Source organism: Streptomyces sp. NPDC017202 (genome assembly GCF_044331705.1).
In the GTDB taxonomy this organism is placed as follows: domain Bacteria; phylum Actinomycetota; class Actinomycetes; order Streptomycetales; family Streptomycetaceae; genus Streptomyces.
The window spans coordinates 101,734-158,094 of the sequence record NZ_JBIRNP010000002.1 but is presented as its reverse complement, the minus strand read 5'-3'; the positions used below and the strand labels follow the sequence as shown (position 1 = coordinate 158,094).

Sequence of the window (56,361 nt, the reverse complement as noted above, 5' to 3'; positions counted from 1 at the left end):
ACGCACACCGCCAAACGGATCGCCGCGCACACCGACCGGGACGCCCCGCGCCGTCCGTCGCGCGGCTCCACGGTGTCGGCGAGGTACGGCGCGGCCGGCGCCCGGGGTGAGGCGCGGGCCGGTTTCCCGCACGTCCGGCGGGCGCTGACCGCGCTCACCGGGGCCCGCTCGGCGGGCGCGAGCGAGGCGGAGGCACGGCTCGACGCCCTGCTCACCGTCATGTCCACGCTCCAGGACACCGAACTCCTCCACAGCGCGGGCCCGGTCGGGCTGCGGCACGTCCAGGCGGGCGCCCGCGCCGTCCTCGAGGCGGGCGGCACGGCGACGCGGGCGGGCCGCACGGCCCTGACCGCGCTCGACGCCGACCTCCACGCGCGCGGGTGGAGTCCGCGCGGCAGCGCCGGCCTGCTGGCGGGCGCACTGTTCGTGGACACCCTGCCGCTCACGCCCCGCAGGCCCGGCTGACCGGAGCAGAGCCGCTCGGCCTCTCTTCGGCCCGGCGGCGGCCCGTCGTGCCGCCGGGCCCCTGGCGTACGGGGCCGCCAGGGGCGGTGCGCCCGCCGGTGGGCCCCGTGCCGCTCACGCTTCGGAGCGGCGGGTGGCCGGGGCCGAGCGGGGGGCGCCGGGTTCCCCGGCGTCCCCCTCCCGCCCGGCGGCGGCCCGTCGTGCCGCCGGGCCCATGGCGTACGAGGCCGCCAGGGTCGCTCCGGCGAGCAGCAGCCAGCCCGGCGGGCCCCACTCCACGAGGAGGGTGGTCAGGACGAGCGGGCCGAGGGTGCGGGCCACGGTGACGCCCGTGCCGAACAGCCCCTGGTACTCGCCCACGCGGTCGGCCGGGGCCAGGTCGAAGGAGAGCTGCCAGGAGCCCGCCGACTGGCCCATCTCGGCCGCCACCTGGAGTACCGCCCCCACCACCAGGACGCCCGCCGCCACCCGCGCGGAGGTCCCGGCGGACAGCGCGAAGACGGCGCAGGCGGCGCACATCACCCAGCCCGCACGCCGCAGGACGCGCGTGGCACCGACCAGACCGGTGACGCCCCGCACCGCCCGCACCTGGAACACGGTCACCGCGGCGGTGTTGAGCACGAACAGCGCGGACACCAGCCAGGCCGGTGCCCCGGTCCGCTCGGTGATCCACAGCGGCAGGACCAGGCTGAGCAGCGGCAGCCGCAGCAACAGCACGGTGTTCAGCAGCGCGACGACCGCGTACGGCCGGTCGCGCAGCACGCCGAGGCCGCCGTGCGGGCGGACCGGGACGGAGGCGGCGCGGGGCAGCCCGAGGAGCAGCAGCGCGCACACCAGGAAGCTCACCGCGTCGACCGCGAACACCGCGAGGTACGCCGCCCGCGTCCCGGCGTGCAGGGCGAGCCCGCCGAGTCCGGCCCCCACCGCCAGCCCCGCGTTGAGCGTCGACTGGAGCCGGGCCAGCAGCCCCGTCCGCTCCCCGGCGGGTACCAGCCCCGCCAGCAGCGCCTGCCGCGCCGCCGCCAGCCCGGCCTGCGCGGCCGCGTACGCGCAGGCCACCAGCACGAACGGGACGAAGCCGCGCACGAGCGTGAAGGACGCCACCGCCGACCCGGTCGCCAGCGCCAGCAGCACCGCCGTGCCGCGCGGGCCGCGCCGGTCGGCCAGCCGGCCCAGCGGAAGTCCGGCCAGCGAGCCGACCGCCCAGCCGATGGTCAGTCCCAGCCCCACGCGCGCGGGAGTCAGACCGGCGATCTGGGTGAAGTAGAGCGCCGACGTCGTGTAGTAGGCGCCGTCCCCGACGGAGTTGCTCCACTGGGCCAGGGTGAGCAGCCGCTGCGGCGGCGTCTTGGTCATGCTCACGAAGCTAGGGGCCCGGTGGGCCCGTCAACAGCGCCAATCGGACACCGGATCGTTGGTCCACCGAGCCGGGCGCCGGAGCACCGCTCAGGCGCCTTCCAGCACCTTCACCAGCACGTCCAACGCCTCCGGATAGGCCCGCTCCCGCGGTGTCCCGTACCCCACCACCAGTCCCTGCGGCCGCTCCCCGGCGTCCTCACGCGCGTGCCAGTGGTCGCCGAGCCGGCCGACCGCGAGGCCCTCGGCCTCCGCCCGTTCCCGCACCTCCGCCTCGTCGCGGACCTCGACCAGCGCGTGCAGCCCGGCCGCGACCCCGCGCACGTTCCTGCGCGCCCCCAGCCGGTCGAGGAGCAGGTCCCTGCGGCGCCGGTAGCGCAGCCGGCACGCGCGCACATGACGGTCGTAGGCGTGGCCGTCGATCAGTTCGGCGAGGGCCAGCTGGCCGATGGTCTCGGTGTGGTGGTCGCTGTGCAGCTTGGCGTCGGCGACGGCGTCGACGAGGTGCGGCGGCAGCACCATCCAGCCCAGCCGCAGCGCCGGCCCGAGCGTCTTCGAGGCGGTGCCGAGGTAGGCCACCTGCCCCGGCGCCATTCCCTGGAGGGCGCCGACGGGCTGCCGGTCGTAGCGGAACTCGCCGTCGTAGTCGTCCTCGACGATCAGCGCGCCACGCGCGCGTGCCCAGTCCGTCAGGGCCCGCCGCCGCTCCGGGTGCAGCGTGACACCGGTCGGGTACTGGTGCGCGGGCGTGACGACGACCGCCCCGAGGTCGCCCAGCTCCCGTGTGCGCACCCCCCGCTCGTCGACCGGCACCGGCACCACGTGCCCGCCGTTGCGCCGTACGACCTCCCGGTGGAACGGCAGTCCGGGGTCCTCCATGCCCACCGGGGCGCCCTCCAGCGCGCGCGTGAGCAGCGCGAGCCCCTGCACGTACCCGGAGGTGATCACGATCCGTTCCGGCGGCGCGATCACCCCGCGCGCCCGCCCCAGATACCCCGACAGCGCCGTCCGCAGCTCCGTCCGCCCGCGCGGATCGCCGTAGTCGTACGCCGGGGAGGGTGCCGTGGCGATCGCCCGGCGCAGCGCGCGCAGCCAGGCCGCCGCCGGGAAGGCGCCGACGTCGGGGCTGCCGGGCCGCAGGTCGAAGCGGGGCTCACGCGCGCGTGCCGCGGCGGCCGGCGGTTCCGCGGCGGCGGAGGACAGCGCGGCGACCCGGGTGCCCGACCCCTGGCGTGCGGTCAGGTAGCCCTCGGCGACCAGCTGGTCGTACGCGGCCTTGACGGTGTTGCGCGAGATGCCGGCCTCGGCCGCGAGCCGCCGGGTGGCCGGCAGCCGGGTGCCCGGGGCGAGCCGCCCGCCCCGTACGGCGTCCCGCAGCGCCCGCTCCAGCCCGGCCCGCCGCCCCTCGCTGCCGTCGGTCTCCAGATGCAGGTCGACACCGACCCCTGACCAGAAGTCGTCCACGAAGCCCTCCCCCAGGTACGTGCACGTGTAGGTGAAGCGGACACGGCGATGGCCGGGCACCGCACCGGTACCCGGCCATCGGCTCGGTATCAGCCCTTGAGCGAAGCCATCCACGCCTCGACCTCGTCGGACCGCCGCGGCAGGCCGTCGGACAGGTTCCGGTTCCCATCGCGGGTGACCAGGATGTCGTCCTCGATCCGGACGCCGATCCCGCGGTACTCCTCCGGCACGGTCAGGTCGTCGGCCTGGAAGTACAGCCCCGGCTCGACCGTCAGCACCATGCCCGGCTCCAGCGTCCCGTCGACGTACGACTCCACGCGCGCGGCGGCGCAGTCGTGGACGTCCATGCCGAGCATGTGCCCGGTGCCGTGCAGTGTCCAGCGGCGCTGCAGGCCCAGCTCCAGCACCCGCTCCACGGGCCCCTCGACCAGACCCCACTCGACGAGCCGCTCGGTCAGCACGCGCTGCGCGGCGTCGTGGAAGTCGCGGTACTTGCCGCCCGGCCGCACGGCCGCGATGCCGGCCTCCTGGGCGTCGTACACGGCGTCGTAGATCTTCTTCTGGATCTCGCTGAAGCGGCCGTCGACCGGCAGCGTCCGCGTGACGTCGGCGGTGTAGTACGTGTGCGTCTCGACGCCGGCGTCCAGCAGGAGCAGGTCGCCGGAGCGCACGGGCCCGTCGTTGCGCACCCAGTGCAGCGTGCAGGCGTGCGGGCCGGCGGCGGCGATGGTGCCGTAGCCGACGTCGTTGCCCTCCACGCGCGCGCGGAGGAAGAACGTGCCCTCGATGTAGCGCTCGCTCGTCGCCTCGGCCCTGTCGAGGACCTTCACGACGTCCTCGAAGCCGCGGACCGTCGAGTCGACGGCCTTCTGCAGCTCGCCGATCTCGAACTCGTCCTTGACCAGGCGGGCCTCGGAGAGGAAGACGCGCAGCTCCTCGTCGCGCTCGGCGGTGACCTTGTCGGTCAGCGCGGCCTCGATGCCGGCGTCGTGCCCGCGCACGACCCGCACCGGGCCGGTGGCCTCGCGCAGCAGGGCGGCCAGCTCGCGCACGTCGGCGGCGGGGATGCCGTACAGCTTCTCGGCCTCGGAGAGGGAGTGCCGGCGGCCGACCCACAGTTCGCCCTGGCCGGAGAGCCAGAACTCGCCGTTCTCCCGGTCGGAGCGCGGCAGGAGGTAGATCGTCTCGGCGTGGCCCTCGCCCCGCGGCTCCAGGACCAGCACGCCGTCCTCGGTCTGGTTGCCGGTGAGGTAGGCGTACTCGACCGAGGCGCGGAAGGCGTACTCCGTGTCGTTCGAGCGGGTCTTCAGGTTGCCGGCGGGGATCACCAGACGCTCGCCCGGGAAACGGGCGGAGAGCGCGGCGCGCCGGGCGGCGGTCTCGGCGGCCTGGGCGATCGGTTCCAGGTCACGCAGCTCCGTGTCGGCCCAGCCGGACTTCATGTTCTCGGCCAGCTCGTCGGACACGCCCGGGTACAGGCCGTTCTTCCGTGCCTTGATCGGCTCTTCTTCAGCGGTCTCCGGGGTCTCCGGGAGCTCTTCCGCCACGGTCATCCTCCTCGATACGGCACTGGGCCCTCTCCATCGTACGGTCGTACAGAAGGGGGCCCAGGGGCGAAGGACCTCTTACCGTTGCCGGAACGGGACGGGGCGGACACCCTGCTCCGGTCCTCACTCGAAGCGCGCCGCGAGCAGGACGACGTCGTCCGCGCCGCCGGCCAGCCCTTGCGGCAGCACCGTCCGCAGCACGTGGTCGGCGACCGCGCCCGGGTCGTGGCGGATCGACCGGGGGACCCCGGCCGCAGCCGCGTGCAGCCGGGCGAAGGCGCGGTCGACGGGGTCGCCGGTACGGTGCAGCAGGCCGTCCGTGTAGAGCAGCACCGTCTCCCCGGCCTCGGCCTCCAGCTCCACGCTCGGCGCCTCCCAGCAGGCCAGCATGCCCAGCGGCGCGGACACGGACGTCTCGACGAACTCGGTGCGCCGCGCGCCCACCAGCAGCGGCGGGCAGTGCCCGGCACCGGCCAGGGTGATCTTGCGCAGCGCGGGCTCGCAGTAGGCGAACAGCGCGGTGGCCGACCGCGCGGGCTCGGTCAGCCGCAGCAGCAGCTCCAGGTCGGACAGGACGGCGACGGGGTCCTCGCCCTCCATCACGGCGTACGCCCGCAGGGAGGCGCGCAGCCGTCCCATCGCGGCCACCGCGCTCGGCCCGGAGCCGGTGACGGAGCCGACGGCCAGGCCCAGCGCCGCGTCGGGCAGCGGCAGTGCGTCGTACCAGTCGCCGCCGCCGTGCGGACCGGTGCGGTGCCGGGCGGCGAGCTGGACGCCGGCCACCCGCGGCAGCCGGGAGGGCAGCAGCTCCTCCGTCATCGTCGTCATGCACGCGCGGGTGCGCTCGAGTTCGAGGAGGCGCGCGAGGTGCTCGGCCGCGTGGCGCACGTACAGCCCGACCAGGTGGCGCCGGCGCTCGGCCGGCTCGGCGGGCTCGTCGTAGAGCCAGACGGCCGCGCCCAGGCGGTCGGCGCCCTCGCCGGCGGTCAGCGGCAGGGCGTAGCTGGCGGCGTAGCCGAGGCGGGCGGCCACCTCGCGGTGCCGGGGGTCGAGGCCGTCCTCGGAGAGCAGGTCGGGCTGGGCGATCTCGCCCTCGCCGCCGGGCAGACCGTCGAGGATGCGGCCGTACGACATGGAGCTGCGCGGCACGGTCTCGATGTGGCCGAGGTCGGCGCGGCCGAGGCCGAGGCCGATGGTGGTGTCGGGGCCGAGGCCGTCGGCGGGTTCCAGGACGACGAGCCCGCGCCGGGCGCCCACCAGGGCGGATCCGGCCCGCAGCACTTCCTGGAGGGCGTCGGGCAGCGTGGCCGTACGGGCCAGGCGTTCGGTGAGTTCGTGGAGGGTCGTGAGATCGGAGACCCAGCCGGCCAGCCGGTCCTGGAGGAGCGCTCCCGCGCCGGGTGGGACCGGTGGGGCGGCCGGGACGGCGGGTGCGGGGGCGACAGTGTGTGCGGGTGAGGGAACCGTTGAATCGATTCCGGCCACTTTCGAGGGGTGGGGGGCGTTCATGGTGTCCGGCTCTCGGACCGGTGCGTATTGCTCAGAAGCATCGCAAACCCCCATGTCGTCCTGCGCCGCCAGCGGTGTCTCCACATGTACACGCACTCGTGAGGGGATGTCCAGCATTGTCCTGCGGGGATTGCTGGTGTCCGTGGGGTCGGAGGGTTTGTCGGTCACGCTTTGTCCGGCTCCCTTGCGCAATAGCGAAGTTGGCTGAAAACTGCATCGGGCAACGGGTGTTTGCGGTCGACTGGGTTTGCTCCACGGAGCGTCACAGCGGTCGTGATGGGTACGTACTCGGTGAGGACCAGGGGTCGTTGGGAGCCACCCGGAACCTGGTGACCCGCTCCGGCGTCCTAGCCACCGACGACCGTGCCCCATCCTCCCGTGGTGGAGGCGGAGAGAAATACGCGCACGGCAAAACGCCAGACTTCGCCACCCCGCGCCAGGCCCATGCTCGAGGTGGGCGCAGTATGGGACGGAGTGGCCGCGCAAGCGCAGCCAGTGCTCGACCCTCAGGGGTTTCCCTTGTCTCGGACAGGGGTGTGATGCGCCAACAGGTACGCACAGTGAAGTGATCGACACATGGTGTGATGTGACCCACGGTGTTGCCAGCGGTGCAACGGAAAGGAACGAGCGCTCATGCGCGAGATCCTCGGAAGGCGACGCAGGCTCCTGTCCCGGCGCAGCGACGGGGGGCCTGAACTGATCGACGCGGCCCTCACCTTCGCGACGGAGTGGCAGTGGCCCGTACTCCCGGGCGTGACGGCGAACCCGCGGGGGACCTCCCGGTGCGGCTGCCCCGACCCGGAATGCTCGGTGCCCGGCGCTCATCCCTTCGACCCCGGCCTCCTGACGGCCACCACCGACGCGCGCATGATCCGCTGGTGGTGGACGAACCGCCCGACGGCGCCGATCGTCCTGGCCACCGGCGTGAAGGCGCCCTGCGCGGTCAGCCTGCCCGCCCTCGCGGCCTCCCGCGCGCTCGTCGCGCTCGACCGGCAGGGCATGCGCCTCGGTCCGGTGGTCGCCTCGGCCACCCGCTGGTCGTTCCTCGTCCGGCCTTACTCCATGGAGCAGTTGGGCGAGCTGCTGTACGCCAAGGACTTCGTCCCCGGTTCACTGCGCTTCCACGGTGAGGGCGGCTACCTCGCCCTGCCCCCCTCGCAGACCGGCCAGGGGGACATCCGCTGGGAGCGCGCGCCGCTGCCCGGTTCGGCCTCGCCCTGGGTGCCCGACGTGGAGGCCGTGGTGGACGCGGTCGTCGACGCCCTCACCCGTACGGGTGTGAGCGCGCCCGAGTTGTAAGGGTGTCGGGCGTCCACCGGACGGGATGCCCGCCTCCGCTCGTTATCTTCCGCACCATGCAGCGACATTCTGGGGGACGGCCCCCGGGGCCCCGATGGCTCCGTCTCCTCGGCCTCGGGGGCACCGTGGTGTGCGTGATCGCCCTGCCCCTGGCGATGGCGTCCGCGGGGCCGGCGGGCGGCGGCCCCCGCCCGGCCGAGCGGCGGGACGTGGCCCCCGGCACCGACGACCACGCCGGCCGGCCGTCGACCGGTCACGGTACGGACGCCAAGGCACCCCCCGCCGGACCCTCCCGCACGCCCCTGCTGCTCGGCCTCGGGACGGCCACCGCGGCCCGCTGCGGTCCCGAGGTCACCTCCCCCGAGGGCGTCGAGGCGCAGACCTGCGTCCTCGCCCAGGGCGAGGACACCTGGGCGCGCACCTACTACCGCAACGCCACCGGCAGCGCCCTGGAGGCCGCCCTGAGCTTCCTGGGACCCGACGGGCGCACGGTGCGGATGCGGTGCGCGGTGGGCGCCGACGACGAGCCGGGCACCTGTGAGACACCCCGTGGACGAAGCCGGGGCGGGCCCGCGGACTGCACCGCGGTGGCGGAGTTCGCGCGGGCGGCCGGTGCCGGACCGCTGCTGTTGCGTTCCGGCAGCAACTCCGGTGCGGAGAAAAGCAGTTGAGCAACTGCGCCGGACGGGCTCGGGACGGGGCGCCGGGCCAGGTGGCGGTGCCGGAACGGGGCCGGGCATGGAAAGACCCGGTTGCTGGCGACGGGGGATGCACCAGCAACCGGGCTGTTGGAACGGTAACAAGAGATCGGCTCCAAGCAAATTCGATCTCATGTTTTCATCGGTTTTCCGGACACCGGCAGATCGGCGCTTATGGCGCCGACTCGCCTTGTGTGAACGGGAGTTGTGAGCGGAGTCACGCGGCCCGGCCCGATGCGGCACGCTGACCGGTCGGTCAGCGCGCGCCCGGGCCGCGTCCGGGCGTCAGCTGAGCGTCACCTGCCGGTTGGTCAGGCCTCCGCGCGCACGACGCTCGTCGGTCGTGAGGGGGGTGTCCGAGGCCAGCGCGGTGGCGAGCCGCTCGGCGAACTCGGCGGCCGGCTTCTCCACGTCCGCGGCCGAGACCCCGCTCGGCAGGTCCCAGACGGGCACGGTCAGGCCGTGCGCCCGGAAGGAACCCACCAGCCGGGTGCCCTCGCCCAGGCTCGACCGACCCGCCGCGTGCAGTCGCGCGAGCGCGTCCAGAAGCCGCTCCTCCGGATGCGGCATGACCCAGCGCAGGTGGTTCTTCTCCGGGGTCTCGCACCAGTACGCGGCGTCGACGCCGGTCAGCTTCACGGTCGGGATCGCCGCCGCGTTGGCCCGCTCCAGGGAGGCGGCCACCTCCGGCGTGGCGTTCTCCGGGTCCGGGACCCAGAACTCGAACCCGCTGTGCACAACTGGCTCGAAGGCGCCTTCCGGGTCGAGCAGATCCTGCATCCGCGGGCCGTCGGCCGGCGCGCGCCGGGCCTGCACGGGCGTGCCCGGTTCCGCCTCCAGCGCCCGCAGGAGGGTGTCGGCGAGGTCGCGGCTGATGTCGCCGGAGGGGGTGTCGTTCTGCAGCCCCAGGAGGACCGAGCCGTCGTCGCGGCGCAGGGCCGGCCAGGCCATCGGCAGCACCGTGGCGAGCGTGACGGAGGGGACGCCCTCGGGCAGGCCGTCCTTCAGGGGCAGTTCGACCGTGGCGGCGGGGACCAGCTCGCGCAGCGCCACCCAGTCGCCCTCGCCCGGCAGGCCCTCGAAGGGGCGCTGGACCAGCTCGGTCACGGCGTGGGCGGCGGCACGGCCGTGGCAGGCCTTGTAGCGGCGGCCGCTGCCGCAGGGGCAGGGCTCCCGCGCGCCGACGACCGGGATCTCCCCCTCGGTGAGCTGCGGCCGCGTGGCCTTCGTCTGAGGTCGCTTCTTGGCCATCTGGGCGTCTCCCGGGTACGGCTCGTCTGGTACTGGCGGGAGCCTAGCCGTTCGCACCGGGAGTCACGGGACCCTGTGGACGACGACCGGGCCTGTGGACGGTCGCGGCGGGCCGTCGCGCGGGCCGCTGAGCGGTCGCGTCGGCCCGCGGGCGGCCGCACCGGGGCCGCTCGCCCGGACCGGTCGCCCGGGTCGGCCGCACGGCACGGCCCGCCGGACAGCCCTAGTCGAGGTCGTCGAACGCGTCCGCGAAGTCCAGGCCCGGCATCGACGCCACCGGTGGTGCCCCGACCCGGGAGGCGAAGTCGTCCCGTCGGCAGCCCGCGTCGGGGTCGTACACGTCCGCGTGGACCACGACCCACACCGTGACCTCGCCGCGGGCGTCGTCCCGGACGCCCCAGTCGTCGGCCAGCGCCGTGATGATGTTGAGTCCGCGTCCGCCGTGCGCCGTGACGGAGGGGGTCGCCGGGGCCGGCCGGGTCGGCCCGCCGCCGTCGGTCACCTCGACGACCAGCCGGCCGGCGGGGTCCACCCGCCACGCGGCCCGCACGTCGCCGTCCCCGGCCAGGGCGTCACCCAGCGGACGGCCGTGTTTGCACGCGTTGCTCAGAAGTTCGGAAAGGATCAGTACGGCATCGTCGATGACCGCCTCCGAGACCCCGCCCGTACGCAGTTGATCGCGCATACGGTGTCTCGCCTCACCCACGCCCGCAGGGCCATGGGGTACGGCCATGCTCGACGACGTGGGCACCTCTTGTGCCACCACCAACGCCACCCCCGAGACCTCCTTCGCCCCACGCCACGGTGTGGATGCCCCATTGGCCTGTACCGGAAACCGGCCAATCCCCGTCCCACGACGCACTCGCAACGGTCGGACACGGAGCGAATGCGCCGGAGCACTCCTGGTGAGCGGAAGGTCGTCGTGTGGCTGGATTTCTTCAGTATGGCTGAGAAGCGAGGATGGTTCAGGCGGTGCTCGTGGTCAAGGGGTGCGGCGGGGACCGGCGGGGCTCCCGGGACTTTCTGTTTCTTCCTACGGAAGCGGCGCGGGTGCCGGCCAGGGGGCCGAGACGCTCAGCGGCCCAGCTGGTCCAGCACCCCGCGCGGGCGGTTCGTGATGATGGCGTCGACGCCCAGCCGGACGCAGAGGTCCACGTCCTCCGGTTCGTTCACCGTCCATACGTGCACCTGGTGGCCGGCCCGTTTCAGCCGCTCCACGTAGGCGGGGTGACTGCGCACGATCCGCATCGAGGGCCCCGCGATCCGCACGCCCGCCGGCAGCCGGCCGTCACGCAGCCGGGGTGAGACGAACTGCATCAGATAGACCGTGGGCAGCGCCGGTGAAGCGGCGCGCACGCGATGCAGCGAGCGCGCCGAGAAGCTCATCACCCGCACCGGGGAGGCGTCGGCCGTGGCGGGTGCGTCCAGGCCGAACCGCTTCAGGAGGACCAGCAGCCGCTCCTCCACCTGCCCCGCCCAGCGCGTCGGATGCTTGGTCTCGACGGCCAGCTCCACCCGGCGCCCCGCGTCGGCGACCAGTTCCAGCAGTCGCTCCAGGGTGAGGACGGAGGTGGCGTCCCGGTCCTCCGGCCGCACCTCCCAGTCGGGCTCCTCGTCGCGCGCGTTCCAGGCCTCCCGTCCCGCCCGCGTCTTCCAGGAGCCGAAGTCCAGGGCCGCCAGGTCCGCGAGCTCCAGCTGGGAGACCGCGCCGCGGCCGTTGGACGTACGGTTGACGCGGCGGTCGTGGACGCAGACGAGGTGGCCGTCCGCGGTCAGCCGCACGTCGCACTCGAGGGCGTCCGCGCCGTCCTCGATCGCCTTGCGGTACGCGGCCAGGGTGTGTTCGGGGGCATCCTCGGAGGCCCCGCGGTGGGCGACTACCTGGATGCGTTGCTGCTGCCGTGCGTGGGTCACCGCGTCATGGTGCCACCGGTGCGGGGTACGCGTCCGGCGGGCCGGATCGCGGGCGTCGACGGGCGGTCGTCTGAGAACCCTGTGAGAACCCGATGAGATGTTTCGGTGATGTGTCGTTTATGCAGCAAAATGCACCATATAAAGAATGGTCAAAGACCCACAGGCACCGCTTATGGTGCTCTGACGGCCCGTGGGAAAAGCTGACACGTACAAAAGCACATGCACAGCTGCATCGCGCAGGGTCGACGACGAGCGTGAACGAGCGTGACCGAGTGCGACCGAGAAAAACAGCCGTGGACCGAGGAGAAGAGCTGTGAGCACCGAGAACGAGGGCACCAACGAGGGCACCCCGGTTCCCCCGGCCCCGTCCGCACCCCCCGTGCCGGTGGAATCTCCCACGGCCTCCCCCCAGCAGGCCGCCCCCGACACCGGCGCGCCCACCACCCCACTGCCGACGGCGCCCCCGCCGGCCGCGCCCCACGCCTCGCGGGGTGGCGCCCCCGAGGTCGCCTGGCCGCCGCCCACCGCCCCCAGCGCGGCCGCCCCGGCGGACGCCGCCTGGCCGCCCCCGCAGCCGCCCGCCCCGGCCTACGCCGACGACGGCTTCGGCGCGCACTCGGCGTACCCCGGGAGCCCCGGTGGCCCCGGAACCGGCACCGCAGTCTGGGGCGCCGCCCACCAGGAGCCCGTCCCGCACAAGGCCCGCCGCGGCCGCGGCGGCCTCGCCGCCGCCGTCCTGGTCGCAGCCCTCGTCGCGGGCGGCCTCGGCGGCGGCCTCGGCTACACCCTCGCCAAGAACGACGACACCGGCTCGACCACCGTCTCCGCCTCCGACAGCGGCGGTTCCGTCAAGCGCGACCCGGGCACCGTCGCCGGCGTCGCCGCGAAGGCGCTGCCCTCCACGGTCACCATCCAGGCGGAGTCCAGTGACGGCGAGGGCGGCACCGGCACCGGCTTCGTCTTCGACACCCAGGGTCACATCGTCACCAACAACCACGTCGTCGCCGACGCGGTCGACGGCGGCAAGGTGACCGCCACCTTCCCGAGCGGCAAGAAGTACGACGCCGAGGTCGTCGGCCACGCCCAGGGCTACGACGTCGCGGTCATCAAGCTGAAGAACGCCCCCTCCGACCTCAAGCCGCTCACCCTCGGCGACTCCGACAAGGTCGCCGTCGGCGACTCGACGATCGCCATCGGCGCGCCCTTCGGCCTGTCCAACACGGTCACCACCGGCATCATCAGCGCGAAGAACCGCCCCGTGGCCTCCTCCGACGGCACCGGCAGCAGCTCCTCCTACATGAGCGCCCTCCAGACGGACGCCTCCATCAACCCGGGCAACTCCGGCGGCCCGCTGCTCGACGCCCAGGGCAACGTGATCGGCATCAACTCCGCGATCCAGTCCACCGGCAGCGGCGGCCTGGGCGGCACCACCCAGTCCGGCTCGATCGGCCTCGGCTTCGCCATCCCGATCAACCAGGCCAAGTACGTCGCCCAGGAACTGATCAAGGACGGGCAGCCGGTGTACGCCAAGATCGGCGCCTCCGTCTCCCTGGAGGAGTCCACGGGCGGCGCGAAGATCACCGACCAGGGCGCGGGCGGCGCCGCCGCCGTCGAGGCGGGCGGCCCCGCGGCCAAGGCCGGCCTCAAGCCCGGCGACGTGATCACCAAGCTCGACGACACGGTGATCGACAGCGGCCCGACCCTCATCGGCGAGATCTGGACCCACAAGCCGGGCGACAAGGTCACGATCACCTATGAGCGCGACGGCAAGACCCGCACCGTCGACCTCACCCTCGGCTCCCGCAAGGGCGACAGCTGACGCCCCGGCGCCCCCGCAGGGCGCCACACGCTCACGGCCACCCGTTACTCTTGTCCCCGCGTCGTCCGCTCGAGGCCGACGCGGGGAGGCGTGCCCGAGCGGCCTAAGGGAACGGTCTTGAAAACCGTCGTGGCAGCGATGTCACCGTGAGTTCGAATCTCACCGCCTCCGCACAGGTCATAGACGTTGCAGGTCAGAAGGGGTGCCACTCTCCGGAGCGGCACCCCTTCTGCATGACCCTGTCTCACCCCGGCTCGCCGATATCCCACCTCTGACCAGCGCGTGCGGCCAACCTGCGGCCAGGAATCACGGCCCCTCTGCCTCGCCGTCGTGCTCCGCCAACCCCTGCTCGATCAGCGCGTTCATCTTCGCTTCCTCACCGTCCAGCACCTTGGCGTAGTAGCGCTGGAGAACGGCGACGCTCTGTCCTGCGCGGCGGGCTGTCTCGGCAAGGCTCACCCCGGAACGGAGCCAGAAGGACACGCACGCATGCCGCAGGTCGTACGGGATGGCAGCCAGAGGTGAAGCCACCTGCGCGGCGGTGAGCGCCTTCCTGCGAGCTTCTTTCCACGCCGCGCCGTACTCCTGCGACCGGATGGGGCCGCCCCGTACGGCGCTGAACAGGCGCCCTTCGGCCGTCGTGCCGAACGTGTCGAGATGGGTGCGCAGGATGGCGACCAGGACAGGGGGAATGGGCACGGGCCGCACCGCCCGGCGGGCGCGGTGCTTCAGCTGCCTCTCCTCGTAGGGCTTTCCGTCATCCGTCCAGGCGGAACCCACCTGAGGCCGGGCGCCGGCGAGCAGGAGCCGCCCCCATCCCTCCTCGGGGAGGTCGCACTGGTCAGCGCTCAGCATGGACACCTCTTCCGGCCGCATGGCGGCGTAGTAGATGCATGCGAAGAAGGCGACCAGGTGAGCGCCGCGCGGGCCCTGCGCACGAACCGCGTCCAGCAGCGCCCGCGCTTGTGCGGGCGTGGCGACGCTGCGCACGTCCAGTTCCTCCACCGCCTTGGGCGTCTCCCAGTGCACCCGGTGCAGGGGGTTGCCGGGGAGCAGCTCCTGTTCCACCGCCAGGCGCAGGCAGTTGCTCAGCACGGCGCGACGGCGCCGGAACGTGTTCGCGGCGGCCGGCTTGCCGTCCTGGCGACGGGCCAGGTGCTCCAGGACCGTGCGCATGCGCTTGGCGCTGTCCAGGTCGACCACGGCCGGCGCGTTCCGCTCCACCCAAGCGAGCGCCTTGGCCTCCGCCTCCGGAGGGTCCTGGCCGTGGCGGCCAGCGTTGAACGCCCACTGGTAGAGGGCGCGGCGCAAGGTGTCGTCCGCCGGCCGCCCCTTGCCGGTCGGGCACACGGCCATCGTGGCGATGGCGAGGCTCTCCGCGATGCTCGCCCGGTGCTTCGCTGCCGCAGTCGGCCACTTCCGCGCGGCGTGCGCGCGAGCGTGGGCGTACCAGCTCGTGCGGTTGCGTTCCCGCACTTCCGAGACGGGGAGCCCGGTCTCCGTGTCGAACGGCTCGCCCTTGCGGGTCGCGGTCAGCAGCTCCGCGCGGCGGGCGTCCGCGAGCGTCTTGGTGGCGAACTTTTCCTGGTATTCCGTCCCGTCAACCTGCCAACGGAGTTGGAACGGAGCGGCCTTGCTCGGTCGCTTCCGGACGCTCCAAATGCGCACGTCGTAGCTGTGCATTGTGCTCCCTCATGGTGAAGGGACCCAGCCGCGCGGCTGGGTCCCTTCGGTCGGTCAACGGTCAGGCTGCGATTTCGTGCTTGGACCACCACGCGTCCAGGTCGCTGCGGCGGCAACGGATCTGCCCGTTGGGCAGCTTGATGAGCTTCGGCGCCTTGCCGCGGGCGCGCATCCGGTAGAAGGCGGCGCGGCTCATCTCGATCTCTTCGAGGACTTCGGGGAGCTTGAGCATCTTGGGACCAGCCAAGGCAGAGACTCCTTCACAGATTTCAGGTGGGGAGGTGAGGTAAGCGGATGTGCCCGGAGTCCGTGTGTGTCCGAGGTTCGGATTTCTGCGTCACCTGCGTCATCTGCGTCATTCGCCGATCTGACCTGCGGTTTCGCGGTGACGCAGCACGGCGGGGACGCGTCACCGGTGACACGGGCCTGCGTCATCGGGTGACGCAGGTGACGCGGGGTGACGCAGGAATCGGCCGTCTGCGTCACCCGCCTTTCGGCAGGTCACCGGCCGTTTTCGGGGTGTGGGTGACGCAGGTGACGCAGCGTCTTCCTACTTGGGACAAAGAGGGGGTGGTGTCTGTTGTGGTGCGCGGCTCAGCGAGTGAAGAACGGGCCGCTTCGCGGCGCGACCTTCGCAGGGCGGCGGCGCCGCCGAACAGCAAGAGGAGCACGCGGCGCCGGGTGCTCCTCTTGCTTGTGCGGGGCGGTCGTGGTGCCGCGCGGTCAGAAGGCCGCTTCCTGCTCGGACGGGGATGGCGCGGCGGCCGGCCGCGCGATCTCGATGTAGCGGGATGTGTTGGTGCGGCCCCAGTCGATGAGGACGCCGCGGGCGGCGAGGGTGGGCTGAAGGCGCTTGAGGCGGTCTGAGAGCACCTTGCCCGTGGTCGGCCATCCTTTGGGCAGGGGGCGGAAGTCCTCGCCCGTGTAGAGGCCGGTGAGGCAGTGCAGCCATTCGGCGGACGTCATCCGTTGCTCGGTGCCCGGGTCGATGCCGGCGGCGTGCTTGAGCACCGTCTGTGCCAACAGGTCGCCCTCGATGACGTCGTCGTTGAGGTCGTCCAGGCTGGCCCGGTAGGCGGCGAGAGCTCCCAGACCGGTGGCGGCGTCGAGCTGCGCGCACAGGTGCGCGAAGTCGGCCATGCGCAGGTCGGTCGGGATGTCCGCGTCCGCCGCCCGCACCTGCACGGTGAGGTCCAGGAGCGAGCCGAGGATGACGGGCAGCACCTCGGCGAAGTCGGACCACAGCTCCGCCTCGGTGCGCCGGACGCGGGGGCGCTCCAGCCGCAGCGGCAGGAGCCGTTCGGCGAGGTCGGGCCGGATCACGCCGACGTCGATGCCGGTCAGGAGCAGAGGCCGGCGGTAGCCGACGCGGAAGACGTCCCCGTCGGTGAACAGCGCGCGCTTGACGTTCTCGGCCCCGGTGACGATGCAGCACATCGCGTCGGACAGGTCCGGGGTCATGTGGGAGAGGTTGTCCAGGGCGGTGACCCATCCCGCGGCCACGGCCGCGATCAGGTTCTCCTCGTCCTTCGGCGCGCGGCGCAGGTCGCCGCTCATGCCCTCGATGATCCGCACGAGCATCCGGCCGCCGGTGGACTTGCCGGCGCCCTGCGGCCCGGTGAGGAACGGCGCGGGCACCGGCACGGTCGGCCCGAGACAGCCGATCAGCCAGGCGATGGCCAGGCATTCGGTTTCCGCGTTGGCGAAGTTGCACAGCCGCATCAGCAGGTCGATGCCCTTGCCGTTGGTGTCCTTGGCCGGCAGGGGCAGTTCCCCGGTGAGCTGGGTGCGCCGCCAGCAAACTTCCCGCGGGTCCGGGGTGCGGATGTCCCAGCCGGTGGGGTGGATACGCACGGACTGCCCGTCGCTGCGCCCAAGGTCGAGCCACGTGGCCCCGTCGAATCCGGGGGCGACGCGGATGTGCACGGGCTGTACGTCCTCGGTCAGTGCGAGTGCCTCGATCAGGTCGAGCGCTTCCTTCATTGCGGTGCCGTTGAACACGCCGATGCCGTCCCTGAACAGTCCGACCATGAGTTCCTGGCGGTGGCTTCCCGTGGTGCCCTGGGAGCGGATCGGGCGGGCCACGGGGTGGCCGTTGCGCTGCGCGTAGACGGTGCCGTCGGCGGTGCGGAAGTAGCGGAAGTGCGCTTGCGCGTAGTCGGTGATGATCTCGCGGGCGGGGGTCTTCTCGTCGTCGGCCATGGTCACAGTCCCAACGTGGTGCGGGCGTTGGTCCACGCGTCCGCGCAGTGCCGCAGCGTTTCGCCCTTGGCCTGCGCGGCGGTGAACAGTCGCGTGATGTGGGTGTCGGTGAGGCAGCCGCACCGGCCGTGCGTGGACAGCACGGCCAGGAACGTCCGGTACACGGTGGCGTGAACGGCGCTGCGGGCGGCGGTGATGCGCTGCTCGGCCATGGCGATGCCCCGTTCGAGGTAGGCGGGCGTGCGGTGCTGGCACTCCCTGCCCCCGACCCGGGTGGGCACGGCGACCGTATGCGGCTCCGGCCGGGCCGGGGACGGCTTCTTCACGGCCAGCGCGCGCACGGCGTCCGGTAGGGCGGTCATGCGGCCGGTGCCGGGTCCGAGGTAGCGGGCGTAGGCCATGGTCGACTTGAGGTCGACGCCGGGGCGGACCGCGTTGTGTGACGCCATGGCGCCCCGGTAGATCCAGTGCTCACCGCGCGTCGTCGGCACGGTCCGGGTGGCGGGCAGGGTGGCGCGGGCCCAGTCGACGGCGGCCGTGTCGTCCAGGTCCACCACGGTCAGCCCGGCGGCGCCGGGGTGGTAGGCCACGGTGACGGCGCGGCGCCATGCGGCCGACCATGCCGGGGAGGTGAGAACGTCCGGGTCGGTGGTGGCGGCGGCCCACGCGTGGCAGACGCCGGGGCACCGGCACGGGCCCATACTCTTCATGTTCGGCCGGCCGCCGCACGCGTTGTTCGCGCAGGCGGGGCAGTTGCCGAACGGCGCCTTCCCCGCGCGCAGCGGCAGCACGGGCACCCCCGCGTCGGCGAGTGCCAGCGCGGTGCGCAGGGCCGGGGGTACGGCGTTCATGCGGCCACCTCCAGCGTGGGGGCGAGGTGAGCGAGGGCGGCACGTCCGATGTGCTCGGTGTAGGCGGGCGGGATGGCTTCGGTGAGTTCCTCGCGCACGTCGGTCCAGTCGATGCCCATGGCGGTCTGCAGCTCGGGGACGGTGGGTTTGCCGCCGCCGTTGCCGTAGGCGGCGACGTAAGGGCCGTCGAAGTACTGGCCGTGGCGGTAGCCGCGCACGCGCCCGCGGTGCGGGACGTGCGCGGGCTGCTCGATGCTCCAGCCGCCGAGTTCGAAGTTGCGGTGCCGGATGACGCCGAGTCCGAACATCTCGCCGCACAGGGTGAGGTCTTTGCGGATCTTCGCGCGGCCGTTGGGCTGCTCGATCACGTAGGGCAGGCCGGTGGCGTCCAGCAGCTCACGGGTCGGCGCTACGAGGTCGACGTGCGCGCGGCCCCAGCCCTGGGAGGCGTTCGTGCCGACGGTGAGGGCGCAGCCGTGCTGGCAGGGCGGGGAGGCGTGCACGAACGCGTACCGGCGAATGCCGCCGGTGGCGATCAGGTGGGCGAGGTGGGCGAGGGCGTCGCCCCGGTGGCGGGGGAAGGGGTAGTTGGGTCGGTCGGCGATGTCGCAGCCGTCGACCGCGAATCCGGCGCGGGCGTAGCCCACGGCGGCGCCGCCGGCGCAGCAGAAGAGGTCCAGTAAGCGGGGCGGCTGGTCGTGCTCTCGCCGGAAGGTGGTGGGTTGCGTCATGCTGGGTGACCTCCAACAGGTCTGTAGTGGGCTGGTTGGGCAAGGGCGGCCCCGGACTTTGGCGAGAACGGGGGCCGCCCTTGGCGTAGCTAGTGGTGGTCGGCGGTCCGGTGGGCGTACTGCTGGCGGACGTAGGCGCGCGGGTCGCAGATAACGGCGGGCTGGTCGAGGTCGAGCAGGAGAAGGGCCGCTTCCTCGGCGACCGCGGTGGTGTCGGTGGACGTGTGGTGCTGGTCGTCGTGCAGGGCGATGCGGTCCAGCAACGCGGCTTTGCGCAGCAGGTAGGTGCGGGCCAGTTCGCTGTCGGCCGGGTTGGCGACGACCGTGCGGGCCGTGCGGGCCACCCATCCGATCTCGCGCGTGATGGTGGGGGCGTCGGCGTAGGCCTGCTCGGCAGTCGGCCAGTCGGCCGGGGTGGGGCGGTGGTCGGCGGTGAGGTAGAGGCGGGTGCGGTCGCCGTCGCGGGTGGGGTGCCGGCGGATGCTGCCGGTGGTGAAGGCGGCGGTGAGCGCGGTGGTGACGCGGTCGGTGTCGGCGGGGTCGCAGATGATGCGGATCTCGAACACGAGCGGGCTCCTGTCAGCCGTGGAAGTGGTTGCGCTTGATGACGGCCTTGCGGATGTTCACCGTGGTCCCGCCGCCGTGCCGGTTGCCGCCGAGGACCTGCACGGCGATCCATCCGCCGAAGACGACGGCGGCGAGGGTGATGAGCTGGGTGACCAGCGCGGCCAGCGCGGTGATGAACGTGGTGAGCATCAGCAGTCCGCCGCACACGGCGAGGAACCCGACGCCGCCGAGGGCGACGTTCACCGCCGCGCGGGAGACGGCCGGCTTGGCGGCCACCGGCTCCGTGCGGCCGTGGTCGACGGCGTAGCCGGTGACGACGCGACCGTCCGGGAGGATCACGCTCGCCACCGTCGGTACGGCGTGCGGCTGCACCGGAACGAGGGGTGCCGCGTACGGCGCGGGCGGGGCGAGGGGGGTGGGCTGGTGGACTTCCACGGCCCGCACGGCGGGCGGCTGGTGGGTGTGGTCGGGGTACATGCGGAATCCATTCCGAACGTTGGTCAGGGAGGCGGCGGCACCCCCTGCGGGGTGCCGCGTGGAGAGGGTTTCGAGGGTGTGGTCTGCGCCCCTCCCTGCCTCCCTGATGGATCATCAGTGCAGGTCAGGTGCAGGGAGGCGGGTGAGGGAGGGTGTCAGGGAGTTCTCCCTGTCTCCCTGACCCGCCGGGGTCGGCTCCCTGTCATCCGTCGGTGGAAGCGGAACCGTCGATGTCGCGGTTGGCGAGGGCGCGGGCGACGCGGTCGCGGGCGACGACCATGACGCCGTCGGACTTGTAGGGCTCGGCGCCGGCGTCGTCGAGGACGCGCTTGAGGTCGATGAACGACCAGCCGCCGTAGGCGTCCGGGTTGCGGGTGGCGAGCCGGGCGAGAACGTCCTTGGTCCGTACCCGGGGTGCGTCGCCGACGACGGCGGCGATGTCGGCGAGCGGGTCGTGTTCCGCGCCGCGGTCGATGGCGTGCAGGGTGGTGACGCCGTCGCGCAGGGCCTTGGCCCGGTCGGTGATCGCGGTGGCGGCGTCGTCGTCGATGTAGTGGGTGCGCACGGTGATGGACGACTGTCCTGCGGGGATGGTGATGCCGTCGGAGGCGACGACCAGGGTTCCCCGGTCCAGACCGGGCCGCAGCAGGTTCGGCGCGGCGCCGCCGTCGACGGCCTTGTCGCCGAGGGCCATGCGGGCCTGCGACTCGGTGCCCAGGGCGAGGGATGCGCGGGTGTGGGCGCCCTCGCGGACCAGCTTGGGCAGGTTCTCGTTGGTGGGGTCCTGGGTGCCCTGCCACATCAGCACGTTCACGGCCCGCCCCTGGTTGTGGATCTTGCGGACGGCCATGAAGTACCGGGAGTTGGCCTTGGCCCCGCCGTAGGGGCGCTTGTCGGCGTCCTTGGCCGGGCACATGAACGCCACCTGCGCCTCGTCGACCAGCACGATCAGCGGCGGGAACGTCGTGCCGGGCGGGGCCTGGATACGGCGGTTCATCTCGTCGACGGCGCCTTCGACCATCTCGGTCACCTGGATCACGTGCTCATCGGTCGGCCCCTGGATGAGGGTGGTGGCGAGCCCGTCGAACATGGCCCAGTCGCCCACGCCCTTGAGGTCGCCCATGAGGAACTGCACCGACCGGTCCAGCGACAACCACAGGGCCAGGGAGCGCAGGGCCACGGTCTTGCCCTGGTTCGACAGGCCCGTGATCAGGAGGTGGCGCTGGTAGAGGGACAGGGCGGCGGCGTCGCCACGCAGGTCCTGCCCCCACGGTGCCTTTCCCTTGGCGTAGTCGGCGGTCATCGTGTCGTCGGTGACCAGCGGGGACGGGCCGATCGGCTCGTCCAGCGCCCCGGAGTCGGCGACCCACAGCCGCACCGTGCGCGCGGCCTGCGGGATCGTGATGAACACTTCGTGCTCGTGCCGGGTGAGGTTCTCGGCGAGCTTCCTGCGCTTGTTCTGCACCTCGTTGGTCGACACCCCGGACGGGAGGGTCACGTCGACCTCCACGCCGCATCCGGCGATGGTGATCGGCCCGAGCATGGACGCGCCGGCGTCACCCATTTCCTTGATGGCGCGGGCCAGGGCGGGGACGCCGAGGTCGCGCAGGGCCTTGACCACGATGGACGGCGTGATCGGCTCCCCCTCGCCCGACCGGATGTTGGCGGGCAGGGCCCAGGCGGGGGCGGCGTGCTGCTTGCGTCCCACCGACCACAGGGCGAGCAGGGCGAGGAACGGGCCGATGGTGAGGGCCGGTCCCCACACGATCTGCACGATGCGGATGAGCAGGGCGATGAAGTCGATGGTCGCCGACAGCGGGGTGATGACGTCCCCGACGTGGCCGGTGTTGATCGCCATGACGACGCCGAGGGCGACCAGGACACCGACGCTCATGCCGGCGCCGACGACCACGCCCTTGGCGGCTTCCACGGGCGAGTGGAGCAGGTCCATGCGGCGGTGGTGGCGGGCGGCGCGGAAGCGCTGCAACCGCTCCTCCCACTCCTCGGCCGCTTCCAGGTTCCCCGCGGCCTCCGCCGCCCGGATCATCCGCTCGTATCGGGACCCGGTGCGGCCGTCCCAGGTGCGGCGGGCCACGATCCGCCCACCGTTAAACGTGTAGGACGCGTGCCGTGCGACGGCCCGCACGGTCGTGCGGGTGGTCTCGTGGGTGACGGCCGTCTTCACCGCGCGGCCGGACCGCACCCACAGGGGAACGGGCCGGGCCGGCGGGGCGTCGGGCACCACGGTGAGCACCGTGGGCGTGGTGCCGTCGGTCGGGGGGGCGGTGGGCTTGTGGAGGTGAACGACGTTCTCGGACATGCTGGAACTGCTCCTGACTGCCCCCACTGGGGGCGGGAGTAAGTGGGAGTGCAGGTGCCGGGGTGGCCGGGTCCGTGGAAAGAGCGACCACCCCGGCGGGCGAGGGAGTGGGCTGGTCAGAACCAGCCGGACGACTTCCTCTTGGCGGCCTTGGCGCGGGCGGCCTCCGTGATGAGCCGCTGCCGCTCGCCGTGCAGCGCGGTCAGCTCCGCGTTCAGCCGCATCTCGGCGGCGGTGCCGGTGGTGTCCATGCGCTGCTCGGCACGGCCCGCGCTGCGGCCGCGGGTGATCTGGTAGGCGCCGCCGGCCAGGGCGCGGGCCATGGCACGGCGCTCGCTGCCGTTCAGCGGCCACCACTCACCGCGGCGCACGGCCTCCAGCTTCTTGGTCGTCTTCTCGATCTCACGGTCAAGGCGGCGCAGGTCGGAGTTGGCCATCAGGTGTTCCCTTCGGACCCGGGCGGGTCGGAGTGGGCGCACGGCACGCAGGTGCCGAGCACGGCGGGCAGGGTGGTGATCAGGCGACGCGCTTCCACGCGGCGCGCAGGCGGACTTCGGAGGCGGAGTGGCCGGCCGCGCGGAAGCGGACGGCCATCTCGCGATACGACAGGGCCGGGGTCTGGCTGTGCCGGATGGAGTCCACCAACGCGTCCAGCTCCGCATCCGTGAGCGCGGGCCCCTCCAGAGCGGGCACGGGCTCGGTGGGGCCCCAGACGGGGAGCTGCCAGTGGGATGTGACGCCGGGTGTGACGCGGGCCGTCACGCTGGTCAGGGCCCTGCCGGTGTCCTCCCCGGCACGGGCCCGCTCCAGCGTCGACCACGCCCCGGCAAGCGTGTCGGCGGTGCGGGCCTGGACGCGGGCGACGCGCGCCCCGGCCTGCGTCACGGCCGTCAACCGCGTCTCCTCGGTCGCCGCTTCCGCCCGCAGGCGGGCGCGGGCCACGGCCGCCTCGTCCCGCGCCTCCTGCTGAATGCCGCGGATGGCGCCGAGGGCGGAGGGGGTGAGCGCGGTGCGCTCCCACAGCCCGTGCACCAGCCACAGCGCCTTGGCCGCGACCGGCAGCCACGCCACCGCCAGCCACGCGCCGGCCGAGTGCTCCGCGGTGAGCGCGTGAGCGACCAGCACGGCGGTGGCGATCAGGCCGAAGGACCAGCCGACGGCGGTCACGACGGGGCTGTGGTCGCCCTGCGCGGCCAGACGGCGTTCATAGGCGAGGGTGGCCAGCCATCCCCCGTCGATGCCGAGCCCGACGACCAGGGCGACCGGCCAGGGCACGGCGCCGCCGAGCCACATCATGACCACGGCCAGGGTGAGGACCATGGACACGGCCGTCATGGCGACGGCGGGCAGCACGGTCTTGGCGTTCACGCCGCACCCCCGAGAGCGATCAGGGCGGCGAGGACGAGCAGGGCGGCGCCGGCCATGGTCAGGTCGACCGCGCGGCGCAGGCAGGTGAACTTGGCCACCGCGATCCGCGACAGCCCGGCAATGTCGGCGGCCAGGTCGGTGCCGCTCACCGTGGCCGTGATCTCTTCGGCGGTCAGGGTGGCCCACAGCGGGAACCCGAAGCGTTCCCGCCGGTTGCCCAGGTTCGGGCGGGTCGAGCGCAGCAGCAGACCGGCCGCCGCGACCAGCACCGCCACCCCCGCCCCGCCCGCGACGCCCGCGGCCGGGTTCATCGGGATCTCGCGGGCCAGGGACACCGTGCCGGCGAGGACCGCGCCGACGAACGCCAGCAGCAGAGCCGTTTTGGTGTCGGTCCGCGTGATCTCCGCCTTCACCTCCGCGTGAGCGGCGGTCAGCTTCTCGTTCGGGGCGCTCATGCCGCACCGCCCGACAGGCTCGTACCGGCGGTGCGGTTGACCAGGTCCCGCCGCGCGGCCAGCACCCGGTGGCGGGCCCGGCGGATACGGCGGGCGTCCACCTCGGTCGGCGTGCGGTCCAACGTGATGATCTGCGCGTCGAGCAGGTCGACCTCCGCCGCGATCAGCGGGAGTTCCTGCTCGATCGCGTCCAGCTCCGCGGCCGTCGGCTCCATGAAGTCGGCGAACGCGGTAACAGCGTCCTGAACAGTCACGATGTGGTCCATTGGGTCGTGTGTCCTTCCACAGGGGTGAACGGCCCGAACAGCGGCCCCGGTGCTCGAACACCGGGGCCGCGCGCCGTTGGAGACAGAAAGGTCCGGCTCCCTGCCACCCCGCCCGTACGGCCAGCGCACACGGCGCTGCCGGACGGGCGGAGGAGGCAACCGGCCGCAGCGCTATCCGCTGCGATGGCAGGAAGAAGAGCGGACCGGTTCGGCCGCGAGCGGATGCACGGCTCACGGGCCGGGGTCGCGTACGGGCGCCGCCGACCGGTCCATCACGGCGGCGCCCACAGGGTTCGTCGAAGCATCGGAACTCCCAGAAGTCGAAGGGGCACGGAAACAGCACTGCAAGGGGGACCACGTCCCCACACGCCGGCCGTTGCTCGCGGTCACCGGGCCACCTCGCCAGTACGGGCCGAAACCCTGTTCCACCTGGCCTTTAGCGGGATTGCAGCGTCCCCGCCCTGCGCATCTACGCAGGCGGAAGCAACTCAAGGGAATTGCTCCGCTTGCTCAACTTGTTGGTACAAGCTGATGCAGTGATGCTGCACCCGCAGGCGGCTAGCCGTCAAGAGATTGGGGCCCACATGTACCAACAAGTTGAGCGAGTGCGTCATGATGGGCGCATGAGCAAGCAACCGAAGTACCGACAGGTGGCCGACGCCCTACGTCGCGAGATCGTGAACGGCGCGTTCGACCGCGACCGTCGGTTGCCCTCAGAAAGTGAGCTGTCAGCCCGGTTCGACGCCTCCCGCAACACCGTTCGGTCCGGGCTCGCCCTGCTGGTCGGCGAAGGGCTGATCACGTCCAGCCAGGGACTGGGGTACGAAGTTCGTTCACACGAGGTGTTCGAACTCAACGCCTCGCGCTTCGAGAACCTGGACTTCCCCCACAACGGGGACGCCTACAACACCGACGTCACGAATGCCGGCCGTCGGCCCCACCAGACGTTCCGCGTGGAGATGCTGCCCGCGCCCGAAGAGGTCGCGGAACGACTGAAGATCGAGAAGGGGAGCAAAGCGGTTCTGCGGTTCTGCCACCGGTACGTGGACGACGTGCCGTGGTCCACGCAGGCGACGTACTACCCGGCTTGGCTGATCGAAGAGTCTCCCCGCTTGGCTGAACCCGGGGACATCGAAGAGGGGACCACGAGGTACCTGGCCGCACGAGGAATCGAGCAGATCGGTTACTTCGACGAGATCGCGACGCGTATGCCGACGCCGGAAGAGGCTCGCCTCTTGGAGATGAGCGCCGGCGTGCCCGTACTGCTCTGGACGCGTACGGGCTACTCGTCAGACCGTCCCATCCGGTGCACCATCACGACGTTCCGGGGCGACCTGAACCGGATGAACTACGAGATCGGCGACCTTGCCGGCCGAAGCGAGAGCACGTGATCATCACACCCGCCGAACCGCACGACGTTGCCAAGCTGCTGTTCTTCCGTGAGGAGGCAGCAGCTTGGCTGCGCGGCATCGGCTCCGACCAGTGGAGCCGCCCGTACCCTGCAGACAAACTGTTGGCCACGATCGAAGCGGGCACGGTCTTCATGCTCCGCGACGGGCACACGACCGCGGGCACCATCACGCTTACGCCGGATGCGGAAGAGGGGCTGTGGACCGATGACGAACTGGCCGAACCTTCCATGTTTGTCAACAAGTTGACCATTGCCCGCGAGTACGCCGGACAGAACCTTGGCGGCCGGTTGCTCGATTGGGCCGGCGACCGTGCACACCGGGCGGGTGCGCGGTGGGTGCGGTTGGACGCGTGGACGACGAACGAGGGACTCCAGCGGTACTACCTCGCGCAGGGCTTCACCCACGTCCGTACGGTCCGCGAGGGGGCCGCGGTGAACGGCGGACCGCGAGTCTCTGGATGGCTCGCGCAACGGGCGGCGCGGCTGGCAGAGCACGGCTTCGCGGACCGTACACCCGCGCCTGCGCGTCTTCCGTTTGCGGCCTAACCGGAGACTGCATGGTCGACGTTGTCGTGGGCGGCCCTCCTTACCTGTCAAGCCGGTAGCCGTTAACCCCACAGTCGGTAAAGGGTGCAATCGCCTATTGCCACTTACTGTAGGTCGATTGGCGGATTCTAACGGGCCCCACTGACAATCCGTGGTGTCCTGACGTCACATCGGCTCGCATTACCCGTCGGTTACTTAATGTGACGTAGCTCATTGGTGCGTCTGTAAAGCTGCAGCCCACAGGGTTGTCCACCGTTTTCAAGGTGTTTACACAGGGTCATGCACAGCTTCCGTGCCCTTTATCCACAGGCGGCGTCCGCGCCCTGTGGATAACCAGATTGGCGCCCGGCTGAGGGAGTGTCATGCTCCCCTGGCGCTGCGCTAGTTGTGCGTTTGGTGTCAGTGCCGTGCGCTAGCTTTGCGGCCACGGAAAACCAATGGGGCGCCCGTCTCTCGCCAAAGAAGCCCGGGCGCCCCACACACAAACCCAGGAGGAAGAATGACCCTGCGCCAGGTTCGAATCACACCCGCCCTCGCGTTGGAGGGGGGTGCACTGCTTCGCACTTTCGCACACGGCACTGACAGCCGCAACAGTCAGTTGATCTTGCTCGCGGCAGTGTTGGGCTGTGTGATTAACGGTGACACGGTCACCGGCATTTTGCGGCAGGCCACTTGGCTCGTCGTCGCTCTGATCATCTTGATCATTTTGCGTACCGTCGAGACTCGGATTGCAGCCGTCCCGCGGCCGGCGTGATCGGACGGGGCGCCTGACTCATGCCTGCTGAACAGGTGCCCTGCGGCCATCCTCTGGCCAGACTCGTCCGGCCAGAGGATGTTCCCCGCCGCTTTGACTGCTCCGCCGCAGGTAGACAGGCCGCGAAGGGTTCATCCAAGAAGTCTGTGCACCGGTCTTGAAAACCGTCGTGGCAGCGATGTCACCGTGAGTTCGAATCTCACCGCCTCCGCATGGTGAGCAGTAAGAACGGCCCCTGACCTGGGTAGTTGGTCGGGGGCCGTTCGCTTGCCCGGACTCCGGGACTTCCCACTGCTCCTCGTGGTTCCCCGCTCGATCGGGCACGAGCGGGGCACGGCGCTCGAGGTGCGGCCTCATCGGCAGTCCCGAAGCAGGAACCGTGAGATGGACGTCAACGCAGCCGGCGACACCGGGGGCTCGCGGACGAGGAGCCGACGCAGGGTGCCCCACGCCCGCGACATGATCCGTCGGACAGGCCCTAACCGACCTCGTACTGGCCGACCTCCAGGAAGTGGCGCAGCGCTTCCGGGGTGTTGTCGTCGAGGGCGGCGCCGGCCGCTGCGCGCAGGGCGTCGCTGATACCGGGGTTGGCGAGGAGCCGGAAAATGGCGACCCGGTCGTCCTCGGCCTGGGCCAGGCGGTAGCCCGTCTCCAGCCAGGCGCGCGTCTGTCGGGGATCGTCGTTGTCGAGAAGCTGGTTGACTTCCGCACGGACGCGCCTGCCGCTGTCCGGGTCGGCGAGGATCCGGGCGAGCGCGACCCGGTCGTCCTCGGCCTGGGCGAGGGGATAGCCCGTCTCCAGCCAGGCGCGCATCTCCTCCACGGTGCCGCTGTCGAGGAGTGCGTTCGCCTCCCGGATCACGCGCCTGCCGCTGTCGGGGTCGGCGAGGATGCGGGCTATCGCCACCCGCAGGTCGTCCGCACCCATCTCGTCGTAGGGCGAGCCGGCCGTCCCGACGGTGACTGCGGGGGCGATGGAGGCGGCCATGGACGGCGTGGCGAATAACAGCGCCGGGGCAAGAGCGCCTGCGGCCACAGCAAGGATCACGCGAGTCGATCTCATGAGGTCAACCACCTTTGTCATGTTCAAGGGGTGTGGTGCTGGGATCCTCCCAGAAGGGGAAGGGCCGGCGCATTGCCGGGATCGGGCAACCTTCGCCGATCACGCTTGCCAGTGGCTCGCATCACTGCGGCTGACCCGCCCTTCGACGGGCCGCTTGCGTCCTGCCTCGAAGTCGCGGCACAAGTGGCCTCCTGCCGGCCCTCCGCCGGGGGTGCCGGGCCGGCGCTCGTGGCGGCCGTGGCGGGGAGTCGCCCGGGCCGTCAGCGGGTCAGGTGCGGGCACCGGCGGCCGGGTCGTGCAGACAGAGCGCGATGTTGCGGACCGCGGCGGTGAGTTCCTCGATCACCCGGGCCGCCTGCTCGGCGTTGTGGAAGGCCGGGCGCCCGGCCAGGGACAGGCCCAGCTTCTCCGCCGCCTGGAGGGCCTGCCCGGCGTGCTCTGCGGGAGCGGACGCGGCGGGTACGGCGGGGACGGCCGCCTCGGCCGCGGGAGGCGGTGGGGGCGCGGCGGGCCGGCCCGGCACGATCGGATCCGCCGCGGGTGCGTCGGAGAACGAGTGCGCGCCGGAGAACGAGTGGGCGCCGGAGGTCGCGGGTGCGTCGGGGATCGAGTGCGTGCCGGAGAACGAGTGCGCACCGGAGTTCGTGGGTGTGCCGGAGAACGAGTGCGCACCGGAGGCCGCGGGTGTGCCGGAGGTCGTGGGCGTCGGCTCGGGGGCGACCGGCGCCGACGGACCGGCCGGCATCGCGCCGCTCGCCGCTTCTCCCCGGTACCGGTCGAACGGGACGTGGAAGGCGCCGGAGTCGCCGGTCATGGAGACGCAGTCCTCCTCCCCCGGCCGTGGCGGTGCGACCGGTACGGGGTGCGTGCTCCGGGAGACGTGCTCGGCGTGCGGGGCCAGGTCCGGCGCGTTGCGGGTCCGGGGCAGCACGAAGTGCTCGAAACCGGGGAACGCCAGGGTGGTGGGGTGCGTGGCGGGACGCGGGTTGTGCTCGGTCTGCCACTGCATGCGGTAGCAGTCGACCTGGTCGGCGCAGGCGGCACGGGCGTGGAAGACCGCGGTGTCCTCCCCCAGGGGCGGGTACCAGAGGTTCGGCCCGGGGAAGCGCACGGTCCGCACCCGCGGCCTGATCGGCTCGGCGCACCCCATGCAGCAGCCCTCCGGCACCATGAGCGGGATGCCGCCGTTCTGCTCCGGCCAGCGGGGGCCGCCCTCCCAGCGGTACTCCCCGTGACGGCAGGGCGGCAGCTCGCCGCAGGAGCGGCAGACGGCGTAGTGCTCCGGGAGAACCTCCCAGTCGTGGCTGGCGGGGGCGCACCAGTGCTTCGGCGTGGAGCGGGGCAGGTTCTCGTTGCGCAGGACGAGGACCACCGGGCGCTTGTAGAACTCGGCCCGTTCGGGAGCGGGTTTGCCCGCCTGGTTGTTGGCCCGGCGCAGCTCGTTGGCGTGCCACCACAACTCCACGTGGTCGCGCCACGCCTTCTCGTAGATGTCCGGCCACCGGTCGCCGGCGTAGCTGTTGATCTCCAGGATCCGCCATGCCTGCCGGTCGAGTACCACGATGGAGCCGGCCCGCAGCCGCATGTGTGTTCCGTTGTCACCCTCGTCCGGCCAGTCGTGCCGACCGATGCGGGTGGGCTGGTCTGGGTGCCATCTGCGAGCCTGCATGTCATGCTCCTCGGCACGAAACTTCATAGTTTCAACTGGGGCAGTTGATGACATTCTGAACAATCAGGACGTTTAACTCGGTGTAGACACGCGCACACTGTTGACCGAAGACGGCCGGAAACGCTTTCCGCGACACCGATTCTTTTGGAAACACCCTTGGATGCGGGCTTTTTCGGCCCTCGGGGGTCACCGGACCCCGGTGTTTCGCCGAGCACGCAACAGTGACCCCGTACCCCGTCGTCCTGCCTCGACGCCCACCGTACGGGTGATGTCGCTTCGGTGGACGGCACTCCGTACGTGTGTATTGCACCGTGTCCCCGTCACCCGACGCCGTGCGGAACCTGCTGACGGTCGGTCACGGACGGCAGGGGAAGCGGAGCGCCTGACCCTCACGTGGCGTGCTGCCGCATGGTCGGTGGTGTGGAAGAGCACCTGACCGTCGGGCGCGTGGCCGAGCCGGCCGACGTGACCGTCCACGCTGCACCACTACGACGAGATCGGCCTCGTGCGGCCGTCCGCGCGGACGGCCGCCGGGTACGGGGCCTGCTCGGTCGGTGACGTGGAGCGGCTGCGGGAGATGCTCGCCCACCTGCGGCTGGGCTTCGGACTGCGCGAGATCGCGGATCCGGTGGACGACCCGGCCACCGACGCGGTCGCGCGCCTGCGCCGGCTGCGCGGCCTGCTGCTGGAGCAGCGCGACCGCGCCGCCGCCCTGGTGACGGCCATCGACAAGGAACTGCAGGCGCGGGCGATGGGGATCAGGACGACGCCGGAGGAGCAACTGAGACTTTCCGGGGCGCAGTTGTACGACGCCATCGGGCCCGACCACCCGGCGACGCGGCGCACCGAGCCGCGGATCGCCGCGAGGGTCTGGGAGGCCGCTCGGGGACGCGCGGGGACGCTAGGCGACGCGCGGTGAACGCCGAGGCCGGTACCGGCTCCTACGAGCCCCCCGACCGTGACGTCACGGCGGTGGAACCGTCGGCGGTCATGCGGGCGCAGCGCCCAGTCGGTGCGGCGCCGTGCGTGGCCGCAGCCGCGGAGAGCCTCCCGTTCGAGGACCGGTCCTTCGACGCCGCGATGGCCTTCCGTACCGTCCACCACTGGCGGGACCCGGTCGCCGGGCTGCGCGAGATGCGGCGCGTGGCCCGCCGCGTGGTGGTGTTCACGCACGACGCCGGTGACGCCGGATGGCGTCTGAGGTTCTGGCTCACCCGTGACTACCTGCCCGAGGTCGCCGGCCTGGTCGCGGGCCGGCCCCCGGTGGGCCGGCCGGCCCGGATGGTCGGGGCCCGCATGGAGCCGGTGCTCGTTCCGTGGCACTGTGCCGACGGCTTCCCGGAGGCCTGCTGGCGCCGGCCCGAGGCGTACCTGGACGAACGGGTGCGCCGCGCGGTGCCGGTGTGGACCAGGGGCGGGCCGCAGGCCGAGCGGCGGCGGTGGACGAACTCCGCGACGGCCTCTCCTCGGGCCGGTGGGCCGAACGCACCCCCGATCTCGTCGCCCTCGACGCGGCGGAGCTCGGTCTCCGCCTGCTCGTGGCGTGAATCGTCGTGAGGTCGCCATCGGAAGGGGTGCCACCCTCCCAGGTGGCACCCCTTCCGCGTTCCCCCGTCACGGTGGCTCGTGGGGGCCGGTGGCCCGGTGGGTGGTGTCGGGGGGCGGCGGGGGCCGGTGGCGGGTCATGCGGGCCGCCGAGGCCAGGGTCGAGCGGGCCTCCCGGGGTGGGAGGCCGGTGCGGACGGCCGCGTCGACGAGGGCTTCGGTGAGGGCCTCGCCGATGCCGTCCTCGTAGGCCCGGCAGGCCGCCCAGTACAGGCGGGTGTTGCGTTGTCCCCGGTGGGCCGCGAGGACGAACTGGACGAGGCCGTGGCCGTGTGCTCCGCCGGTCGCCGGGGACGCCCGGCGGGGGAGGCGGGGCGGGGGGAGGAGCAGGCGCAGCAGGGCGCGGGGGCAGGGGGCGGGGACGAGGTGCCCGGTGCCGGGGGCGACGGCGTACACGCCGCGGTCGGTGCGGGAGCCGGGGCCGACGAGGTAGCCGCCGGCGCCGCGGATGTCGATGCCGGGGGCGAGGCGGCCGGCCGAGTTGGGGACGACGAGGTCCGCGGGGCCGGTGAGCCAGAGGTGGCGGCCGCCGGAGGGGGTGAGGACGACGACCGTGGGCGGGATGGTGAAGAGGTGGCGCAGGGCGAGTTCGCGCAGGGCGGTGGTGGAGTCGGTGCCGGACTTGGTGTCGAGGTCGACGCCGATCAGGTGGTGCGGGGGGAGTCCGCAGGCGATGCCGTAGCCGGTGGCCCAGGGGGCGGCGGCGAACAGTTCGCGGATGCGCGCGGGGTCGGTGCTGGCGTCGTACACGCCGTGGCCCGGGCGGCCGCACTCGCCGTGGCAGGGCGGGACTGCGGGGTCGTCGCGGTGCGGGGAACGCAGGGCGGGTGGGTGGGGGGAACGCAGCGCGGGGAGCTTGGTGCGGGACAGGGGGATGACGGCCAGGCCGCGTTCGGCGGCCGACAGGGCGTGGGCGAGGGCCAGGGTGGTGGCCTGCCGGGGGTACCGGTCCGTGGTGGCCATGACTCTATTTTCGTACATGTGTTCGAGAAAGGGAAGGGGGTGACCGCCCTCCGGCGCCGGTCCGCCTCCTTCCGTGCCGGGTGTGCTCCGTGGTGTGGGAGCGCGTCCGCGCGGCGGTGCTACGGCGTCGCCGCGCGGACGCTTCCGTGTGGGCGGAGGGCGGCCGGCCCCGGCGGTGGCGCAGGCCTGACGGCCGGTCAGCGGCGTTGTGCCGAGGGCGTGGTGGTGAGGGACGGGTGGCACGGGAGAGGCGCCGGAAGCGCCGCGGGCGTCGGACGGGCCGGAAGCGCGGTGGAGAGGGGCGGTTGAAGGGGTGAGGGAAGGCGCGGCTGAAGGCCTGCGAGGGCCGGCCCGTCCCGCCGGCCGCGGTCGCCGGTGCCGGCCGGGGCGCCGCCCGTGCCCCCGGTCGCCGCGGGTGCGGGAGTGCTGAGCCCGGCGCCGGGGCCGCCGGCCGACGGCTGAGACGGGGCCGGGATGCGCCGGTGCCGTCGGCGTGCGGCCCCCAGGGGTGATCCCGCAGGAGCGGGCGTGGTCTCGTCCACCTTCAGGAGGTGGAGCCGGTGCCGCCCCTACAACCTGAGGCGGACTCGCCTTCGGCACCTACGGCCGATCCGCGGGAGGCGGGGGCGAACCTAGCGTGGAGCCCATGACCACACCCGTCTGCACCCGCGCTTCGAACGGCAAGACGCGGCCATCTCCGTACCCGTCCTTCACGTCGTACGTCAGCGCCCGTCAGCCGGTGCTGCTGCGCACCGCGCGGTCGCTGACCGCGAACCCGAGCGACGCCGAGGACCTGCTGCAGACCGCGCTCGCCAAGACCTATGTCGCGTGGGAGCGGATCGAGGACCACGGGGCGCTCGACGGCTACGTCCGCCGGGCCCTGCTGAACACGCGCACCTCGCAGTGGCGCAAGCGCAAGGTCGACGAGTTCGCCTGCGAGGAGCTGCCGGAGCCGGAGCCGCGGCCCGGCGACGGGGACCCGGCCGAGCGGCAGGCGCTGCACGACGCGATGTGGCGGGCGATCATGAAGCTGCCGGCCCGGCAGCGGGCGATGGTCGTCCTCAGGTACTACGAGGATCTCAGTGAGGCGCAGACGGCCGAGGTGCTCGGCGTCTCGGTGGGCACGGTGAAATCGGCGGTGTCGCGGGCGCTCGGCAAGCTCCGGGAGGACCCTGAGCTGGACGTCGTCCGCTAGCGCGCCGACGTCGCGGTACGGCGCGGGCGGCAACGTGACCCGATCGATCCCCGCCCCCTAGTGACATACCGCGCGGTATGTGCGCAGAATCAGCGCAACCGTTACCACCGCGTAGGCAATGTCGCCGCACCTGGGAGGACGCCGTGCTGAGCACCATGCAGGACGTACCGCTGCTGATCTCGAGGATCCTGACCCACGGGTCGACGATCCACGGTTCGTCGCAGGTGACGACATGGACCGGCGAGGGCGAGCCGCAGCGGCGCACCTACGCCGAGATCGGCGCCCGCGCGGCCCAGCTGGCGCACGCCCTGCGCGAGGACCTCGGTGTCACCGGCGACGACAGGGTCGCGACCCTGGCCTGGAACAACGCCGAGCACGTCGAGGCCTACTTCGCGATCCCCTCCATGGGCGCGGTGCTGCACACCCTCAACCTGCGGCTGCCCGCCGAGCAGTTGGCGTGGATCGTGAACCACGCGGCCGACCGGGTCGTCATCGCCAACGGCTCGCTGCTGCCGCTGCTGGCCCCGCTGCTCCCGCACCTGAAGACGGTCGAGCACGTGGTCGTGACCGGCCCCGGCGACCGCTCGCTCCTCGCGGGCGCCACCGCGCGGGTGCACGAGTACGAGGACCTGATCGCCGGGAAGCCGACCGTCTACGACTGGCCCGAGCTGGACGAACGCCAGGCCGCCGCCATGTGCTACACCTCCGGCACGACCGGCGACCCCAAGGGCGTGGTCTACAGCCACCGCTCGATCTACCTGCACTCCATGCAGGTCAACATGGCCCAGTCGATGGGTCTGACCGACCAGGACACGTCCCTGGTGGTCGTCCCCCAGTTCCACGTCAACGCCTGGGGCCTCCCGCACGCCACCTTCATGACCGGCGTCAACATGCTGATGCCGGACCGCTTCCTCCAGCCCGTGCCCCTCGCCGAGATGATCGAGAGCGAGAAGCCGACCCACGCCGCCGCGGTGCCCACCATCTGGCAGGGACTGCTGGCCGAGCTGACCGCCGAGCCGCGGGACGTCTCCTCCCTCACCCAGGTCACCATCGGCGGCTCGGCCTGCCCGCCCTCCCTCATGGAGGCCTTCGACCGGCTCGGCATGCGGGTCTGCCACGCCTGGGGCATGACGGAGACCTCCCCGCTGGGCACCATCGCCCGCCCGCCGGCCGCCGCGGTCGGCACGGACGCGGAGTTCGGGTACCGCCTGACCCAGGGCCGTTTCCCGGCCGGGGTCGAGGCCCGCCTCACCGGGCCCGGCGGCGAGCGGCTCCCCTGGGACGGGGAGTCCGCGGGCGAGCTGGAGGTCCGCGGTCCGTGGATCGCCGGCGCCTACTACAACGGGCCCGACGCCGAACCCCTGCGTCCCGCCGACAAGATCAGCGAGGACGGCTGGCTGAAGACGGGGGACGTCGGCACCATCTCCGCCGACGGCTTCCTCACCCTCACCGACCGCGCCAAGGACGTCATCAAGTCCGGCGGCGAGTGGATCTCGTCGGTGGACCTGGAGAACGCGCTGATGTCCCACCCGGCCGTCGCCGAGGCGGCCGTGGTCGCCGTCCCCGACGACAAGTGGGGCGAGCGCCCGCTGGCCACGGTCGTCCTCAAGGAGGGCGCCACCACCGACTTCCAGGCCCTGCGCGCCTTCCTCGCCGAGGAGGGCGGCGTCGCCAAGTGGCAGCTCCCGGAGCGCTGGACGATCGTCGAGGCGGTGCCGAAGACGAGCGTGGGCAAGTTCGACAAGAAGGTGCTGCGCAGGCGGTACGCGGCGGGCGACCTGGACGTCACCCGGCTCTGACAGCTCTGACAGCTCTGACCCACCCCGTCCGCCCGGCAGGGCACCTCGCGGCCCCTGCCGGGCGGACGGCTGTCCGGAGAGAGCCGGCCGGTGCCGGCCGGTGCCGGCCGGCACCGGCCGGGGGACGCGTCCGCCGACGGGGCTCGTCCGCCGACGGCGTCCTGCCCGGACCCGCCGGACCGCCGTGCCGCCGCAGGCCTACGCGCGCCTGCCCCGCGTGGTTCCCCATCCGGCCGTCAGCCACAGTCCCGCGATCGTGACCACGCCGGTCCAGCCGAAGTGGGTGAAGGCGAGGCCTGCCAGGGCCGAGGCGGTGGCTCCGCCGGCGAAGCCCGCGACGACGTAGGCGCTGTTGGCGGTGGCGGGGGCGTCGGTGGTGGTGAGGGCGAGGGTCTGGTTGGCGACGTGGGAGGCGACGAGGGCCGTGTGGATCACGATCGCGGCGGCGAACAGCGCGACCATCACCTGACCGCCCAGCCAGAACAGCGGCACCGACACCGCGGCCAGCAGATACGCGTTGCGGACCACCTTCGCGGCGCCGAAGCGGTCGACCAGGCCGCCGGCCAGCGGGGCGACGATGCTGGCGGCGAGGCCGAAGAGGCCGAACAGGCCGGCGGTCGCGGTGGAGAGGCCGTACGCCCCGCCCGTCAGCAGCAGCGCCAGCGAGGTCCACAGCGCGCTCCAGGCGCCGTACATGCCGGCCTGCCGCACGCACGCCCGCCACAGGTCGGGCGACCGGCGCACCAGGCCGGGCATGGCGCGCAGCCCGGCGAACAGGCCGCCGTCGCGGGGGCGACGGTGCTCGGCGGGCAGGGCGGCCGCGGTGAGCAGGCCGAGGACCGCGGTGAGGCCGGCGGCGCCGACGAACACCGCGCGCCAGCCGAAGGCCTGTCCGGCGAGTCCGCCGAGGACGCGGGCGGCGACGATGCCGGTGAACAGACCGGCGATGACGGCGGCGACGTGCCGGGCGCGGTGGTGGGCGGGGGCGCGTTCGGCGACCAGCGGCACCAGGAGCTGCGGCACGACGGTGGCGGCCGAGGCGACGAACACGGCGGCGGCGAGCGCGGCCGTGCCGGCCGCCGCGGCACCGGCGACCAGCGCCGCCGTGGTGACCAGCGAGAGGGCCGCGACGAGCGGGCGGCGGTTCACGCGGTCGCCGAGCGGGGCGAAGAAGAGGAGGCCGGCGGCGTAGCCGAACTGGGCGACCGACGCGATCCAGGCCACGGCCGAGGGCGCGGAGCCGAAGTCGCGGGCGATGAGGGGGAGGAGCGGGGCGGCCACGTAGATGTTGGCGGCGGTAACGGCGGTGCAGAGGGCGACGAGGGGGAGGAACAGGCGGTGGGCGAGCCGGGTCCGCCCCGCGGACTCGGTGTGCTGCTGCCTGACGGTGACTGCGGACGGCATGGTGGACGCGCTCCTTCGAGCCGACTCCAATAACCAACCGGTTGGTTGGAACAGTGGGGGGAACAGTCTCGGCCGCGCCTCCATTCCCTGTCAACCAACCAGTTGGTTACCCGCGCGCTACCCTGACCCCATGGCAACGACCAGGACCCCCCGCGACCCCGAGGCCACCAGGGCGCGGATCTTCGAAGCGGCGGTGGCCGAATTCGCCCGGTACGGCATCGCGGGCGCCCGCATCGACCGCATCGCCACCGAGGCCAAGGCCAACAAGCAGCTGATCTACGCCTACTTCGGCAACAAGGCGGAGCTGTTCACTCAGGTCCTCGGCCGCCGCATGGTCGACCTCGCCGCCGCCGTCCCCGTCGACCCCGACGACGTCGAGGGCTGGATGGACCGGCTCATGGACTACCACGCCGCCCACCCCGAACTCCTGCGGCTCCTGTACTGGGAGGGCATCGAGTACGGCACCGCCGAACTCCCCGACGAGGCCGAACGGCAGGAGCACTACGCCCGCAAGGTCGCCGCCCTCCAGGACGGCCAGGACCGCGGGGTCGTCGACGACGCGATCCCCGCCCGCGACCTGCTCTTCCTGCTGGTCGCGCTCGCCAACTGGGCCACCGTCGTCCCCCAGATGCGCCGCATCCTGGTCGGCGGGGACGAATCCGACCGCGACCGCCTGCGCGCCTCCGTGAAGGAAGCGGCCCGCAGGCTGGTCGCCCGGCCGTGAAGGAGGGCCCGGCCCCTCAGTTGGTGCCGATCCGCGCCAGCAGATCGACGATCCGGACCTGCACCTCCTCGCTGGTGGAGCGTTCCGCGAGGAAGAGGACGGTCTCGCCGGAGGCCAGCCGGGGCAGGTCCGCCTGGTCGACGGCGGCCGTGTAGACGACCAGCGGCGTGCGGCTGAGCTGCCGGTTCGCCCGCAGCCAGTCGATGATCCCGGCCTGACCCCGGTGCACCTGCATCAGGTCCATCACGACCAGGTTCGGCCGCAGCTGCCCGGCGAGCGTGACCGCGTCCGCGTCACCGGCCGCCCGCGCGACCTGCATCCCGCGCCGCTCCAGCGTCGCGGTCAGCGCCAGCGCGATCTCCGCGTGCTCCTCGATCAGCAGCACCCGCGGCGGATGCTGCTCACTGTCCCGCGGCGCGAGCGCCTTCAGCAGCACGGCGGGATCGGCGCCGTACGCCGCCTCGCGCGTCGCCTGTCCGAGCCCGGCCGTGACCAGCACCGGCACCTCCGCCGCCACCGCCGCCTGACGCAGCGACTGCAACGCGGTCCGGGTGATCGGCCCGGTCAGCGGATCGACGAACAGCGCGGCCGGGAACGCGGCGATCTGGGCGTCGACCTCCTCGCGCGAGTGCACGACGACCGGCCGGTAGCCGCGGTCGCTGAGCGCCTGCTGCGTACCGACGTCCGGAGCCGGCCACACCAGCAGCCGGCGCGGGTTGTCCAGCGGCTCCGGCGGCAGCTCGTCGTCCATCGGCTGCGGCCGCGGCGGATCGGCCACCTCGACGGCCCCGCCCGGCCCGTCCAGCGGCTCCGGCCCCTCGGCGGCGTTCTTGTCCGGCGCCCCTATGGCGTACGACCGCCCCGCCCCCTCGGTCCCGGGCGCGAGCCGCGACTGACCGGCCAGGGACTGCCCGGCCGCCGGCTGCCCGGGAAGCGGCTGGCCCGCGAGGGAGGGGTGCGCGACGGGCGCGCCCGGAGCCGCCGGCGCCTGCGGTACGGCGGCCTGCCCGGCCGTCGGGTGCGGACGGGCCGTCTGCTCCTGTCCCGCCGCCGGGTCGGGCCGCGTGCCCAGCTTGCGGCGCCGCCCGGAACCGTTCGGGTGGTGCGGGGCGGGGGTGGCGGAGGCGGAGTGGGGGGCCGTGGGCTGGGCGGCCTGCGGGGGCTGCGCGGCCTGCTGCAACCGCTGGACCGGCTGGGCCTGCGGTGCTTGCTGCGCCTGCTGCACCTGCGCGGCCTGCCGGGTGAAGGGCACGCCCTGGCCCAGCGTCCGCACGCTGATCGCGCGGCCCTGGGTGGAGTTGGGGTCGACGGGCGGGACCGGCGCGGCCTCGGCGGGCAGGGGCTGAGCCACCCGCGGCGGTGCCGCGGCCGCCTCGGGCGGCAGCGGGGTGCCCGAACCGGGGGTCGGCGTCGGGGCGGCCGCTTCGGCAGGGAGCGGCCCGACGGGCGGGACCTGCGCGGGGGCACCCGCCTGCCCCGGCACGGCCGCTACGGCCTGGGGGGCCGCGGCGCCCGGACCGGCCTGGCCCGCCTGGCCGGGGATGACGGGCTGCCCGGCGGCCGGCCCACCGGGCAGCGGCCGCGCGGGTGCCGGCACCGCCTGCCCGGGGAGCGGCTGAGCCGGAAGCGGCAGCTCCGCTGCGACCTGCACGGGCGCGGGACCCTGTGCCGGCTGCGCCTGCGGCTGCGGTGCCTGAACCCGGGGCGGCTGCGCCTGCGGAGCCGGCGCCTGTGCCGGAACGGTGGCGGCCGCGACGCCCTCGGTCCCGGTCCCCGCCTCCGTCACCGGCTGGCCGCCCGCCCGCCGCCGACGGCCCGTGGGCGCGGTGGTGGGGTGCGGCTGCGGCGGGGTGTGGTCGTCGGCCCGGCCGTGCGGGACGGCGTCGTGCCGACCGTGGTCGATCGGCGAGTCGTCGGACGCGGCCTGAGCGGGCACCTGGGCCTGCCCGGGAACGGGCAGCGGAACGGGAACGGGTACGGCGTCCTGCCCCGGAACGAGAGCGACCGGCACCGGCCCCTGCTGCCCCGGAACCTGTCCCGCTTCCCGCGCCTCCGCGCCGCCGTCCGTCCCCTCCGCGCCGGCCGCCTCCCCGGTCGACCGGTCCGCCTCCGCGGGCGGCAGGGCGAACACCGTGCGGGGCCCCGCCTCCTGCGCGGCGGCGCGTTCGTTCGCGGCGGCCAGGGCGCGCCGGCGGCGGCCCGTCGGCTGTTCGGCGCCCTCCGCGGGCACCGGGGCGCTCGCGAGCGCGGGCAGGGCGGGCGGCAGGGCCGCCTGCGGTTCGTCGCCGTCGTGCCGGGCCCGCCGTCCGCCCGGCGCCGGCACGCCCTGCGGCGGGACGGTGCCGCCGAGTCCCGTGCCCGAGGCGGCGGTGCCCGCCGCGTGCTCGGCGGCCGTGACGACGGCGCCCTCGCTCACCCCGGCGTCCCCGCCGGTTCCGGCGGACCGCGCGTGCCGTCGGCCGGTCCCGCCGGAGGCGTCGGCCTCCTCGACGGGGGCCGGGGCCGGGACCTCCTCGGCGGCCGGGCCGCGCCGGCGGCGCCGGCCGGTCGGCACCGCGGGCTCACCCTCGGCACCGACGGGCGCCGCGCCCGCGACCTCGCTCTCCAGGAAGGCGTCCACGGAGGACCGCCGGGCCCGTCGCCGCCCCGCGACGGCGGTCTGCCCGTCGGCCGGGTCAGCCGCGGCGACACCGTCGGCCGTCTCCGCGGCCCCGCCCGGCGAACCGGCCGACAGCGCGACGGCGGAGCCGACGGCGGGAGCGGCGACGGCGCCCGCCCCGCCGCCCAGCGGGACCTCGAGGACGTACGCGCTGCCACTCATTCCCGGCACCTCGTGCGTCTGGAGCACGCCGCCGTGCGCCCGCACGATCCCGCGCACGATCGGCTCGTGCACCGGGTCGCCGCCCGCGTACGGGCCGCGCACCTCGATGCGGACCACCTCGCCGCGCTGGGCGGCGGCCACGACGACCGTGTTGTCCATGTAACCGCCCGCCGAGACGGGCGCGTTGCCGGTGGCGTCGACGCCCGCGACATCGGCGACCAGGTGGGCGAGCGCGGTCGCGAGGAGCCGCGCGTCGACCTCGGCCTCGATGGGCGGCGCGTGCACGGCGAACTGGACCCGGCCGGGCCCGACCAGCTCGACGGCCCCGTCGACACCGGCGGCGACGACGGCGTCGAGCATCACCTTCGTCCGGGTGATGGCCTCGCCGCCGGTGTCCAGGCGCTGGTAGCCGAGGACGTTGTCGATGAGGGTGGTGATGCGGGCGTACCCGGCCGACAGGTGGTGCAGGACCTGGTTGGCCTCGGGCCACAGCTGCCCGGCGTCGTCGGCGGCGAGCGCCGACAGTTCGCGGCGCAGTTCGTCCAGGGGGCCGCGCAGCGACCGTCCGAGCAGGGTCAGCAGCTGGTCGTAGCGGGCGGCGAGGGCCTCGTACCGGTCCTTCTCCCGCTCGCCGAGCGCGGCGTAGCGCTCCTCACCGGCCGCGAGCTCCTCCTGGTGGCGCTCGTGCAGCTCCTCCACCTCGGTGACGTGCTGCTGGCGCAGCGCGGTGAGATCGGAGGCGTGCTCCTCGGAGAGCCGCTCCAGCTCGTCCCGGTGCCGCTTCTCGACGGCGTCCTTCTCCTCGGCGAGGGAGTCGTACGGCCGCCGGTCGGTGAAGGTCATCACGGCGCCGACGAGCTGGTCGCCGTCGCGGACGGGCGCGGTCGTCAGGTCGACCGAGACCTTGTCCCCGCTCTTGGCCCACAGCACCTGCCCGCGCACCCGGTGCTTGCGCCCGGAGCGCAGGGTGTCGGCGAGCGGCGACTCGTCGTAGGGGAAGGGGGAGCCGTCGGCGCGGGAGTGCAGCACGAGCGTGTGCAGCTCCTTGCCGCCGAGGTCGCTCGCCCGGTAACCCAGGGTCTGGGCGGCGGCCGGGTTGACCAGCACGATCCGCCCGTCGGTGTCGGTGCCGACGACGCCCTCGGACGCGGCCCGCAGGATCATCTCGGTCTGCCGCTGCGACCGGGCCAGCTCGGCCTCGGTGTCGACGGTGCCCGACAGGTCGCGCACCACGAGCATCAGCAGCTCGTCGTTGGCGTAGCCGTAGCTGTCGTAGGCCTGCTGGCCGTTCTCGAGGTTGGCGCTGGTGACCTCGACGGGGAACTCGGTGCCGTCGGTGCGCCGGGCGGTCATCCGCGTGGGCTTGGTCCGGCCGCGCGGGTCCATGTGGTCAGGGCGCCGCATCGAGCCGGGGATGAGCTTGGAGTCGAACTCCGGCAGGAGATCGAGCAGTCCCCGCCCCACGAGGGCGGTGCCCGGCGTCTCGAACGCCTCCAGCGCGATGGTGTTCGCGTTGACGACGGTCCCGTTGGCGTTGACCAGGACCAACGCGTCGGGCAGTGCGTCGAGTATGGCTGCGAGGCGAGCAGCGCCTCGGGATGGCCTGCTGCTCACGAGTCGCTTCCTCCCTGTTACCGCACCTTGCCGACCGCCCGGGCCATATTGCCAACCCTCCCGCAGCGTGTCACGCGAGCGAGTCTAAGGGTTGGGGCCGTGCTCGCGGCGCCGGATGAGAGGCAGCTCGCACGACGAAGTGCCTCAGAACGTACGACCGCCCGCCCCGCCTTCGCGGGACCTTCGCGTGACATTTACGCGACGGGTGCTCCCGCCACGGGAAACCTGTGCGGCTTCCGTGGGGTCGGGGGCGCCTGGCCACGGGCTCCGGCGGGCCTTCCCGGACGGAGGCGGAACGGAACCCGGTCGACCGCCCCCCCCGGCCCTCCTCGTCAGGGGCGGGCCGCGGTCCGCCCCGCCTCGGGCAGCAACGGCACGAACCGGTCCCAGCGCTCGATCTGACATCCGTTGCCGCGCTCGAACGTCGTGTCGACGGGGCGCCCGGCCCACCGGCCGGTGACGTGGGCGGTGGCCGGACCGCCGTACCGCATGGTGCACACGCTGCCCTCCGGCACGGGCGCGAAGGGATCCCTCCCCCACCGGGTGTTGCGGTCCACGGCCGCGCAGGCACCCGACACGTCCGGGTGCGTCCCCCGGTCCGGACGGCACCGCACCGTGAAGGTCCCGTCGGCGCCCCCGTCCGCGCCCCGGACGGTCACGGTGAGGTGATCGCCGGAGGCGGGCCGGTCCTCGTCGCGGACGGGTGGCGGCGCGAGGGGCGGCCGGGCCGGGCCGGATCCGGCGTGGGCGGTGACGGAACCCGCGCCGAGGGAGCCGGCGACGGCGACGGCGGAGGCGGAGAGGGTGAGAACGATCCGCCGCAGCGGTGTGACCTGGACCATGACCTGTTTAACGCCCCGCCCCCGGCGACGTTCCGCCCGGCGAATGCCTTTGCCCTGCGGGCCGCCCGCCTAGTACCGTGGACGCCGATTGGTGACACGACGCTCGACTGTGTCATCATCTGCACGCGCCACTCGCGGTCACGCGAGCGGTTGTGTGGAGGCGTCGCCTAGTCCGGTCTATGGCGCCGCACTGCTAATGCGGTTTGGGCCTCAAAGCCCATCGAGGGTTCAAATCCCTCCGCCTCCGCTCGACTTCGAAGCCCCGGTCCTCCGCGACCGGGGCTTCGTCGTTCCCGGCCCCCTGTTCCGCACCCCCCGGATCGGGTCTTCTCGCAGGTCACAAGGGGTGGGGGAATCGGATTTCACATGGCGGCGGCAGTCATGTAATGTTCTTCCTGTCGCCGCGAGCGGGCCGCAAGGGCCGGGAGCGGAGACGGAGAACAGAAGAAGAACAAGCACTCGTAGCTTAACGGATAGAGCATCTGACTACGGATCAGAAGGTTGCAGGTTCGAATCCTGCCGAGTGCACACCGACGAGAGGCCCCGGAGAGATCCGGGGCCTCTCGCGTTGGACCGATCGAAGCCCTCCGGGAGACGGAAGAGGTGTTCGAGCGCTGCCGGGCGGCCGCGGTCGGGCGCATACTGGGGGCAATGACAAAGCCTGCTGCATCGAAGCGCCATCTGCCCACCAGCCCCTTCAAGGCTCCGGTCGCGCCGCCGCCCAAGCAGTTCGCCGTGGGTGACCAGGTCACGCACGACGTGTACGGCCTCGGCCGGGTGATCGGCATCGAGGAGGGGATCGCGGTCCTCGTCGATTTCGGCTCGGCGCAACAGCGGATCCTCAGTCCGTACCCCAAGCTGACCAAGCTGTAGGACCCGCGGTGCCCTCTCACGGCACGCCGGCTTCCTCACAGCCCTGTAACGAATGGGAGTCCTCTCATCGACTCGACCTCGCTGTTCTCCGCTCCGGAAGGGGCGCCGCGCAGTTCCCTCGCGACCTCGCCGCCCCCGGCGGCGAACCCCTTCCAGGCACCGGACTTCGGAGACTTCGTGGAGTCCGCGGAGAACGACCACTTCCCGCTCGAGGACGTGCCGGAGTTCGTCCCCGAGCGCCGTTCGGCTCGGCGCAGGTCCGGCTAGCTCCCACCCGGGGCTGTCCGGCCCCAGCCCCGGCCTCACGAGCCGTGCGGGTCTTCGACGAGGACGGTCGGAGCCATGGCGCGGCTCGTGTTCAGGGCGTGCGCCGGGCGGGCGGGACGCGTCCCGCCGTCGCGCGCGTGGTCGGCCGGACGACCTCCCGCCACGCGGCGCGACGGTGTGCCGTGTCCGCTGGCCGTCGCCGGGCCCGGTGGGGATCAACCACGGCCGGCGGTGCCGTCCGGCGGTGACGTCCGGAACGCCACGCGTCCCGCCGGTGCGCGGGCCGTCGTCGCCCGGTCGGCCCGCGGGTCCCTCGTCCGGCCGGTGACCACCCGCGCGACCTCTGTCCGATCGGGGCGCGGACCGCGCGAAAGCCCCCGGCCCACAGCATCGGAAACCCCCTCTCCCCCTCCGCGCCGACCGCCGGTCGCGCCGTGATCACTCCGGCGGGCTGGTGGACCTGCGCCCGCTCCGGCTTTGCCTTCGGCTTGGCTCCGCCCTCGGTTCGGCTCCGCCCTCGGTTCGGCTCCGCGCCCGGTTCGCCTCCGCCACGGCTCCGCCCCCGCGCCTGGTCTGCCCCCGCTTCGGCTCCGCGCCTGGTCCTGCTCCGCGTTCGTCGGCCGCGTCACGGCTCTCCGGGTGTCCGGAGGGACGCGGTCCCGGCCGGCTGACGGTACGACAGAAGCGCCGTCCGATGCGGCCCCGTGCAGACCGGCGCGGTCACGGCCGGCGGAGCCGTGCGGAGCCCGCTCGGGGCGGCCGTGCTCCTCCGGTACGGGTTCGGCGTCCCCGGGGCGCCGTACCGGCACGCCGGGTTCCGGCGGTTGCCTCAGCAGGCGCCGTCGGTCTTGAGCAGGTATTTCTCCGCCCAGCGGCCCAGTTCCTGGAGGGCGGGGTCCAAGGCGGCCCCGGCGTCGGTCAGACGGTACGAGACGCGGAGCGGCGGGCCCTCGTCGACCTCGCGCACCACGAGACCGGCGGCGCTCAGCTCGGTCAGACGGTCGGACAGCATGCGTTCGCTGATGCCGGGGATGCCGCGGCGCAGTGCGGCGAAGTAGACCGGGCCCTGCATCAGCGCGGCCACGATCATGCCCGTCCAGCGCTTGCCGAGCAGCCCGAAGACGCTGGTGATGCCGTCGCCGACCCGGCTGCACGCCCCCGGCTCGTGATCCGTCCTCGTGTCCGCCATGCCCCCAGGGTACCGCCTTGCCGTTCGGGGATGAAAAAAAGTAAGTAGCTGTGTTATTAGTTGTCACGTAGCTATTGATAGCTGCGTACGGAAACGTATCCCGACCTTGGAGTGCCCCATGGCCACGTTGCTGCACCTGGACTCGTCGCTGTTCCCCGCCTCCGCCTCCGCGTCGCGCGCCGTGACGGAGGCCTTCCGCAAGGCGTGGGAGGAGCAGCACCCGCAGGGCACCGTGAACTACCGCGACCTCTCCGCGGAGCCCGTCCCGCACCTGGACGCCCTCACCGCCTCGGCCGGCTTCGCCGACCCGGCCGCCCACACCCCGGAGCAGGCCGCGGCGTTCGCCGAGCGGCTGAAGCTGGTGGAGGAACTGGAGGCGGCGGACGCCGTGCTGATCGGCGCCCCGATGTACAACTTCACCATCCCCTCGACCCTCAAGGCATGGATGGACCAGGTCCTCCTGATGGGCCGCACGGCCGGACCCGACTCGACCCTCAAGGGCCTCCCGATCGTCGTCGTCGCCAGCCGGGGCGGCTCCTACGCGCCGGGCACCCCGCGCGAGGGCTACGAGTACGTGCAGAACTACCTCCGGGCCGTCCTGGCCGACATGGTCGGCGCCGAGGTCGACTTCATCGTGCCCGAGCTGACCATGGCCGCCGCCAACCCCGCGATGGCGGACCTGGTCCCCCTCGCGGAGGCCTCCCGCGAGCAGGCGCTGGCCGACGCCGCCGAGAAGGCCAAGCAGCTCGCCGCCCGCGTCGCCGCCTGAGGCCTCTCGTCCGGATCCGACCGCAGGACGGCGACTCGGCCGGGGTGGCTCGGCCGGGATGGCTCGGCTGTTCGGCCCCGGCCCGCGGGGGAGTCGTCGAGACTGGGCGCATGGAGTTCTTCTGTCATCACCGTGACCGGCCCGGCTCTCTCGCCCTGCGCACCGAGTTGGTGGAGGAGCACTGGTCCTACATGGACCGGTACGAGGCCGAGCTGATCGCGCGGGGGCCGACCTTCGACGAGGGCGTGCTCAGCGGCAGCGTGCACATCGTCGACCTGCCGGACCCGGCCGCCGCGCGGGCGTTCGCGTTCGACGAGCCGGGCTACCAGGCCGGGGCCTACCGGGACGTGCTGCTGCGGCGGTGGCGCAACCTGCTGGGGCGCACGATGTGGGACTTCCCCGGCGGCCGGGACGGGGGCGAGCGGTACCTGGTCCTCGGGCTCGGTGCGGGGGAGGCCGCCGATCTCGACGTACCGGACGACCGCGACGAGCTGATCGCGTACGGGCCGCTGCTGTCCGACGACGGCGGCGCCTGGCTCGGGACGGCGGTGCTGCTCCGCGCCCCGGACCCGGACGCGGCACGGGCCGTGCTGACCCCGGACCGGTACGCCGACATCGAGGTCCATGAGTGGGAGTTCGGGGGGCGGCAGCCCTGACCCCGCCCCGGGCCCCGGCGGCCGGGTCGGTGGAACCGGTCCGGCCGTGGCCGCCGGCACGCTGCCCCGCGGTCTCCCCGGCGGGTGGCCGCAGGGGCGTCGTCAGTGGTGGCGCCTACCGTGGTGGGTGATGGCACAGGCATGGAAGTGCGCGGGGCTGCGCTGGTCGGGGGCCGGCCCCGAGCTGCTGTGGGACGGGGGGCGTCGCAGCCCGCTGTCCTGGGGGAAGCGGGTCGCCTTCGGGGTCGTGGAAGGGAGTGTGCGGGCGTGTACGGGGGCTCGGGGACACGCCTGCCCGGTGCGGGCGGCCGTGCCGGCCCGCAGCACGGGGGCGCGCTGCGAGGAGTGCGGGCGGCTGGACCGGGCGCACTCCGTCGCCGCGGACGGTGTGGCCGACGACCCGCGGCCGTACCGCGTGTACCTGGCCTGGTTCGGGCCCGGCCTGGTCAAGGTGGGGATCACCGCGGCCGGGCGGGGGCCGGCGCGGCTGCTGGAGCAGGGCGCCGTCTCCTTCAGCTGGCTCGGCACCGGCCCCCTGATGGCCGCCCGGCGCACGGAGGAACTGCTGCGGGCCGCGCTGCGTGTCCCGGACCGGGTCCCGTACGCCGAGAAGCGGGCCGTACGGGCCGAGTTGCCGCGGCACGAGGGGGAACGGGCGCTGGAGATCCGTGAACTGCACGCCAGGGCGGTCGGACTCGGCGGCTGGCCCGAGTCGTTGGCGCGGGAGCCCTTCCGGGCCGTCGACCACATGGGGGTCTTCGGCCTCGCGGAGGCGCCGGCGGCCGTCGGCGCGGTGAGCGAGCTGACCGCCGGGGGCGCGGTGAGCGGAGAGCTGGTCGCCGCCGCCGGCCCGGATCTGCACCTGGCGACGGCGGCGGGAGTCGTCGTGCTGGACACCCGGCTGATGCGGGGCTGGGAGCTCGTCCCGGCCGGGGGGACGGACGAAGTGAACGTGCCGGTGCGGGAGTTCAGAAAGGCGACGGGGCATCTCCAGGACGAGCTGTTCTGAGGGCTGAGCCGCCCGCGGCGGATCCGCCGCGGGCCCGCGACAGCCCCGCGACTGCCCGCGATCCGGCCCGCCCGGCCGCCGCGCCCCCGCCGCCCCGCGACCCGCTCCCCCCCCGCCCCGCCCTCCCCCGTTTTGCCGAACCGGCAAGTCCCCTCGCCCCGTTCCGGACCGCCCCCGCAGGATGCCGGTGACGGAGCTCCGCCCGGGCGGGGTTCCACCGGACGGGGGCCGCCCGTGGCCGGGCGGCCCGGCACCTTCCGGGCCCGGACTTCTGGAGCTCTCATGTCGCGGCAGACCTTGGACCTCACCCACCGGACCGTTCCCTCCCCCGCGGGCCGGATCCATCTCGTGGAGCAGGGCACCGGCCCGCTGGTGCTCCTCGTGCACGGATTCCCCGAGTCCTGGTACTCCTGGCGCCACCAGTTGCCCGCCCTCGCGGCCGCCGGACACCGCGCGGTCGCCCTCGACGTCAGGGGGTACGGCCGCTCCTCCCGGGCCGCCGCCCCGGAGGCGTACCGCATGCGGGAACTGGTCGAGGACAACGCCGCCGTGGTGCGCGCCCTCGGCGAGGAGCACGCGGTGGTCGTCGGCCACGACTGGGGCTCGTCCGTCGCCGCCCACTCCGCACTGCTCCGCCCGCACGTCTTCCGCGCGGTCGGCCTGCTCGGCGTCCCCTACACGCCCTGGCGAGGTCTTCGCGCGGATGGCGGGCGCGCAGGAGGAGTTCTACGTCTCCTACTTCCAGGAGCCCGGCCGGGCCGAGGCCGAGATCGAGCCCGACGTACGCGGCTGGCTCGCCGGGTTCTACGCGGCCCTGTCCGCCGACACCATGCCCGCCCCCGACGCGCCGAGCCCGTACTTCGTGCCCCGCGGTGGCCGGATGCGCGACCGCTTCCCCGCCGGCCGGCTGCCCGGCTGGCTCACCGAGGAGGAACTCGACCTCTGCGCGGCGGAGTTCGAGCGGACCGGGCTGAGCGGGGCGCTGGCCCGCTACCGGAACGTGGACCGGGACTGGGAGGACCTCGCCGACCACGACGGCGCCCCCGTCGTCCAGCCGTCCCTGTTCGTCGCCGGTCGCCTGGACGCCTCCACCACCTGGCTCGCCGACGCGATCGACGCCCACGCCACCACCCTGCCCGGCCTGGTCTCCTCCCACCTGCTCGACGGCTGCGGCCACTGGATCCAGCAGGAGCGGCCCGAGGAGGTCAACCGCATCCTCGTCGAGTGGCTCGCCGCCCTCCCGGACTGAGCCCCGGGCGGCCACCGGACCGGGCGGGCTCCCTCAGGGAACTCCCGGCAACGCACAGGAACCCGTAAGGGGCCGCCGCACGGAGGCAGACGCTCCACCGGACCGCCCCGGCCGCGCGACCGGGGCGAACACGGACGGACGGGCCTCGGGCCCGCGCCCGCACCGCGCTTTCCTGAGAGCTTCCTGTGCGTTTCTCAGGGAAATCACAGACAGCGGAAAGCGTGTTCTCAGAGGACCCCGACATGGTGTCCTGCATGACCACGACCTCGCCCCAGGGGCGCACCGAACTGCTGAGGCCGGACGGGAGCCCCGTCCGAGTGCTTGTGGTGGACGACGAGTTGTCGATCACCGAACTGCTGTCCATGGCCCTGCGCTACGAGGGATGGCAGATCCGCAGCGCCGGTGACGGCACGGGCGCCATCCAGACCGCCCGCGAGTTCCGGCCCGACGCCGTCGTCCTGGACATGATGCTGCCCGACATGGACGGGCTGACCGTCCTCGGCCGGCTGCGCCGCGAACACCCGGACGTCCCCGTCCTGTTCCTCACCGCCAAGGACGCCGTGGAGGACCGGATCGCCGGCCTCACCGCCGGCGGCGACGACTACGTCACCAAGCCGTTCTCCCTGGAGGAGGTCGTGGCCCGGCTGCGCGGACTCATCCGCCGCTCCGGCGCCGCCGACCGCCGCTCCGAGTCGGTGCTCGTCGTCGGCGACCTCACCCTGGACGAGGACAGCCACGAGGTCTCGCGGGGCGGCGACAACATCCACCTCACCGCCACCGAGTTCGAGCTGCTGCGCTTCCTGATGCGCAACCCGCGGCGGGTGCTCAGCAAGGCCCAGATACTGGACCGCGTGTGGTCGTACGACTTCGGCGGCCAGGCCAACGTGGTCGAGCTGTACATCTCGTACCTGCGGCGCAAGATCGACGCGGGGCGCGAGCCGATGATCCACACGCGGCGCGGCGCCGGTTACCTGATCAAGCCCGCGGCGTCATGAGCGGGCGACGACGGCCGCGTGCGCAGAGGCGAGCAGGCAAGCCCCGCAAACCCCGCACCCTGCGGACCCGGCTCGTCGTGGCGTCGGTGGTGCTGATCGCTGTGGTCTGCGCGGTGATCGGCACGGTGACGACACTGGCCCTGCGGTCACATCTGTACGAGCAGCTGGGCGACCAGGTCGTCGAGGCCGGCAAGCGGCTGTCGGGACCGCCGTTCGGCCGGGACGGCGAGAAGAACACCCTGGTGGAGGACCGCGTCGACGGTTTCGTCACCAACGGTCCGACGCAGGAGCGGACCGTGGCGGCGGAGGTCGCCGCCGACGGCGCGGTCTCCAAGGCCGTCGTCGCCGAGCAGGTGTCCGACGACATCCGGCAGCAGATGACGGCCACCGAGCTGAGCGCCTCCCAGCGGGCCGCGCTCGAGGGCGTGCCCCTGACCGGCACCCACACCGTGACCGTCCCCGGCCTCGGCGACTACCTCGCGATGTACGTGCAGGGCAACGACTCCGGCTACTACGTCGCCCTGCCCACCAACGCCGTCGACAGCACCATCAACACACTGATCCTCGTGGAGATCAGCGTCACCGCCGCCGGTCTCGGTGCCGCCGTCATCGCCGGCTACGTGCTCGTCGGACTCGCCACCCGCCCCCTGCGCAAGGTCGCCGCCACCGCCACCCGGGTCTCCGAACTCCCCCTGCACACCGGCGAGGTCAACCTCTCCGAGCGGGTCCCCGAGTCCGAGACCGACCCGCACACCGAGGTCGGCCAGGTCGGCGCCGCGCTCAACCGGATGCTGAACCACGTCCACGGCGCCCTGCACGCCCGCCAGGAGAGCGAGATGCGGGTCCGCCAGTTCGTCGCGGACGCCAGCCACGAACTCAGGACCCCCCTGGCCTCCATCAGGGGGTACGCCGAACTGACCCGCCGCGGACGCGAGCAGGTCGGGCCCGACACCCGGCACGCGCTGGGCCGGATCGAGTCCGAGGCCGGCCGGATGACCTTCCTCGTGGAGGACCTGCTGCTGCTCGCCCGCCTCGACGCGGGCCGCCCGCTCCAGTTCGAGCAGACCGACCTCGTCCCCCTCGTCATCGACACCATCAGCGACGCCCGCGCCGCCGGACCCGACCACGTGTGGCGCCTCGAACTCCCCGAGGAACCGGCCCTGGTGTCCGCCGACTCGGCGCGGCTGCAACAGGTCCTCGTCAACCTGCTCGCCAACGCCCGCACCCACACACCGCCGGGCACGACCGTCACCGCGCGCGTGCAGCGGCGCGGCCCCTGGCTGTGCGTGGACGTCCAGGACAACGGCCAGGGCATCCCGCCGGACCTGCTCCCCCGCGTCTTCGAACGGTTCGCCCGCGGCGACTCCGCGCGCTCCCGCGCCACCGGCTCCACCGGCCTGGGCCTCGCCATCGTGCAGGCCGTCGCCGGCGCGCACGGCGGCGCCGTGACCGTCGACAGCGTGCCCGGGCGGACCGTCTTCACCGTGCACCTGCCCGCCCTCGCCCCCGCCGTGCCCCGGCCCGCGCCCGAAACCGACTGGCAACGGGACTCACAGGGCCAGCACAGGGCCGGCACATGGGTGCAACAGGGCGCCTGACGAGAGTCGTCGGCATGCGAACCGACTCTTCTCCCGGCACCCTGCCGGCGCGGGAGCACCTCCCGGCCGCCACAGCCGGTGCGCCTGTCCTGGACGTAGTGATCCCCGTCTACAACGAGGAGAAGGACCTCCAGCCCTGCGTGCGCAGACTGCACGACCATCTGACGCGGACGTTCCCCTACCCGTTCCGCATCACCGTCGCGGACAACGCGTCGACGGACAGCACCCCCGACGTGGCGCGGCTGCTGGAGGCGCGGGTCCCCGAGGTGAGGTCCGTCCGCCTGGAGCAGAAGGGCCGCGGCCGGGCGCTGCGGACCGTCTGGGCGGCCTCGGACGCCCCGATCCTCGCCTACATGGACGTCGACCTGTCCACCGACCTCAACGCGCTGCTGCCGCTGGTGGCGCCGCTGATCTCGGGCCACTCCGACCTGGCGATCGGCTCCCGGCTGGCCCGCAGCTCGCGGGTGGTGCGCGGGGCCAAGCGGGAGTTCATCTCCCGCTCGTACAACCTGATCCTGCGCGGCTCGCTCCAGGCCCGGTTCTCGGACGCGCAGTGCGGCTTCAAGGCGATCCGCCGCGACGTGGCGCAACTCCTGCTCCCGCTGGTGGAGGACACCGGCTGGTTCTTCGACACTGAGATGCTGGTGCTCGCCGAACGAGCCGGTCTCCGTATCCACGAGGTGCCGGTCGACTGGGTCGACGACCCGGACTCCACGGTGCACATCGTGAAGACGGCGACCGACGACCTGAAAGGGGTATGGCGCGTGGGCCGGGCGCTGGCCACCGGTTCGCTTCCCCTGGACCGGCTGACCAGGCCGTTCGGCGACGATCCCCGCGACCGCGAGATCATGGACGTACCCAAGGGCCTGGCCCGTCAGCTCGTCGGCTTCTGTGTCGTCGGTGGCCTGTCCACCCTCTTCTACCTGCTGCTCTACAGCGGTTTCCGGCAGTTCTCCGGCTCCCAGACGGCCAACGCGCTCGCGCTGCTCGTCTCCGCGGTCGCCAACACCGCCGCCAACCGCCGGCTCACCTTCGGGGTGCGCGGCCGGACCGGTGCCGTCCGCCACCAGGCGCAGGGACTCGTCGTCTTCGGCATCGGCCTCGCGCTGACCAGCGGTTCGCTCGTCGCGCTCGACGCGGCGACGTCCGACCCGGCGCACGCCGCCGAACTGGCCGTCCTCGTCGCCGCCAACCTCGCGGCGACCGTGCTGCGCTTCCTCCTCTTCCGCGCCTGGGTGTTCCCGGACCGGCGGGGCGACGACGAGCCCCCGGTCCCGTCCCAGCCCCCGGGGCGGACCGCCGCCTCACCGACGCACCCCGCGCCCGGTCCGCTGCCGCAGCGGCCGTACCCCCACGCGCAGCACCCCCACGCGCAGCACCCCCACGCGCAGCGCCCCCACACCCCGCCGCACGACAGCGGCACGAACCAGTTCCGCACCGGCGAAGCCCCGGACGGCACCGTGGGGGTGCCCCCGCTCGAGCGAAGCCGGGAGTGGGGGAGGGACGCCACCATGCGGCTGCAGCCGGTGCGCCCCCACGACACCGACCCGGGGGACGCCCGATGACCACCCACCTCGACGACACGGCGCGGACGACCGACGGCCCGGCCACGCCCACCGCCTGGGGCCCGCCCGAGACCGCCCCTCCCGCGGTGCCGCGGGAACCCGACGCCCCCGCCCCCGGCGCGGGAGAGCCGAAGCAGCCCCCCGCCCGCAGACTGTGGCGCGGCCGGCCCGAGGACCCCCGCTGGGCGCGCCCGGCCCTCCTCGGCCTGCTGCTCGCCACCTGCGTCCTCTACCTCTACGACCTGAGCGCCTCCGGCTACGCGAACTCCTTCTACTCCGCGGCCGTGCAGGCCGGCAGCCAGAGCTGGAAGGCGTTCTTCTTCGGCTCGCTGGACTCGGCCAACGCCATCACCGTCGACAAGCCGCCGGCCGCGCTGTGGCCGATGGCGCTGTCCGTGCGGATCTTCGGCCTGAACGCGTGGGCGATCCTCGTCCCCGAGGTGCTGATGGGCGTCGGCTCGGTCGCCGTCGTGTACGCCTCCGTGCGCCGCCGCTTCAGCCCCGCCTCGGGCCTGATCGCGGGCACCGTGCTCGCCCTCACCCCGGTCGCCGCGCTGATGTTCCGGTTCAACAACCCGGACGCCATGCTGGCCCTGCTGATGGCCACGGCCTGCTACCTCGTGGTCCGCGCCCTGGAGGACGGCCGCACGAAGTGGCTGGTGTGGGCCGGTGTCGCGATCGGCTTCGCGTTCCTCGCCAAGACCCTCCAGGCCTTCCTGATCCTGCCGCCGCTGGCGATCGTGTACGCCGTCTGCGCGCCGGTCCCGCTGCGGAGGCGCTTCTCGCAGCTGGCCCTGGCGACGGCCGCGCTGGTCGTCTCCGGCGGCTGGTGGGTCGCGATCGTCGAACTGTGGCCCGCCTCCTCCCGCCCGTACATCGGCGGCTCGCAGAACAACTCCTTCCTGGAGCTGACCTTCGGCTACAACGGGATCGGCCGCCTCAGCGGCGACGAGACCGGCAGTGTCGGCGGCGGTGGCGGTGGCGGCACCGGTCAGTGGGGCGAGACCGGCTGGGACCGGATGTTCAACTCCGAGATCGGCGCCCAGATCTCCTGGCTGCTGCCCGCCGCGCTGATCCTGCTGGTCGCGGGCCTGGTGGCCACGCGCAAGCGGAAGCGGACCTCCGCGACCCGGGGCGCGTTCCTGGTCTGGGGCGGCTCGCTGCTGATCACCACGGTGGTCTTCAGCTACATGGCGGGCATCTTCCACCAGTACTACACGATCGCGCTGGCCCCCTACCTGGCCGCCGTGATCGGCATGGGCGCCGGCCTCCTGTGGGAGAGGCGGACCGAGGTCTGGGCGTCGCTCACCCTCGCCGCCGCCTCGGCGGCCGCCGCGGCCTGGGGGTACGTCCTGCTCGACCGCACCCCGGATCATCTGCCCTGGCTGAAGTGGCTGGTGCTGGTCGGCGGCCTGACGGGCGCGCTCGGCCTGGTCTTCGCCGGCCGGCTGACCCGGCGGCTCGCCCTCGCGGCGGCGGCCGTGAGCATGGCCGCGGCGCTGGCCGGACCGACGGCGTACACGCTGAGCACCGTGAACTCCGCGCACACCGGATCCATCCCGACGGCGGGCCCGGCCGGCGCGTCCATGATGGGCGGCGGCCGGGGCGGTCCCGGCGGCGCTGGCGGCTTCGGCGGCGGCACGCCCGGCCAGCAGGGCCAGGGTCAGGGCCAGGGCCGGCAGAACGGCGGCTTCCCCGGCGGCGGTGCGCCCGGTCAGCAGAACGGCAACGGCGGCACCCAGGGCCAGGGTCAGGGTCAAGGCCAGGGGCAGGGCCAGACCGCTCCCGGCGGCCAGACCGACGGCGGCGGCCCGGCGGGCGGCGGCGGAGGCGGCATGGGCGGCCTCATCAACGGCGCCACCGTCACCGACGAGGCCAAGAAGCTGCTGGACACCGACTCCGACACGTACACCTGGGCCGCGGCGGCCATCGGCTCCCAGAACGCCGCGAGCTACCAGCTGGCCACCGGCGACCCGGTGATGGCCATCGGCGGCTTCAACGGCACCGACCCGTCCCCGACGCTGGCGCAGTTCAAGCAGTACGTCGCCGACGGCAGGATCCACTACTTCATCAGCAGCGGATCCGGCGGCGGCACGGGCGGCAGCGCCGACGGCACGTCCGCACAGATCACCGAATGGATCGAGGCCAACTTCAAGCAGGTCACGGTCGGTTCGGCCACGTTCTACGACCTGACGCAGGAGGCGACCGGCTGAGGTCCGGCAGGTGGCACGGGGCAGGGGCGGTGACCGCGGTCACCGCCCCTTTCCGCGTGGCGCGCCGGGGCCGTGCCGGGGCCCTGCCGCCGGGCGGACCGCGGGCGACGCTGCCGCGCCGTACTGCCGCGCCGCGGGCCCGCGGCCTTGAAGGACCGGCCGCCACCTAGCATCGTCATCAGGAGTGACCCGGAGAACCCCCAGGAAGGTGCGCCATGGCAAAGGCTGCCGAGCAGGCCGGGCGGACCAGCGTATGGCTGGAGGGCAAGGCGCGCCGGGGGCGGGGCGGGAGCCAGCCGTCGGGGCTCGACCGGGACCGGATCACCGGGGTCACGGTACGGCTGCTGGACGCGGAGGGACTGGACCGGTTCTCCATGCGCCGCCTGGCGGCCGAGCTGAACGTGACGGCGATGTCCGTCTACTGGTACGTCGACACCAAGGACGACCTGCTGGAACTCGCCCTGGACGCGGCCTTCGGCGAACTGGGACTGCCCGACCCGGAGGCGGCGGCCGAGGACTGGCGCGAGCAGTTGCGGGCACTGGCGTCGGCGTACCGGGCGCTGCTGGTGCGACACCCGTGGCTGTCGCCGCTGGCCGGACGGTACCTCAACATCGGGCCGAACTCCCTGGTCTTCTCCCGCACGGTCCAGCGGGTGGTCCGCCGCACGGGCCTGCCCGAGCACCGCATCACGAGCGCGATCGCGGCGGTCTTCCAGTTCGTGTACGGCTACGGCACGATCGAGGGCCACTTCTTCGGCCGGGTCGCGGACGCGGGCATGACCCCGGACGAGTACTTCCAGCACTCCCTGAGCGAGGCGACCGAGGCGCCGCGGACCGCCGAGGTCGTCGAGGAGTCCCGGACCCTCATGGCGGCCCGCGGCGGCGACACGGTCGCGGAGATGCTGGACCGCGACTTCACCTTCGCCCTGGACCTGCTGGTTGCGGGCATCGAGGCGATGGTGGAACGCGGCTGAGACCACGCCGGACTGCACCCGCCGGCTGAGACCGCACCGGACTCCGTCCGCCGGCCGGGGTGGTGCCGGTGGTCAGTCCTGGGGTGCGAGTCGTGCCGGGAAGCCGCCGGTGGCGACGGGGCCCCAGCGCTCGGGTGTGACCCGGATGATCGACTTGCCCTGCTTCACCATCGCCGCCCGGGCCCCTTCTTCTTGCGTCGCTCGCGCTGCTGCGCAGGCTTCGGGACGCTGCGTCGGACTCCGTCCGCCGGCTGAGGGTGCCGGTGGTCAGTCCTGGGGTGCGAGTCGTGCCGGGAAGCCGCCGGTGGCGACGGGGCCCCAGCGCTCGGGTGTGACCCGGATGATCGACTTG

Annotated in this window: 46 protein-coding genes, 3 tRNA genes and 3 pseudogenes (1 of these 52 only partly in view); 24 read left to right on the top strand and 28 right to left on the bottom strand. The window is 73.2% G+C overall.

Annotation, left to right across the window (positions count from 1 at the left end; genetic code table 11):
* Nucleotides 1-465, top strand: the 3' portion of a protein-coding gene (locus ACH4N1_RS04940; protein WP_398094563.1) for a triphosphoribosyl-dephospho-CoA synthase. Its footprint begins 366 nt before the window's first position; 465 of the gene's 831 nt are visible here — the last part of the coding sequence; the start codon falls outside the window, past its left edge; the stop codon is at nt 463-465.
* A gap of 114 nt (nt 466-579) precedes the next feature.
* Here the strand turns inward: ACH4N1_RS04940 and ACH4N1_RS04935 are convergent, their stop codons facing one another.
* The 4 genes from ACH4N1_RS04935 to ACH4N1_RS04920 all read right to left on the bottom strand — a co-directional run bounded on the left by ACH4N1_RS04935 (nt 580) and on the right by ACH4N1_RS04920 (nt 6,458).
* Nucleotides 580-1,821, bottom strand: coding sequence for an MFS transporter (locus tag ACH4N1_RS04935; protein WP_398094562.1), 1,242 nt, complete (start codon nt 1,819-1,821; stop codon nt 580-582).
* A gap of 90 nt (nt 1,822-1,911) precedes the next feature.
* A complete protein-coding gene (locus ACH4N1_RS04930; RefSeq protein WP_398095234.1) occupies nt 1,912-3,285 on the bottom strand; it encodes a PLP-dependent aminotransferase family protein in 1,374 nt (457 codons plus the stop codon).
* Nucleotides 3,286-3,374: 89 nt separating this feature from the next.
* Nucleotides 3,375-4,832: an aminopeptidase P family protein gene (locus ACH4N1_RS04925; RefSeq protein WP_382786990.1), complete on the bottom strand. Its 1,458-nt coding sequence runs from the start codon at nt 4,830-4,832 to the stop codon at nt 3,375-3,377.
* A 123-nt stretch (nt 4,833-4,955) separates the two neighbouring features.
* Nucleotides 4,956-6,458, bottom strand: a complete 1,503-nt coding sequence (locus ACH4N1_RS04920; RefSeq protein WP_398095233.1) for a PP2C family protein-serine/threonine phosphatase — start codon at nt 6,456-6,458, stop codon at nt 4,956-4,958.
* 516 nt (nt 6,459-6,974) lie between these two features.
* Between ACH4N1_RS04920 and ACH4N1_RS04915 the strand changes: the two genes are divergently transcribed.
* Nucleotides 6,975-7,640, top strand: coding sequence for a bifunctional DNA primase/polymerase (locus ACH4N1_RS04915; RefSeq protein ID WP_398094561.1), 666 nt, complete (start codon nt 6,975-6,977; stop codon nt 7,638-7,640).
* Nucleotides 7,641-7,696: 56 nt separating this feature from the next.
* Nucleotides 7,697-8,311 carry a hypothetical protein gene (locus tag ACH4N1_RS04910; RefSeq protein WP_398094560.1) on the top strand — a complete coding sequence of 205 codons (615 nt, stop codon included), beginning with the start codon at nt 7,697-7,699 and terminating at the stop codon, nt 8,309-8,311.
* 312 nt (nt 8,312-8,623) lie between these two features.
* On the opposite strand, the gene ACH4N1_RS04905 is transcribed toward ACH4N1_RS04910, so the two are convergent.
* From ACH4N1_RS04905 to ACH4N1_RS04895, 3 genes are all read right to left on the bottom strand, one after another.
* The gene (locus ACH4N1_RS04905) at nt 8,624-9,589 is read right to left on the bottom strand and encodes a DUF5926 family protein (protein WP_398094559.1); all 966 of its coding nucleotides are present in this window, start codon (nt 9,587-9,589) and stop codon (nt 8,624-8,626) included.
* 223 nt (nt 9,590-9,812) lie between these two features.
* Entirely contained in the window at nt 9,813-10,364 is a 552-nt protein-coding gene (locus tag ACH4N1_RS04900; protein ID WP_398094557.1) for an ATP-binding protein, read from the bottom strand.
* Nucleotides 10,365-10,663: 299 nt separating this feature from the next.
* Complete coding sequence (locus tag ACH4N1_RS04895; protein WP_398094556.1) at nt 10,664-11,503, bottom strand: glycerophosphodiester phosphodiesterase; 840 nt, start codon at nt 11,501-11,503, stop codon at nt 10,664-10,666.
* A gap of 313 nt (nt 11,504-11,816) precedes the next feature.
* Here ACH4N1_RS04895 and ACH4N1_RS04890 point away from each other — a divergent pair, with 313 nt between their 5' ends.
* Both ACH4N1_RS04890 and ACH4N1_RS04885 read left to right on the top strand, forming a co-directional pair.
* Nucleotides 11,817-13,322, top strand: a complete 1,506-nt coding sequence (locus ACH4N1_RS04890) for a S1C family serine protease (protein WP_398094555.1) — start codon at nt 11,817-11,819, stop codon at nt 13,320-13,322.
* A gap of 84 nt (nt 13,323-13,406) precedes the next feature.
* A tRNA-Ser gene (locus tag ACH4N1_RS04885) sits at nt 13,407-13,493 on the top strand.
* Between the two features lie 135 nt (nt 13,494-13,628).
* Here the strand turns inward: ACH4N1_RS04885 and ACH4N1_RS04880 are convergent.
* The 12 genes from ACH4N1_RS04880 to ACH4N1_RS04825 form a co-directional block, all read right to left on the bottom strand.
* The gene (locus ACH4N1_RS04880; protein WP_398094554.1) at nt 13,629-15,005 is read right to left on the bottom strand and encodes a tyrosine-type recombinase/integrase; all 1,377 of its coding nucleotides are present in this window, start codon (nt 15,003-15,005) and stop codon (nt 13,629-13,631) included.
* A gap of 61 nt (nt 15,006-15,066) precedes the next feature.
* Nucleotides 15,067-15,252 carry a helix-turn-helix transcriptional regulator gene (locus ACH4N1_RS04875; protein WP_398094553.1) on the bottom strand — a complete coding sequence of 62 codons (186 nt, stop codon included), beginning with the start codon at nt 15,250-15,252 and terminating at the stop codon, nt 15,067-15,069.
* A gap of 476 nt (nt 15,253-15,728) precedes the next feature.
* Complete coding sequence (locus ACH4N1_RS04870) at nt 15,729-17,207, bottom strand: ATP-binding protein (RefSeq protein ID WP_398095232.1); 1,479 nt, start codon at nt 17,205-17,207, stop codon at nt 15,729-15,731.
* Nucleotides 17,208-17,209: 2 nt separating this feature from the next.
* A complete protein-coding gene (locus ACH4N1_RS04865) occupies nt 17,210-18,058 on the bottom strand; it encodes a bifunctional DNA primase/polymerase (protein ID WP_398094552.1) in 849 nt (282 codons plus the stop codon).
* Nucleotides 18,055-18,789: a DNA methylase gene (locus ACH4N1_RS04860; RefSeq protein WP_398094550.1), complete on the bottom strand. Its 735-nt coding sequence runs from the start codon at nt 18,787-18,789 to the stop codon at nt 18,055-18,057. The genes ACH4N1_RS04865 and ACH4N1_RS04860 overlap by 4 nt, the downstream gene beginning before the upstream one ends.
* A gap of 89 nt (nt 18,790-18,878) precedes the next feature.
* Nucleotides 18,879-19,355 (bottom strand): hypothetical protein, encoded by a 477-nt coding sequence (locus ACH4N1_RS04855; RefSeq protein WP_398094549.1) that lies wholly within the window; start codon nt 19,353-19,355, stop codon nt 18,879-18,881.
* Nucleotides 19,356-19,368: 13 nt separating this feature from the next.
* Complete coding sequence (locus ACH4N1_RS04850) at nt 19,369-19,833, bottom strand: hypothetical protein (protein WP_398094547.1); 465 nt, start codon at nt 19,831-19,833, stop codon at nt 19,369-19,371.
* A 202-nt stretch (nt 19,834-20,035) separates the two neighbouring features.
* On the bottom strand, nt 20,036-22,153 hold the full coding sequence (locus ACH4N1_RS04845; RefSeq protein ID WP_398094546.1) for an FtsK/SpoIIIE domain-containing protein: 2,118 nt from the start codon (nt 22,151-22,153) through the stop codon (nt 20,036-20,038).
* Between the two features lie 116 nt (nt 22,154-22,269).
* Nucleotides 22,270-22,590: a hypothetical protein gene (locus ACH4N1_RS04840; protein ID WP_398094545.1), complete on the bottom strand. Its 321-nt coding sequence runs from the start codon at nt 22,588-22,590 to the stop codon at nt 22,270-22,272.
* Between the two features lie 79 nt (nt 22,591-22,669).
* A complete protein-coding gene (locus tag ACH4N1_RS04835) occupies nt 22,670-23,521 on the bottom strand; it encodes a protein spdB (RefSeq protein ID WP_398094544.1) in 852 nt (283 codons plus the stop codon).
* On the bottom strand, nt 23,518-23,976 hold the full coding sequence (locus ACH4N1_RS04830; protein ID WP_398094543.1) for a Pycsar system effector family protein: 459 nt from the start codon (nt 23,974-23,976) through the stop codon (nt 23,518-23,520). Before ACH4N1_RS04830 ends, ACH4N1_RS04835 begins: the two co-directional genes overlap by 4 nt.
* Entirely contained in the window at nt 23,973-24,242 is a 270-nt protein-coding gene (locus ACH4N1_RS04825; RefSeq protein ID WP_398094542.1) for a DUF6284 family protein, read from the bottom strand. Before ACH4N1_RS04825 ends, ACH4N1_RS04830 begins: the two co-directional genes overlap by 4 nt.
* Before the next feature lie 623 nt (nt 24,243-24,865).
* Here ACH4N1_RS04825 and ACH4N1_RS04820 point away from each other — a divergent pair.
* The 3 genes from ACH4N1_RS04820 (at nt 24,866) to ACH4N1_RS04810 (ending at nt 26,953) form a co-directional block, all read left to right on the top strand.
* Nucleotides 24,866-25,633: a GntR family transcriptional regulator gene (locus ACH4N1_RS04820; RefSeq protein WP_398094540.1), complete on the top strand. Its 768-nt coding sequence runs from the start codon at nt 24,866-24,868 to the stop codon at nt 25,631-25,633.
* The gene (locus ACH4N1_RS04815) at nt 25,630-26,199 is read left to right on the top strand and encodes a GNAT family N-acetyltransferase (protein ID WP_398094538.1); all 570 of its coding nucleotides are present in this window, start codon (nt 25,630-25,632) and stop codon (nt 26,197-26,199) included. Before ACH4N1_RS04820 ends, ACH4N1_RS04815 begins: the two co-directional genes overlap by 4 nt.
* 499 nt (nt 26,200-26,698) lie before the next feature.
* Nucleotides 26,699-26,953, top strand: coding sequence for a hypothetical protein (locus ACH4N1_RS04810; RefSeq protein ID WP_398094537.1), 255 nt, complete (start codon nt 26,699-26,701; stop codon nt 26,951-26,953).
* Nucleotides 26,954-27,431: 478 nt separating this feature from the next.
* Here ACH4N1_RS04810 and ACH4N1_RS04805 read toward each other — a convergent pair whose 3' ends face one another.
* On the bottom strand, nt 27,432-28,016 hold the full coding sequence (locus tag ACH4N1_RS04805) for an ALF repeat-containing protein (RefSeq protein ID WP_398094535.1): 585 nt from the start codon (nt 28,014-28,016) through the stop codon (nt 27,432-27,434).
* A gap of 268 nt (nt 28,017-28,284) precedes the next feature.
* Nucleotides 28,285-29,685 (bottom strand): hypothetical protein, encoded by a 1,401-nt coding sequence (locus ACH4N1_RS04800; RefSeq protein WP_398094533.1) that lies wholly within the window; start codon nt 29,683-29,685, stop codon nt 28,285-28,287.
* Between the two features lie 408 nt (nt 29,686-30,093).
* Here ACH4N1_RS04800 and ACH4N1_RS04795 point away from each other — a divergent pair.
* Nucleotides 30,094-31,232: pseudogene (locus ACH4N1_RS04795) on the top strand (methyltransferase domain-containing protein).
* A 67-nt stretch (nt 31,233-31,299) separates the two neighbouring features.
* Here ACH4N1_RS04795 and ACH4N1_RS04790 read toward each other — a convergent pair.
* Nucleotides 31,300-32,253, bottom strand: a complete 954-nt coding sequence (locus ACH4N1_RS04790) for a bifunctional DNA primase/polymerase (protein WP_398094532.1) — start codon at nt 32,251-32,253, stop codon at nt 31,300-31,302.
* A 646-nt stretch (nt 32,254-32,899) separates the two neighbouring features.
* Between ACH4N1_RS04790 and ACH4N1_RS04785 the strand changes: the two genes are divergently transcribed.
* On the top strand, nt 32,900-33,448 hold the full coding sequence (locus ACH4N1_RS04785; RefSeq protein WP_398094531.1) for a SigE family RNA polymerase sigma factor: 549 nt from the start codon (nt 32,900-32,902) through the stop codon (nt 33,446-33,448).
* Nucleotides 33,449-33,603: 155 nt separating this feature from the next.
* On the top strand, nt 33,604-35,247 hold the full coding sequence (locus ACH4N1_RS04780) for a long-chain fatty acid--CoA ligase (RefSeq protein ID WP_398095230.1): 1,644 nt from the start codon (nt 33,604-33,606) through the stop codon (nt 35,245-35,247).
* A gap of 198 nt (nt 35,248-35,445) precedes the next feature.
* Here ACH4N1_RS04780 and ACH4N1_RS04775 read toward each other — a convergent pair whose 3' ends face one another.
* Nucleotides 35,446-36,651, bottom strand: coding sequence for an MFS transporter (locus ACH4N1_RS04775; protein WP_398094529.1), 1,206 nt, complete (start codon nt 36,649-36,651; stop codon nt 35,446-35,448).
* Nucleotides 36,652-36,781: 130 nt separating this feature from the next.
* On the opposite strand from ACH4N1_RS04775, the gene ACH4N1_RS04770 reads away from it, so the two are divergent.
* On the top strand, nt 36,782-37,375 hold the full coding sequence (locus tag ACH4N1_RS04770) for a TetR family transcriptional regulator (RefSeq protein WP_398094527.1): 594 nt from the start codon (nt 36,782-36,784) through the stop codon (nt 37,373-37,375).
* A 16-nt stretch (nt 37,376-37,391) separates the two neighbouring features.
* Here the strand turns inward: ACH4N1_RS04770 and ACH4N1_RS04765 are convergent, their stop codons facing one another.
* Nucleotides 37,392-41,810 carry a PAS domain-containing protein gene (locus ACH4N1_RS04765; RefSeq protein WP_398094525.1) on the bottom strand — a complete coding sequence of 1,473 codons (4,419 nt, stop codon included), beginning with the start codon at nt 41,808-41,810 and terminating at the stop codon, nt 37,392-37,394.
* Between the two features lie 332 nt (nt 41,811-42,142).
* Nucleotides 42,143-42,652 carry an SSI family serine proteinase inhibitor gene (locus tag ACH4N1_RS04760; RefSeq protein ID WP_398094524.1) on the bottom strand — a complete coding sequence of 170 codons (510 nt, stop codon included), beginning with the start codon at nt 42,650-42,652 and terminating at the stop codon, nt 42,143-42,145.
* A gap of 156 nt (nt 42,653-42,808) precedes the next feature.
* Between ACH4N1_RS04760 and ACH4N1_RS04755 the strand changes: the two genes are divergently transcribed.
* The 3 genes from ACH4N1_RS04755 (at nt 42,809) to ACH4N1_RS04745 (ending at nt 43,525) form a co-directional block, all read left to right on the top strand.
* Nucleotides 42,809-42,899, top strand: a tRNA-Ser gene (locus ACH4N1_RS04755).
* Between the two features lie 208 nt (nt 42,900-43,107).
* Nucleotides 43,108-43,180: transfer RNA gene (locus ACH4N1_RS04750), tRNA-Arg, on the top strand.
* A gap of 123 nt (nt 43,181-43,303) precedes the next feature.
* Nucleotides 43,304-43,525: a hypothetical protein gene (locus ACH4N1_RS04745; protein ID WP_363090880.1), complete on the top strand. Its 222-nt coding sequence runs from the start codon at nt 43,304-43,306 to the stop codon at nt 43,523-43,525.
* 1,096 nt (nt 43,526-44,621) lie between these two features.
* On the opposite strand, the gene ACH4N1_RS04740 is transcribed toward ACH4N1_RS04745, so the two are convergent.
* Entirely contained in the window at nt 44,622-44,981 is a 360-nt protein-coding gene (locus ACH4N1_RS04740) for a winged helix-turn-helix transcriptional regulator (RefSeq protein WP_398094523.1), read from the bottom strand.
* Between the two features lie 118 nt (nt 44,982-45,099).
* Here ACH4N1_RS04740 and ACH4N1_RS04735 point away from each other — a divergent pair, with 118 nt between their 5' ends.
* The 9 genes from ACH4N1_RS04735 to ACH4N1_RS04695 all read left to right on the top strand — a co-directional run bounded on the left by ACH4N1_RS04735 (nt 45,100) and on the right by ACH4N1_RS04695 (nt 56,009).
* Nucleotides 45,100-45,750, top strand: a complete 651-nt coding sequence (locus ACH4N1_RS04735) for an FMN-dependent NADH-azoreductase (RefSeq protein WP_398094522.1) — start codon at nt 45,100-45,102, stop codon at nt 45,748-45,750.
* Between the two features lie 110 nt (nt 45,751-45,860).
* A complete protein-coding gene (locus ACH4N1_RS04730; protein WP_398094521.1) occupies nt 45,861-46,406 on the top strand; it encodes a YciI family protein in 546 nt (181 codons plus the stop codon).
* Between the two features lie 130 nt (nt 46,407-46,536).
* The gene (locus tag ACH4N1_RS04725) at nt 46,537-47,415 is read left to right on the top strand and encodes a DUF2797 domain-containing protein (protein WP_398094520.1); all 879 of its coding nucleotides are present in this window, start codon (nt 46,537-46,539) and stop codon (nt 47,413-47,415) included.
* 282 nt (nt 47,416-47,697) lie between these two features.
* Nucleotides 47,698-48,732, top strand: coding sequence for an alpha/beta fold hydrolase (locus tag ACH4N1_RS04720; RefSeq protein ID WP_398095228.1), 1,035 nt, complete (start codon nt 47,698-47,700; stop codon nt 48,730-48,732).
* A 186-nt stretch (nt 48,733-48,918) separates the two neighbouring features.
* Nucleotides 48,919-49,659 carry a response regulator transcription factor gene (locus ACH4N1_RS04715; RefSeq protein ID WP_398094518.1) on the top strand — a complete coding sequence of 247 codons (741 nt, stop codon included), beginning with the start codon at nt 48,919-48,921 and terminating at the stop codon, nt 49,657-49,659.
* Nucleotides 49,656-51,257, top strand: a complete 1,602-nt coding sequence (locus ACH4N1_RS04710) for an ATP-binding protein (RefSeq protein ID WP_398094517.1) — start codon at nt 49,656-49,658, stop codon at nt 51,255-51,257. Before ACH4N1_RS04715 ends, ACH4N1_RS04710 begins: the two co-directional genes overlap by 4 nt.
* A 14-nt stretch (nt 51,258-51,271) precedes the next feature.
* Nucleotides 51,272-52,822, top strand: coding sequence for a glycosyltransferase (locus ACH4N1_RS04705; RefSeq protein ID WP_398094516.1), 1,551 nt, complete (start codon nt 51,272-51,274; stop codon nt 52,820-52,822).
* Nucleotides 52,819-55,035 (top strand): glycosyltransferase family 39 protein, encoded by a 2,217-nt coding sequence (locus ACH4N1_RS04700; protein ID WP_398094515.1) that lies wholly within the window; start codon nt 52,819-52,821, stop codon nt 55,033-55,035. The genes ACH4N1_RS04705 and ACH4N1_RS04700 overlap by 4 nt, the downstream gene beginning before the upstream one ends.
* 215 nt (nt 55,036-55,250) lie before the next feature.
* Entirely contained in the window at nt 55,251-56,009 is a 759-nt protein-coding gene (locus tag ACH4N1_RS04695; protein WP_398094513.1) for a TetR/AcrR family transcriptional regulator, read from the top strand.
* Nucleotides 56,010-56,081: 72 nt separating this feature from the next.
* On the opposite strand, the pseudogene ACH4N1_RS04690 reads toward ACH4N1_RS04695, so the two are convergent.
* Nucleotides 56,082-56,189 (bottom strand): annotated as a pseudogene (locus tag ACH4N1_RS04690) (PPOX class F420-dependent oxidoreductase); the annotation flags it as partial.
* A gap of 87 nt (nt 56,190-56,276) precedes the next feature.
* A pseudogene (locus tag ACH4N1_RS04685) lies at nt 56,277-56,361 on the bottom strand (PPOX class F420-dependent oxidoreductase); the annotation flags it as partial.

Bases quoted from the DNA above. Each gene is read 5' to 3' on its own strand.
- ACH4N1_RS04845 (WP_398094546.1), bottom strand. From the start codon at position 22,153: ATGTCCGAGAACGTCGTTCACCTCCACAAGCCCACCGCCCCCCCGACC.
- ACH4N1_RS04740 (WP_398094523.1), bottom strand. From the start codon at position 44,981: ATGGCGGACACGAGGACGGATCACGAGCCGGGGGCGTGCAGCCGGGTC.
- ACH4N1_RS04790 (WP_398094532.1), bottom strand. From the start codon at position 32,253: ATGGCCACCACGGACCGGTACCCCCGGCAGGCCACCACCCTGGCCCTC.
- ACH4N1_RS04735 (WP_398094522.1), top strand. From the start codon at position 45,100: ATGGCCACGTTGCTGCACCTGGACTCGTCGCTGTTCCCCGCCTCCGCC.
- ACH4N1_RS04810 (WP_398094537.1), top strand. From the start codon at position 26,699: ATGACCCTGCGCCAGGTTCGAATCACACCCGCCCTCGCGTTGGAGGGG.
- ACH4N1_RS04850 (WP_398094547.1), bottom strand. From the start codon at position 19,833: ATGTACCCCGACCACACCCACCAGCCGCCCGCCGTGCGGGCCGTGGAA.
- ACH4N1_RS04800 (WP_398094533.1), bottom strand. From the start codon at position 29,685: ATGCAGGCTCGCAGATGGCACCCAGACCAGCCCACCCGCATCGGTCGG.
- ACH4N1_RS04880 (WP_398094554.1), bottom strand. From the start codon at position 15,005: ATGCACAGCTACGACGTGCGCATTTGGAGCGTCCGGAAGCGACCGAGC.
- ACH4N1_RS04705 (WP_398094516.1), top strand. From the start codon at position 51,272: ATGCGAACCGACTCTTCTCCCGGCACCCTGCCGGCGCGGGAGCACCTC.
- ACH4N1_RS04745 (WP_363090880.1), top strand. From the start codon at position 43,304: ATGACAAAGCCTGCTGCATCGAAGCGCCATCTGCCCACCAGCCCCTTC.
- ACH4N1_RS04915 (WP_398094561.1), top strand. From the start codon at position 6,975: ATGCGCGAGATCCTCGGAAGGCGACGCAGGCTCCTGTCCCGGCGCAGC.
- ACH4N1_RS04860 (WP_398094550.1), bottom strand. From the start codon at position 18,789: ATGACGCAACCCACCACCTTCCGGCGAGAGCACGACCAGCCGCCCCGC.
- ACH4N1_RS04760 (WP_398094524.1), bottom strand. From the start codon at position 42,652: ATGGTCCAGGTCACACCGCTGCGGCGGATCGTTCTCACCCTCTCCGCC.
- ACH4N1_RS04820 (WP_398094540.1), top strand. From the start codon at position 24,866: ATGAGCAAGCAACCGAAGTACCGACAGGTGGCCGACGCCCTACGTCGC.
- ACH4N1_RS04725 (WP_398094520.1), top strand. From the start codon at position 46,537: ATGGCACAGGCATGGAAGTGCGCGGGGCTGCGCTGGTCGGGGGCCGGC.
- ACH4N1_RS04920 (WP_398095233.1), bottom strand. From the start codon at position 6,458: ATGCTGGACATCCCCTCACGAGTGCGTGTACATGTGGAGACACCGCTG.
- ACH4N1_RS04870 (WP_398095232.1), bottom strand. From the start codon at position 17,207: ATGGCCGACGACGAGAAGACCCCCGCCCGCGAGATCATCACCGACTAC.
- ACH4N1_RS04730 (WP_398094521.1), top strand. From the start codon at position 45,861: ATGGAGTTCTTCTGTCATCACCGTGACCGGCCCGGCTCTCTCGCCCTG.
- ACH4N1_RS04715 (WP_398094518.1), top strand. From the start codon at position 48,919: ATGACCACGACCTCGCCCCAGGGGCGCACCGAACTGCTGAGGCCGGAC.
- ACH4N1_RS04935 (WP_398094562.1), bottom strand. From the start codon at position 1,821: ATGACCAAGACGCCGCCGCAGCGGCTGCTCACCCTGGCCCAGTGGAGC.
- ACH4N1_RS04840 (WP_398094545.1), bottom strand. From the start codon at position 22,590: ATGGCCAACTCCGACCTGCGCCGCCTTGACCGTGAGATCGAGAAGACG.
- ACH4N1_RS04695 (WP_398094513.1), top strand. From the start codon at position 55,251: ATGGCAAAGGCTGCCGAGCAGGCCGGGCGGACCAGCGTATGGCTGGAG.
- ACH4N1_RS04805 (WP_398094535.1), bottom strand. From the start codon at position 28,016: ATGAGATCGACTCGCGTGATCCTTGCTGTGGCCGCAGGCGCTCTTGCC.
- ACH4N1_RS04720 (WP_398095228.1), top strand. From the start codon at position 47,698: ATGTCGCGGCAGACCTTGGACCTCACCCACCGGACCGTTCCCTCCCCC.
- ACH4N1_RS04700 (WP_398094515.1), top strand. From the start codon at position 52,819: ATGACCACCCACCTCGACGACACGGCGCGGACGACCGACGGCCCGGCC.
- ACH4N1_RS04830 (WP_398094543.1), bottom strand. From the start codon at position 23,976: ATGAGCGCCCCGAACGAGAAGCTGACCGCCGCTCACGCGGAGGTGAAG.
- ACH4N1_RS04770 (WP_398094527.1), top strand. From the start codon at position 36,782: ATGGCAACGACCAGGACCCCCCGCGACCCCGAGGCCACCAGGGCGCGG.
- ACH4N1_RS04775 (WP_398094529.1), bottom strand. From the start codon at position 36,651: ATGCCGTCCGCAGTCACCGTCAGGCAGCAGCACACCGAGTCCGCGGGG.
- ACH4N1_RS04825 (WP_398094542.1), bottom strand. From the start codon at position 24,242: ATGGACCACATCGTGACTGTTCAGGACGCTGTTACCGCGTTCGCCGAC.
- ACH4N1_RS04865 (WP_398094552.1), bottom strand. From the start codon at position 18,058: ATGAACGCCGTACCCCCGGCCCTGCGCACCGCGCTGGCACTCGCCGAC.
- ACH4N1_RS04905 (WP_398094559.1), bottom strand. From the start codon at position 9,589: ATGGCCAAGAAGCGACCTCAGACGAAGGCCACGCGGCCGCAGCTCACC.
- ACH4N1_RS04910 (WP_398094560.1), top strand. From the start codon at position 7,697: ATGCAGCGACATTCTGGGGGACGGCCCCCGGGGCCCCGATGGCTCCGT.
- ACH4N1_RS04710 (WP_398094517.1), top strand. From the start codon at position 49,656: ATGAGCGGGCGACGACGGCCGCGTGCGCAGAGGCGAGCAGGCAAGCCC.
- ACH4N1_RS04785 (WP_398094531.1), top strand. From the start codon at position 32,900: ATGACCACACCCGTCTGCACCCGCGCTTCGAACGGCAAGACGCGGCCA.
- ACH4N1_RS04780 (WP_398095230.1), top strand. From the start codon at position 33,604: ATGCAGGACGTACCGCTGCTGATCTCGAGGATCCTGACCCACGGGTCG.